The organism is Mycoplasma miroungigenitalium, from assembly GCF_013008635.1.
GTDB lineage: Bacteria > Bacillota_I > Bacilli_A > Mycoplasmatales > Metamycoplasmataceae > Mycoplasmopsis > Mycoplasmopsis miroungigenitalium.
In genome coordinates this window covers 230,686-288,356 of the sequence record NZ_CP053096.1, presented here as the reverse complement: position 1 = coordinate 288,356, position 57,671 = coordinate 230,686, and the positions used below count along the sequence as shown (strand labels likewise).

Genomic DNA, 57,671 nt, shown 5'->3' with positions numbered 1-57,671 from the left:
ATATCAGACACAACATTAGATAGAAGTCAGGCTTGATCGTTATCAAACCCAAGATTTGAAATTTCGTCTTGTAACATATCGTTTTTTTGTTTATTTACATTTATGATAAAAGAACGCGATTTGATAGTTGTTAGCACTTGATTGATATTTTGGGTCGTCAAAATAAATACCACATCATCTGCAGGTTCTTCAATTGTTTTTAATAGGGTATTTAAAGCTTGATGTGATGCTAAATCAATATTTTTAAAAACTATTATTTTTAATCCATTTTCGAGAAAATTGGAAAAGTTACTTTGTTCAAAGATATCTACAATATTATCTTTTTTTAATCCTTCACCTTGCGATTTTGATGCATCAGCAATAACAATATTTGAAGGCAAAGAAGACTGATCTAGATTTTCAATGTTTAAGCCCGTGAATGAGTTAATCATGTAAATAATATTATCATCTAGATTTACACCTTTACTTGTTTTTAATAAATAACAATGATTTATTTTTTTGCATTCAATAGAAGAATCAATAATTTTGGTCAAATTACTGGCTAACATTTTCACCTGATTCTTTTATTCATTGGCTAAATCTTTTATTACTAAATAATTTATCAACTAATTCGTCCAGTACATCGCTAATAGATTTATTTGCATCAACAACTATAAATCTTTCGGGATCTTCATTAATTAATTTTCAATACCCTTCATAAACTTTTTGTCTAAATAAATCTGTTTCATTGTCTAAACGATCATGTTCTTCAACTAAACGCAATTGGTTCATTCTTAATTTAGAATCATCGGGGGTTATATTTAAGAAAATAGTGATTTCTGGCATGGTGTTATCAATAATGAGATTAGTCATTGTTTTAACATAATCGATACCTAGGCCTCTTGCGTATCCTTGATATGCAAAAAAACTATCTACATATCTATCACACAACACAAGCTTATTTTCTTTTAATGCTGGTCAAATAACTCTTTCTAAGTGAATTCTACGACTTGTAGAATATAACATAGCTTCAGCGACAGGGCTTAATACTGATTTTTTATCTAAAATTATTTGTCTAATTTTTTCGGCTTCCACTAAATCCTTACCACCGGGTTCTCTAGTTGTTAGGTATTTTAAATTAGGGAATCTTAAGGTTAAGTATTCAACTAATTTAATGATTATTGTGGTTTTGCCACTGGCGTCAGGCCCCTCAAATGTTATAAACATATGTCCCCCCCCCCTAAATATTTCTGTTTTTTATAGCTTGTTTTATTGTGAATGGGTCAAGATATTCAAGATTTGAACCCATTGGCATTCCAATTGCTGCTCTTGTTGCTTTTATGCCTCTTTTTTGTAATAATTTTTGTAAATGAGTTGTAGTCATTTCACCTTCCAGTGAAGGAGAGAGGACTATCATTATTTCTTCAAAATTGTGGTTACCAATAAATTCAAAAAGTTGTTGATATTCATATTTATCATCGTTATTTTGTTTAACACTCAACAATTCTGGTAAAACGAAATAAAAACCAAAAAAGATACCCATTTCATCTATTTTGATTAAAGTAGTTATGCTTTCAACTATCATTAATGAATTCATTTTCAAAGGGTCATCACAATTTAGACATTTATTATTTTCACGAATGAAGTTGCACTGTGAACAATAAATTATATTGTCTTTAATACCTTGGATTGCATTGACCAATTCAATTGAAAAATCAGTACTTTGATTCAAAATAAATGAACTGATTTTTTCGGCCTGTTTTTTACTAATTCCAGGTATTTTTTTAAAAACTTCATTAGCTTTTTCTAGTGTATCTATTTTCATTAGAAGCCAAAGCCATTAGGCATTTGTGGCATCAATTTTTCTTGTTCTTCATCAATTTTAGTAAATAATTGATTAATAACTAATGTCATTAAATCTTCTAATGTTTGAGCATCCTCGGGGTCTAATAAATCTTGATCTTTAATTTTGATAGAAACAATTTTTTTAGCTCCGGTTGCGATAACTTCTAGGCCATATTTTTCTTCACTAAAAGTTAATTCCATAAATTCTTCTGTTTTTTGTTCTAATTCTTTTTGCAATTTTTGCATTTTTCTTAACATTCCTTGGTCCATATTGACCTCCTTTATTTTAGTGTTTCAAACAGTAAACTTGTTGGTGTTTGAGCTTTATTAATTTTTATTGGTTTTAATGGAATTGGTTGTGTTGTAATTCCTTCGTTAATTTCTTTGATTAAAGCTTTTGATATGTCTTTATATCTTGTTCTATCTTTAATCAAAAATATATGTTTATAAGAATTTAAATATTTTTTAATAAATTCTTGGAAATTATAGTCATGTGAAACATCGTTTAAATAATTAAGTTTTGAGGCATCGTTCGTATTTAATAACATGAAATTATCATTGGCGGCCAGAATTGTAAGTCCACTTAAAACCTCTATATATGGGTCATACACTTTATCAATAGACAATTTCTTTAAAACATTAATGCTGTCATTTAATTGTTTTATATAAGTCATATCAGAAAGTAATAATAAGTTTTTTAATTCATCATCTGTTAGAGTGGTTTCGAATGATGTTTTTGAAGCATAATTTCTAGAAAAATTTGGCACAATAATATCGTGAGGTTTTATTAATTCATCATCTAATGTGATTTCTGAAGTGGATATTAAACCATCATCATCAAAATCAAAATCATTTGCAGAGTTTAAAATATCATTATTGATAGTTTGGGTATCGCCTAACTCATCGTTAGTTTCTAAAATCATTTCGCGGCTTTCTTCTAATGCGGTTTTTATGGTATCTTCTTGTCTATCTTTATTGTTTAAAGGCGTAATCATTTCATCTCCTTGTTTTTGTAAATTATCATTAGGATTTGTTTTAATATTAGATGTCTGTTCTTTTTCTTTTTTAACTGGTTCTACAGTATCATTAGACATTTTTAAAAGATTTAATTCAATTAATTGAAATGGAGAGTCGGCATACATTAAATCTTTATAAAGCTTATAAAGTAATTCTGATTTTTCTAATGCGAAATCTAAATCAATGTCCAATTCATTCAATTCTTGTTCATTTAGTAATTCAAGCAATTTGATGTCGCCTGTTTTTTCATAAATAATGAAATCCTTGAAAGTGTTTATAAGGCCCAACATAAATTGGTTCGAATCCAATCCGCCTGATTTCAATGATTCAAAAATATGTAAAACTTCTTTAATGTTGCCTTCATAAAGAAGATTAATTATATTAATTAGATTTTCGTTAGAAGAAATACCAAACGCAAAAACTATATCATCTAAATGAATATTTCCATTACCATAAGCCAATGCTTGATCAGCGATTGATAAAGCATCTCTCATTCCACCAGTTGCTAGTCTAGCTATATAGTTTAGCGCACTAGGTTCAAATCCTACATTTTCATCAGCTAAAACATGTTGTAATTGTTCTGTAATTACTTTTGTAGGAATTTTTCTAAAGTTGTATCTTTGAACTCTAGACAAAATTGTCAAAGGAATTTTTTGAGGATCGGTAGTAGCCAAAATAAATATAGCATGTGCAGGCGGTTCTTCAAGTGTTTTTAACAATGCGTTAAATGCCCCTTTGGATAGCATATGAACTTCATCGACTATATAAACCTTATATTTCCCGTGTGCGGGCGAGTTTTGGATTTTATCTCTTAGGTCTCTAATTTCTTTAACACCATTATTTGACGCAGCATCCATTTCGATGATGTCAAAGTTTTGGTCAACTTTGTTAAGACAAATATCACAAATTTGTGTTAAATCATTACCGTGCCCACAATTTAATGTTGCTGCAAAGATTTTGGCAACTGATGTTTTACCAACACCTCTCGGCCCTGCAAATAGATAAGCGTGGCTAACCTTGTGATTTAAAATTATATTTCTAAGTGTTTGAACAATATGATCTTGCCCTTTAACTTCGCTAAAAGTTCTTGGTCTATATTTACGATATAATGCCTTGTAAACCATTTTCACCCCCCCCCCAATAGTTATTTAATTATATTAATATTAAATTTATTATGTCCCAAATTATTAAAAATATTTTTCTAGCAAAGTTAAATACAATTAAAAAATGATATAAATACCACCTTATTTTAGTGTGTAAAATAAATATATGGAATAAATATGTAAAAAATATTAAAATGTTATTAAGAAATAAAAAATAAGGAGAAAAATGAAAAAGACAGTATTAATAGTAATAGACGGGTTGGGTTTAGGAAAAAAATACGAAGGTAATGCCTTCGACTTAGCTAAGACTCCAACTCTAGATAAATTTTTAAATCAATATCCTCATTCCTTAATTCAAGCCTCGGGCGAATTTGTGGGTTTGCCAGCAGGACAAATGGGGAATTCAGAAGTTGGTCATTTAAACATTGGCGCAGGTAGGGTTGTATATACTGGTTTAAGCTTAATAAATCATGCGATAAAAACTGGTGATTTTAATAATATCGAGGTTTTAAACAAGGTGATGGATGATGTCAAAAAGTCAGGTAAGACTTTGCATTTAGTTGGATTATTAAGCGACGGTGGCGTCCACTCACATGAAGATCATTTATTTGCTTTAATTGAATTAGCACATCAAAAAGGATTGAAAAATGTTTCTATTCATGCGATTGGCGATGGTCGTGATGTAGCGCCAAAATCAATACTCAATTCTTTAAATCGTCTACAAGAAATTTGTAATGAATATTCATTCAAAATTTCTTCAATCGGGGGTCGTTATTATGGTATGGACAGAGATAAAATGTTCGACCGTATTCAACTTCATTTTGATGCAATAAGAGGTAATACTGACAACAAATTTTCTAACGCAGTTGAATATGTTAACAGTATGTATGGTAAAAATGTTACTGATGAATTTTTAATTCCTGCCGCTAGTGAAAATGGGTTATTTGTTGAAGAAAACGATTCAGTTATTTTCTTCAATTTCAGACCTGACAGAGCAAGACAGTTATCTCACTGCTTTATAGGTTCGGATTTATTCGAATATAATTGTCTTAACGCGGTTAAATTAGATAATTTTGTATCTATGATGAAATACGAAGGTATTAATAGTCAAGTAGCAATCGAAGAGATGAAAGTTGTAAATCCAATTGGCGCCGTAATAGCTAATGCCGGATTAAAACAATTAAGATTAGCTGAAACTCAAAAGTACTCGCATGTCACATATTTTATGGACGGTGGTGTTGACGTCGTATATGACAATTCATCACGTATAATGGTCGATTCTTTAAAGGTCAAAACATACGATTTAGCCCCTAAAATGAGTGCTGAGGAAATTACTAACCAACTAATTGCACACGGGCTGGAAAATGATTTAGTTATCATGAATTATGCCAATCCAGATATGGTCGGTCACACTGGAGTATTGAATGCTACAATCGAAGCAATTGAATGACTTGATACTCAATTAGCTAGAGTATTAGAATGAGCTAACAACAATAATGTAACATTATTCATTACAGCTGACCATGGTAACTCTGAAGTAATGATTGACAAAAAAGGCGGACCAGCTACCAAACATACAGATAATCCCGTTATGTTAGTTTGCACTGACAAAAATGTTGAATTGTCGGATGGTAAATTAGGAAATATAGCGCCAACAGTTCTTAAATACATGGGTATTGAGATTCCGAAAGAAATGACTGAGAATCCTTTAATTTAATATGACGGAAAATAAGTTTAAAAGAGTAGTTTTTAGCGATGTTGACGGCACAATTTACGAGTATCCAACACGTATCATAACTCCCGAAAATAAGAGAACAATAATTAACGCAAAGGTTGAAGATGTTGAATTTGTAATAACCACTGGCAATCCTCTTTTTCAAAAAATGAAGGATTTAACCAGAGAATTTGAATCTAGATATTTAATTACCTCAAACGGAGCTGAAATTTATGATACTCATGAATCAAAATATCTTTATAAAAAAACAATTTCTAATTCCGCGCTATCTAAAATAATGTCAGTTGTTGAAAAATATAATGGCGGAATTTCTTGAAACAACGAAAACGGATTTGGAATTTATAAAGTTTCTAATAACACTAAGAAATTTTTATCTGAGTTTAATGATTTTAATTATGACTCAGAACCTATGCCAAAGATTGAAGACATTTTTAAAATTGAAATTTTGGAACCGGTTCATTGTATTGAACAAATTTATAAAGAACTCGATTCAATGAATCTTGATATTGAAATGGTTTTCTTGTTTGATTTTATTGAAATAACTGCTAAAGATGTTTCGAAAGGGTCAGCTGTTGAATGAATGTGTAACAACATTTTTAATACAGAATTAAAATATGTTATGGCTATTGGCGACAGTAAAAATGATCTATCTATGTTATCAAAAGTAGGATATGGTTATGCCATGGATAATGCTTCAGATTATGTAAAATCTAAGGTTTCCCTTTATACTTCGGATTGTAAACAAAACGGTCTTTCCGAAGCGATTATAGATTACGTTTATAGAACAAAAAATGACAAAATGAAGTCTGATGTTTTAGATAGAGTAAATTCATACAAGGAAAAACAAAGAAAAAAATTTAATTATTAATTTTTAACTCGCTATTTACTAGTGAGTTTTTTATTACAATATTGTCCCAAAAAGAAAATTACATTATTGTTTTCAAATATAAAAACTGTATTTAGGTTAAAATAAGATTTATCTTTTGTGCTTGAAAGAAACTTTAATAACTTTAATGAAACCGAAATTGATTAGACAATAATTAATATTTGAGAATTTTACTAAGGAATAAATATCATTTATGACACAACAATTCCACAATTCCAACCAAAATGTTTAGTGTTTACTATGGAACAATATTAATCGCAATTATTCTTCTTATTCGGTTGATTTTACGGAATAAAAATGGTAATATAAATAGTAGATTAAGGGGGGTAATTGTTGATTGTATATCAAGGAAATAAATACGTTTTATTGTGCACTTTGCACCATATTGAGATTATATGAGAATAATAACGTAACTATAGTTTATGTGTAAATCAGTATTAATTGAAATTAAAATACAGGGTAGTACTTGCTAAGCTGCACAAAAGTATTTTAAATGATTAATTTAAAAAATAGGAGGTATAGATTCTTGCATAGAAGTTGAAATATAAAAGCCAAAAGGCTAAAGTTGGATATTACTCGTAAAGAATTCTCTGACGCTTTAGGATTTTCAAAGGAAGAAGAAAAAAAACTTAAATTCTGAGAAGAAGGATTGGAAAACATTCCAGATGTAATATACAAAAAGATTATGAGTTTTCCAACACGGGCAAAGTATAAAAATCCGGTAAAGCAAAAATTTACTCAGATTGACTTGTTTGCTGGAATTGGCGGGATTAGATTGGGATTTCAAAGAGTCGGAGGAAAAACCGTGTTTTCATCCGAATGAGATAAGTTTGCACAAAAAACATACAGAATAAATTACGGTGAAGTTCCAGCTGGTGATATTACTCAAATAAATCCAAAGTTAATACCAGATCATGATATTTTGTTAGGAGGTTTTCCTTGTCAACCATTTTCACAAGCAGGATTAAAACGAGGATTTGAGGATGCGCGGGGAACTCTTTTCTTCAATATTGCAGAAATTCTTAAAAAAAAAACCTAAAGCATTTATGTTAGAAAATGTCAAACAACTCAGAAGTCATGATAAAGGGAATACTATAAACACAATTCTTAACATTCTTAAAGAATTAAATTACTATGTTCCTGAACCTAAAGTATTGAATGCATATCATTTTGGTGTGCCTCAAAACAGAGAACGCATAATAATTGTTGGTTTTAACAAAGAGTATCTTCCACAAGAATTTGATGAATTCAAGTATCCGGTTGGTTTTGTTGATGATAATGTATGTGTAGGCAATATTTTAGAAAATAATGTCCCTGAAAAATATACAATATCTGACAAGCTTTACGAAGGGCACCTTAAACGAAAAAAAGATAACAAACAAAAAGGAAATGGATTTGGATTTTGTTTGTTTAATACAAAGAGTAAATACACTCACACTATAAGTGCAAGATATTATAAAGACGGAAGCGAAGCATTGATTGAACAGGGTAATAAAAATCCAAGAATGTTAACTCCTAGAGAATGTGCTAGACTTCAGGGATTTCCTGAAGATTTCATAATACCAGTCACAAGAACACAGTCATATAAACAATTTGGAAATTCAGTTTGTATTAATGTTATTGAATCTGTTGCAAATGAGATGATTAAATATTTAGAAAAATATAAAATTTTATAATAAAAGTTGATGCGAAAATTAATATCCATCAACTTTTATTTATTCGTATCTTTCAATTATTAAACTATCTCAATATTTATTATTTGCACGTCATTGCGAATAAGGACGCTTATTCCCTTGATGCATGCCGCTATCAAAGAAAACAATGCCTTTAGTAACAAGGTCAATTCACTGCTCAAAATTAAAAGTGCCGCCAAAACATATTTCTTTATATCTACCATCTGAATCAGTTTTGCAAGTGAATCAGTCTTTTTGATTGAATTTGTTTTCTAACTTATCTTTTAAACTTTTGTCTGTACTGTTTGATGATGGCGATGTTGAACCAAATCATCTTGCAAGTTCAATTTCTCCATGTTGTAGTTGTAAAGGTATAATTGTATGTTTGTTTTGGCGTTGATCTTTACTATAAGAGTATTTTATAACAATGTCTTTGTTTGGTTCAATAATCATTATTTATCCAAAACTTTTATATTCATTTAGATGTGGTATTGGCTTGCCTGACCAAGAACAGCGGTTATTTTTTTCTGGATTTAGTTGACCAAAAAACATACAAAAAATATCCTGTGGAGTTCCAATTGACTGGTCTTTAAATAAATTCGTGTATTGACCGGTTCTGAATATGTATCGATTAGCGGATCAATCTCCAAATGTAGTTTTACTTTTTGTTTCGCTTTTTAATTCGTAACCGTAGAAATCTGCGACATTGTCAGAATCTGGATGTTTTCCGAATTGCTCTTCCAATCAATTTCCAACCTTACCGTCATGTCCAACATTTTTTTCACTAACGTCTGGCTTTTTACCTTTAACATTCTCTCGAAATAATTTAATTAAAAGTTCTTTAATAGAATCCACTACAAATACCTCCAGATAATTGATAATGATTTTTTAGATAATGTCTTGAGATTTTTTCAAATGCGAATTATGATTACCTAAATTAACTTATTTAACATACAATGAGTTTTTAATTATAATTATTATCCCATAATTTATTAAATTTTAACTGTTTTGGTAAAACTAGGCTAAGTTTTAACTCTTTTATAAAATAAAACATAGTAATCAAATTTCTAAAATTGTTTAGTTTCTCTTCATTTTTTATTCAACAAAAATGTATGTCATAACAATCAACTATTTTAATTAATAATATTAATATCAAAATTTAATTTATATTGTTAATGATGTAAAATTAAAAATATGAAAATATTTGACTTTAAATCTACAGAAATGCGTATCGCAGAAAAGACCTTGAAAAAAATTAATGCTTTTGAACCATTAATTAAAAAACTTAGCGACGCAGACCTTAAAAATAAAACATTTCAATTCAAAAGCCGTTTAGCTAATGGAGAGAGTTTAGAATCAATGAGAGCGGAAGTTTTTGCCGTTTCTCGTGAAGCCACCAAAAGAGTTCTTGGGAAAAGACCTTATGATGTTCAAATGATAGGAGGATTGCTTCTTGATTTAGCTTCGGTTGCGGAAATGAAAACTGGTGAAGGTAAAACAATTACTTCAATTGCGCCAGTATATTTGAATGCTCTTGAGGGAAAAGGAGCTATTGTTTCTACTGTTAACGAATATCTTTCGGAACGTGATGCTATTGAGATGGGCGAAGTGTTCAATTGATTGGGTATGACGGTTGGTATCAATAAAGCCCAAATGGAAACTGACGATAAAAGAAGAGCCTACGCAGCAGACATTACTTATTCTGTTCACTCAGAATTAGGTTTTGATTATTTAAGAGATAATATGGCAAGTTCAATGGAAGAGAAAGTTCAGAGAGGCCTTCACTTTTGTCTAATTGACGAAGCTGATTCAATTTTAATTGACGAAGCAAAAACCCCTTTGATTATTTCTGGCGGAGAAGGCGAAGATACTCAAGACTATTTCCTTGCTGATAGATTTGTTAGAACATTAACTGAAGATGACTATGAAATTGATGAAGAATCAAAAGCTATTTCATTGACATTCAGTGGTATTCAAAGAGCAAAAAATTATTTTGGATTTGAAAATCTTTACCATATTGAAAACTCTGAAATGGTGCACCGTATTCAAAACTCACTTAGAGCTCATAAAGTAATGAAAGAAAATGTTGAGTATATTGTTAGAGATGGCAAGGTTGAACTTGTTGATGCTTTTACAGGCCGTATTATGGAAGGGCGTGCTTACTCTGAAGGATTACAACAAGCAATTCAAGCGTGTGCCGGCGTGGAAATACAGAGCGAAACAAAAACTCTAGCAACCATTACTTACCAAAACTTTTTCCGCATGTTTAAAAAGTTGTGTGGTATGACAGGTACCGCCAAAACGGAGGAACAAGAATTCATTGATATTTATAATATGCGTGTTAATGTTGTCCCTACTAACAGGCCCGTTATCAGACAAGATCTACCAGATTCTATTTTTGCCACAGCAGCCGGCAAATGAATAGCTGTTACTGAAAAAATTAAAGAATTATACGAAAAAGGTCAACCAATATTGGTCGGTACAGCTCAAATTGAAGATTCCGAAATATTACACCAATATCTATTGAATGCGATGGTTCCTCATACAGTCCTTAATGCTAAACAAAATGCTTCTGAGGCTGAAATAATCGCGAATGCAGGTCAAGTGAAATCAGTAACCATAGCAACAAATATGGCTGGACGTGGTACTGATATTAAATTAAGCTCAGAAGCTAAAGAGTTAGGTGGCTTATATGTTATAGGTACAGATAAAGCAGAATCAAGACGTATTGATAACCAACTAAGAGGTCGTAGTGGACGTCAAGGGGACCCCGGAACATCCAAATTCTATGTTTCGCTTGATGATCAATTAATGAAGCGTTTCGCAAATTATGAAGAATTTAAGGAACAATTTGCTTCTAAAGGCGATGCTGAAATAACTACTAAATCGCTTATTAAAGGTTTCATAGCCGCTCAAAAGAAAATTGAAGGTGTTAACTATGATTCGCGTAAAAGTGTTCTACATTATGATGATGTTATTCGTCAACAACGTGACCTTTTCTATGCTCAGAGAGATTTAATATTAATTCACGAAGATTTAGAATTCATTATTGAAAGAATGATAAAAAGTGCAGTTAATTCGATAGTAACTAATCCTGAATTTCTAAATAAAACAGGTTCATTTATTTATGAAAAACTTTTATCTCACTTAAATAATGATTTTCTAGGTAAAGGTGTTAGAGAAAAAATTGATTTTGAAGAGTTGAGCAAAATTCATGAAAGTGACATGAAAGAATATTTAACTGAACAAATTCTTGATAAATACGCTATTTGAAGAGGCAACGTTGAGAAAAACTATGCTAAAGATTTATTACTATTTACAGAAAAGAGAATAGTTTTATCAGTTGTCGATAGATATTGACAAAATCATATTAACACAATGGATAAATTACGTTCTAATGTGAATTTGGTTCAATATTCTCAAAAAAACCCATATCAAGTTTATACGGAAGAAGGTAGTAAGAAATTTAATCAAATGTTGGCAAATATTGCTACGGATGTAGCGAAAACAATATTTAACGAACGTTTGGGTACATCAACGCTGATTCCGGTAGAAGTTAGACAAGATCCTTTATTTACAGAGATCAGAAATATAATTGTTTTTGACGACGAAACCTTAGATGATACTGAAAAAGAAAAAAGATTGCTTACCTATTACTATGAAACAAAAAACGCGCAGGTTAATGTTTCGGATGAAAATATGCAAGCAATTGAGGATGATTTCTTTACAAATAAAAACTAGAATAATAAACCATATTAAATAATTAAACTCGAATCGCTACGATTCGTTTTTTATTTTGAATAGATGTAAACTGATTTAAATAAAAAACTTAGTCGGAACTAAGTTTTTTATTGCTTTTCACGCAAACTTTGACAAGTTTGAATAATTTAATTAATTCTATCATTGCGATAAGAACCAATCCTAATAGTATTGATGAAATAATTATAATTGGGTGATTAATGATGTCCGCCATTCTAAAGACTTGGGCAATTTGAGGAACCAATGCAATCAGTAAAATTGTTGTTGCAGAAAATGTTATTGCAGCTCAAACTAATCAGTATTTTTTGAATGAAGAAATAAAAATTGATTTTTCACTCATGAAATTAATAGTGTTGATACCACAGGCAAGACCCAAAGTAATGAAGGCGCAAGTAGATGAAATTTGAGCTAGCTCTAATCCATTTTTGATTGCATATTCAGCGCCAATTGTGTATGAGATTAAAGTTGCAAGACTCAACAATAATGATTGTCAAATAAGTATTGAGCCCATTCCCCGTGAGAAAATACTTTCTTTTTTATTATATGGGTTTCTATCCATAACGTTTTTACCGCTATCCACAAAACCTAAGGCTATTGCTGGTAGGCCATGAGATACAAGATTGATTCATAGTAATTGACTAGCACCGAAAATATAAAATTCATGTAAATAATGTTCTTTATAAGCAAAGAAGAATACGATCATACCAATTAACATTACCAAGATTTCAACTATTGAGGAAACTAATAAGTTCATAATAATTGTTTTGATTTTATCAAATGTAGTACGTCCATTTTTAACAGCGCTAACAATTGTGTTGAAATTATCATCAACCAATATTAAATCTGCTGCCTGTTTTGATACATCAGTTCCAGTTATACCCATAGCACAACCTATATCGGATGCTTTAAGCGCAGGTGCGTCATTTACGCCATCTCCAGTCATTGCAACAACTTCATCGTGTTTTTGTCATGCTTTGACTATACGAAGTTTATCTTCTGGATTTACTCTAGCATAGACAGTTATTTTTTTGACTTTTTCGTTAAGTTCTTCGTCAGACATTTTAGATAATTCGGTACCTGATATACATAAATCATTTTCCTGATAAATACCTAAATTTTTAGCTATAGCTTTAGCTGTAATGATGTGATCTCCAGTAATCATTACTGTTTTAATTCCTGCTCTTTTAGCTTTTTCAACGCTTTCACGAACATTTTCACGTGGGGGGTCGATTAAGGCAATAAGACCAATAAATTCGAAATTTTCTTCATCATTAAATGAAATTTTCTCTTTATCAATCTTTTTACGAGCTAACGCTATAACTCTATATGATTCGCCACCCCATTTATCATTTATTGATTGTATTTCATCTTTATTTATATTAATAGATTTGCTAATAATAATATCGGGTGCACCCTTGGTTATCATTCATTTTTCACTGTTAATTTCGACTAAAACCGAGTGCATTTTACGGTCGCTATCGAAAGGCAATGATTGAATTATTGGTGTTTTTGCTAACGTCTCTTCCTTGGTAATGTTTAATTCATGGGCAAATCTCAACATTCCAGTTTCCGTAGGATCCCCGATCTCATTGAATGTTCTTGTTTTTTTATCAAAATCAATGAAAGCGTCATTGCAAATAGTTAATAATGAGGCTATGTTTTTAAATTTACTTTTGTCTTTATTCTTACTTAATATTAAATTAGATGATAAATCAAAAACATCTACTATTTTCATTTTATTTTCAGTTAAGGTACCTGTCTTATCAGTACATATAATAGACGCAGAACCAAGTGTTTCTACAGCTAATAAGTTTTTAACTAACGCCCTTTCTTTTGATAAAGCTTTAACTCCTACGGATAATAAAACAGTCGTAAAAGTAATTAATCCTTCTGGAATTGCAGCTACTGCTAGACTTATTGCAGTTACTAGCGAGTGTGTATAGATGTCTAAATTGTCTCAAACACCTGTATAAATATTGTTTAGTAAAATTTGAACAAAAAGACTTACAAATAGTAAGACAACACCACCGATACCAAATCACTTGCTTAAGTTATTTAGTTTGTATTGTAAAGGCGTAATATTTTTTCCTTGTTTTTGCATAGATTCATTGATTTTACCTAATTCAGTATTAACTCCAGTAGCAACAACTAATGCTGTTGCTTTACCGTTGGTAACATATGTTCCTGAGTATAATAAGTGTTTATTTTCCGCCAATATAGTATTAGTTTCTGCATTTCAATCAGCAAATTTAGAAATTGGTAAGTTTTCTCCAGTTAATGAAGATTCAACCACCATTAGGTTAGAAGATTCTATAATTTTGCAATCAGCGCTTATAGTATCGCCGGCCGCTAAAATAATTAAATCACCAGGAACAAGGTCTGTTGCTTTTATTTTTACGACCTTTCCGTCACGAATTACATTCGAGTACGTTTCGTTCATTTTTTCTAATGCTCTAACAGCGTTATCGGATTTAACTTCTTGATATGCACCGAGCATTGAGTTTAGTACAATAACTAAAATAATTATCGCTGGTTCAACATAACTAATAGTTAAGTCTACCCCGCTTTTTTTATTAGTAACATGTTCGAAAATGGCTAATCCTAATGAAATTGCAGCACCTATGATTAATAAAATTATCATAGGATCTAAAAATTGTTTAAAGAAAGCCACTACCGGATTTATTTTTTTATTTTTAATTAACGAGTTAGGTCCGAATTCTTGTTTTTTTGATAAAACTTCTTTTGAAGTTAAACCGTTATATTTTAATGATTCCTCTTTATTCATAATTTCTCTTTCTACTTTGGATATTATTTTAATGTATATCATAAATATTAACAAAAAAAGTATAAAAAAATGGCGGAACAGAGAGGATTTGAACCTCCGCGGGTGTTGCCACCCCTACAGCATTAGCAGTGCCGCCTCTTCAGCCTCTTGAGTACTGTCCCATTTTTGCTCTACTATTATATATTTAAATTATATTTATGGGAACAAAAAAAAGTTATTTTTAATATTTTTGCTGTAAAAATTCAATAAGATTTAACAATTTAATGAAAAAATCTCAAAATGAGATTTACTTATTAAGTAGGAAAAGAGTATAAAGAGCGCTTAATGAAGATAGATGTAATTCCGATTTTAAAATTGACTCAAATTCTTCCTGCGCGAATCATTCATTGTAAGCCACTGATTCGAATATTGAACCATCAGTTAGTATGTCATGAGCCGTTAAGTCCGTTACATCAATGACAAAGTTAAATACTTTTTCGTTCATTTGTGTAGTTGCAACACAAACATTATGAGCAATAATGTTAGATAATTCTATTTTGTAACCAGCTTCCTCCAACACTTCATTAATACAACATTGACTTGGAGTTTGATTGTGTTCAATACTACCAGTTATAGCAGATGGATATGGTTGATCTCATCTTTTCTTTTCTTCAACTTCTGGAAGAGGTTGATAATGAATCATAAATTCATATCCAGAATCAACTTTTTTAAACAATAGTGCAGCAATTGAGTTAATACTACGACGTTGACAATAAGTAAAACCTTTATCAGATTTAAATACACTTATTCAGTCATTTTGAAATAGTTTTGTGTTGTTTTTCATCATATCTCCATTCTACGAATATACACATTATTCAATATTTAACAAAAAATGAAACATTTCTGTTTCATTATATATTATTTGCTTAGTGAATTTAAGGCGATTTCAAACATAGTTGAAAATTCTAATAGTCTTTCATCACTAGAAAGGCTAGCTCCGGTCACGATGTTTTCAGAAACCGAAAGCAAAGCACCAGCTTTTTTATTACATCTTAAAGCAGTAGCAAATAATGCAAAGCATTCATTATCCACAACTTGACATTGAGTAACTTTTTTTGTTTCTTCAATGCTTCTTAGACCGTAAAACACGTCTGTAGTATGACAAGAAACTTGTTTTAATTCAACCCCCATATCGTTTGCTGCTTCAATTAGTGAATCCATTGTAGATTTTGTTGGAAACATTTCGTGTGTGCGTTCGCCAACCATAAGTTCAACGAATCCGAAACCATCTGCATAAGCTCTATTAACTAGAACTGGTTGTTTCACATTTAATTCTTCAATATAAGAACCAGTTGAACCTACTCTAATAATTTGTTCAACGCCATAAACAGTATAAAGTTCGTACGCATAAATACCGATTGATGCAGCGCCCATTCCCGAGGCACCGATAGTTACTTGCATTCCGTTATATTCTCCGGTGTAAAATAATACATTTCTTACTGAAGAAACTAATTTTGGATTTTTAAGAAATTTTTTAGCCATGTATTCTGCACGTAATGGATCTCCAGGCATTAATACATATTTTGCTATTTCGCCTTTTTGGGCGCTAATGTGTGGTGTTGGCATGATAGCCTCCTTCTATAATTCTTGAGCTTTTTTATATAATGATTGCAATAGGACGATATCATCTTTATCAATATTAGCTTTTAAATCATCATATAAAGATTTTATTTTTTTATATCTTTCGTCTGAATATTTTGGAGCTTTTTGATGTTCTTCAATATTTGTTTCTAATGTTTTCATTATACTTTTTAAATTATTTCTAGTGTCAAGTAAAGTTATTCTTTCTTGACTAGCTTTGACTACATCTACTAAATTGTGAAGATGTGTTTTATATTCTGAATCTTCATGTTTTTGAGTATCGTTAATTAAGTTTTTAGCATCTAAAATCACCTTTTCTAATTTTGGTGTTAATTTGCTAATTAATTTATCGCTACTGAAGGTCTGATTCTTCATTTTAAGTAAAAGAGTTTTTTCCACATTTTCAACATATTGTTGTAATTCTTGACCATCTTTGCTTAGTTTTGAGCAACTAGCAGCAACGGTAACCATTGGCAAACTAGCCACAAACCCTAGGGTTAATAAAAGTTTTTTATTCATGATTCTCCTTTACGAATTTAATCATACACAATTTGTGTTATTATTTAACTTTTTGTTTGATATATTCCATAATTTTATCTTTAATTTCAGCATTTTCCAATGAATAATCAATAGTTGCCTTAACAAATCCTTCTGTAGAACCAAGATCGTATCTAGTACCTTCGAATTCAAAAGCATAGATTTTTTGATTATATTTGTTTTTTAACTCGTCAAATGCATCAACCACTTGTATTTCATTTTTGCCATCATATTCAATTTTAGACAAAATATCTAATAATTCAGGATTAAATACATATCTTCCAAGAATTGCTTTGTGTGACGGAGCAACTTCCAAAGCGGGTTTTTCTACTGCGTCACTGATTTCAAATGACTTCAAATTTCTTTCTTCATTATTAAGAGGTTTAACAATGCCATATTTGTGAACATTTTCTGATTCTACTGTTTGAACACCCAGGATATTAGCTCCTGTTTTTTCATAAAATTCAATTAGCTGTTTAATGGCAGGAGTGCTTGATTTGATTAAATCATCTCCTAAAATGACAGCAAAAGGTTCATTACCGATTAATTCTTTTGCTGAAGCTAAAGCATCTCCTAATCCGTTTTGTTTTTCTTGGAAAACGAATTTGATGTGTCTAGAACGATTAGTTTTGCGAACCAAATCTAATAGTTTATTTTTGTTTTTTGATTCCAACTCTTTTTCAAGAGCTTCATTAACTGAAAATAAATTCAATATATCTTGTTTGCGTTTGCTAATTACTAAAATAATTTCATCAATGCCAGCCCCCAAAGCTTCGTCAACTAATAAATCTAAAGATGGTCTATTTAGAATAGGTACTAATTCTTTGTGAACTATTTTTGTCATTGGCAAAAATCTTGTTCCTCATCCAGCTGCTGGGATAATTAATTTTTTAACTTTTTTATTCATTTATGTCTCCTATATGAATTGCTAATCAAATTGCATGTTGTGATGTCTTAATAATTTTATGTTTAACATTTTTTTCAATTCGTAAACAGTCTCCTTCTGACATTTCAAAAACATTTCTGTTTTCATCTTCAAGTATTGCTGTTCCCTTGATTAAAAAAGCGTGTTCTAAATCATTGTTTATCATTCAATCGGAATTATATTCAAAAGAATGTATTATCTCAATTTTATGGCCTTTATTATTAAATAAGATACGAGAAGCTTCTTCATTTGTTGATTTAGAATGATCGACATCATCTTTAATAATCATTGCGTCTTTAATTAGTTTTATTTTTTCAAACATATTATTAATTTTAAACAATTCTATAAAAAAAATAAAAAAATGACCGCTAGGGTCATTTGGTCAACTTAATGAAATGGTGCGAACGAATGGACTCGAACCATCGACCTCACGATTATCAGTCGTGTGCTCTAACCAGCTGAGCTACGCTCGCATTTATAGTTGCGGAATTAATTATACCGCAACTTTTTAGATTATTAAATAAAAAATTAAAATTAACGTTTTGAGAATTGACGTGAACGACGCGCTTTACGTAAACCTGGTTTTTTACGTTCTTTAACACGAGCATCACGAGTTAACATACCTGCTGGTTTTAATTTAGCTCTGTATGAATCACTTGCTAATAATAATGCACGAGCAATACCTAAACGGATAGCACCGGCTTGACCACTTAGTCCACCACCACGAACATTAACTGTAATGTCGAAGTTTCCAACTGTTTCGGTTAATGCTAAAGGTTGTGAAGCATCTTGTAAAAATAAATCTGATGCTAAATAAGCTCTTGCATCACGACCATTAATAGTAAATGTACCTTTACCCGGTCTTAAAATAACACGCGCTGTAGAACTTTTACGACGTCCTAAACCACGATATTCGATAACTGATTTTGTAGCCATATTATTTTACCTCTAAACTTTCTGGTTGTTGTGCTTGGTGTGCATGTTCTGGACCTGCATATACAAATAAGTTTTTACGTTGTTTATCACCTAATTTTGTATGAGGTAACATACCGTAGATAGCTTTTTGTACGATTGCTGTAGGTTTTTTAATTCTTAACTTAGCAGCAGTGATGCTTTTTAGACCGCCAGGGTATCCTGTGTGGTGGTAGTAAACTTTGTCTTCTTCTTTGTTAGCTGTTAATACAACTTTTTCAGCATTAATAATAATAACGTTGTCACCCATGTCAGCATTTGGCGTAAAGGTTGGTTTATTCTTTCCTCTTAAAACTGTTGCGACAGTAGCTGCTAAACGACCTAGAACTTGTCCTTCGGCGTCAACAACGTATCATTTTTTATTTGCGTTTTCTTTGTTTACAATAGTTGTTTGTCTCATTGTTTTTCTCCTCAATATTTTTTAATTGGTTAAACCAATTCGTTAACGGGATAATTTTTTACTGGATTTCATTCGTCGAACCGAATGGTATATCGATTTAAGCGACACAAGCTTATCTCGGTATAAATAAAAATATACATTAAATCTACAAAAATAAAAGGAAATTTTTTGGAAAGTTGAATGATATTTCGAATAGTGCAATAAAATTGAATTATGAAAAAACTAAGAAATCATTTTAAAATGTTAAGAAAAATTACTTATTTTGATAATGCTGCACTATGTTTAAAGCCTGATATGGCTATTAAGGCAAGTACAGACTTTTATAAAAAATATTCTGTTAGTGTGAGAACTAACAATGCACCGTTAGGAATCCAAAATATTGCTATTATCAATAGTTTACGTAAAAAAATTTGTGATTTATTAGAGACAAATATCGATGAAACAAAAATTATTTTTACCTCAGGTACCACAGCATCATTAAATATGTTTGCATTAATGATACAATCTAAACTTAAAGCAGGTGACGAAATTTTATTAAGTTCATTTAATCATTCATCAAATTTTGTTCCATGAATAGAAATTTCAAAAAAGACTGGTGCAAAAATAATAGTTAAAAATGACTTACTTAATAATATTAATGATAAAACTAAAGTTATCGCATTTGCTCAGATGAATAACAATTTCAATGTTTCTACTGATATGAAATTAATTAAACAAAAAGCCGAATCAGTCGGGGCAATCATTGTTAATGATGCTGCTCAGGCAATTGTCTACGAACCTGTTAGAGCAAAATTTTCTGATGTTATAGCTTTTAGTTGTAATAAATTTTATGGGCCTACAGGCCTAGGGGTCTTAGCAATAAAAAATGATTTATTAAAAAAACTTGAACCTGTATTTTTTGGAGGTGGATCAGTTCTTAACATAGATAAATCATGCACTTGAATTAAAAATGACTCAATTGATTTATTTGAATCAGGTACGGCTAATTTTGCTGGTATTTATATGTTTGATAAAGCGCTCGATTTCTTTAATACTTATTTAGGATATGAAAAAACACAAAAAATTTTGAATGATTTATCTAATTATGCCTATAAAAAACTATCAAAAATTCCGAATATTCAAATTTATACACAGCCAAATGATCACATTATTTTATTCAATATTAAAGGTGTAGATTCTCATGATATTGCGCACTATTTAGGTACTCAAAATATATATGTAAGATCTGGACTTTTCTGCGCATATTATGTTAGAAATATAACACAGGAAAATTCATATGTCAGAGTCTCATTAGGAGTTTATAATAATAAAAAAGAAATCAGAAAACTTGTTGATTCTTTAGAAAAAGGAGGGGATTTCATTGTCATTTAATCACGAACAAAAACGCCAAATTATTATGGCGCATTACTTAGAACCCGAATATAAAAAAATACTAGATAATAATAAAATAACCAGACATGGGAAAGCGTGTGCTGATTATCTTGAATTCAGTTTTGAAATTAACAATAATAAAATAAATAATTTGTATTTTGATGCGAAGGGCTGCGCATTTATGATTGCTTCTACTGATTTAATTTGTAAAGAACTTAATGGCAAAAGTGTAGATGAAGCATCTAATTTCATTGAAAAATATGAATCTTTTATTAAAAATGGTGGGGATAATTCAATTGAAAATGAACTAGGAGAGTTAGCAATTTTTAATAATGTTAAAGAACACCCTAATAGATATTATTGTGCAACGTTACTATCAAGTGCTCTTAAAGAAGAGTTAAATGTCTAAAATAATTTTTCATATTGATTTTGATTCTTATTTTGCTAGCGCACATCGCGTATTGAACCCTCAGTATGATGGTAAACCCATTGCAATTGGCAAAAATCTTAAACGTTCGATTGCTTGTTCAGTAAGTTATGAGTTAAAAGCAAAAGGCGCAAAATCAGGGTGACCCAATTACAAAATTTTAGAAAAAGAACCAAGAACAATTTTTATAGAGCCAAATTTCGATTTATATATTAATTTGTCAAACAAAATATTTGATTTTCTAGGAGAAAATTACACTAAAAATATAGAGGTCTATTCAATAGATGAGTGTTGGGTGGATGTGACAAATATTACTGATGAAAATAATGCAGTCAATTTAGCGAAATCAATACAAAAACGTGTATATTCGAAGTTTCGTATACCTATTTCCATTGGCATTTCCCACAATAAATTTCTGGCTAAATTATCAACTAATCTAGCCAAACCTTTTGGTGTTCTCCATACCAAGGTAATAGATATTAAAGATAGAATTTGACCATTAGGAATTGATGAATATTTTGGTATCGGTGAGAGTACTTCTCAAAGGTTAAAGGAAATTGGAATTGACACAATAGGGAAATTAGCCTCTCGTGACAAAAATGATTACGATTTATATGAAATTTTTCGTTCAAGAACCAAGCGTTTCATCGATGAAGCGAAGGGCATATTTAATGAAGAATTAAATTATGGACATAATGATTTAAAATCAATAGGAAATGAATTAACATTTTTGTCTTTTGATTTGGATGAACGCGATGAGATATTAAAAATTTTATTTAATTTATGTCAAAAAGTAAGTTTACGAGCTAAGAATCGTAATGCTGTTGGTCACGTAATAACTGTTTCGGTAAGAAGCACTGCTAAACGCTGAACTCGTCAACAAATGACGCTCAATATTCCAACTAATGACAGCGATGAGATTTACTCTAAAGCCAGTTCAATTTTCAATAACATATTTAAAGAGAATTTTATTAGAGGCATTGGAGTCAAATTATCTCGTTTAGTAAACGAATTTGATGTCGTAAAACCAATATCATTATTTGAAGCTACTGAACACGAAGACAAAATTAAAAGTATTATTAAAAATATAAATTATAAAATGAGAGTAAAATCATTAAAAACTGGTGACGAATTCGAAAGAGATAAAGTCAAGGAAAATATTCAGTCACGTTATTTATGCGAAGATACAGCAAAGAAAGGATAATTATGAAAATAGGATTATTTGGAGGTAGTTTTAATCCAGTCCATAATGGACATATTAAGATTGCCAAATATGCTTATGAACAATTAGGGCTAGATAAATTGATTTTTATTCCTGCAGCCACTAATCCATTCAAGAAAAAACAAAAAAATGTTAGCGCTCAGGACAGAATTAAAATGATAGAGTTATCAATATATGATTGCCCTGAGAACTTTGAAATTTCGGAGTATGAAATTAAGAAAGGCGGTGTAAGTTATACTTATCAAACAATTAGATATTTTGCTAAAAAATACGAATCAGATGAATTATTTTTCCTTATTGGTTCAGATTGTCTGCCTACCTTACATAAATGAGAATTTATTGAAGAAATCACCAAAACTGCCAAATTCGTAGTTTTTAAACGAAGCAATAATTTCAATAAAACAAACATTAAAAGATTTAATCTCATAAAACTTAATAACGAATTGTATGAAGAATCCTCAACCGCCATCAGAAAAGGAGTTTTGTCTTACACTGACCCCAAGGTCAATGCTTTTATAGGTCAAAACAGACTATTTGCTAAAGAAATTGTGCACTCCACATTAACGGCTTTAAGAGCTAAACATTCAGTAGCCACTGCTGAATTCAGCGCTAAATTAGCAAAAGCTAATGGTTTAACTTATAATCAGGGATATTATGCAGGTCTCTTCCACGATATTTGTAAAGAAGTTCCGGAACAAGCATCAAGAGAGTTTATATCTAGTTTTGGATTAAATGGGTTTGATAAGAGCATTTATCCTCGACACAAGTTACACCAAGTTTGTGGTTCATTATGAGTTAAATATGTTTATATGATTAATGACCAATCTATTGTTGACGCTATCGAGTGTCACACCACTTTAAAAAGCAATCTAACAAAATTAGATAAAATTTTGTTTATTGCGGACAAAATTTGTGATGGCAGAGCTTTTAGTGGAGTTCAAAAATTACGTCAATTAGCTCTTGAAAATCTCGAAGAAGGTTTTAAACAAGTGGTTATAGTTAATTATGAATATAATAAATCTAAAGGTGTGGTTTTTGATGATGAACAGCAAAAAATCTATGATAAATGGATGGAATAGAGATGGAAAAATGGAAGAAATAAGATTACACAAATTTATAGCTCAGGCGGGTTTAGCATCTAGACGCGAGGCTGAAAAAATGATTAAGGAAGGAAAAGTTCTTGTTAACGGCATAGTCGCTAAATTAGGTGCCAAGGTCACTAAAAATGATATTGTAACAATTAATGGTAAAGTAATTGAAAACAAAGTTGATAAACTTGTATATTTCGTACTTAATAAACCTAAAAAAACTGTTTCTAGTTCAAAAGATCAGTTTGGGCGTCAGACAGTGGTTGATTTAGTACCTAATAATTATAGAGTTGTTCCGGTTGGGAGACTTGATTACAATACAACTGGAACAATCATTTTGACGAATGATTTGCAAATGGTTAATGAATTAACTCACCCTAAATATGAAATACCCAGAACATATCGTGCGCGTATTGATGAACCACTTTCACTAAGAAAATTCAGAATGTTAAATGAAGGGGTAATGGTAAATAATAAACTTTCAAAGCAAATAGTTGACCAAGTTGAGCACAAAAGTTATCTTGTCACATTACATGTTGGCTCATATCATCATGTTAAAAAGCTTTTCGAATCTATTGGTCATAAAGTGATTAATTTAAAACGTGTATCGTTTGCTAATATTAATGTAGATAAAATGCCTGAAGGCACTTATCGTGAATTAACCCTTAAAGAACTAAAAGACTTAAAAAACATTATTAGAATTCAAAAAGAAAAATTGAATAAAAAAGAAATAGAGTAATCTCTATTTTTTGTTTTCAATTGAATAATAAGTAAATCAGTAAAAAAATAGAGCCAAGCTCTATTATGCGAATTGTTTTTCATACTCAGCAGCTTGAGCGAAAAACTTATGTTCAATTTTTCTACTTCACGACAATTTGGCTTGGTCGATATTTGGTAGTTTTTTAGTTGTATAATGTCAAGAAAAGCCAAATAAAATCATTGACGAAATTAATGAGTTAACTACAAATGCAATAAGTATTGCATAATTACTTCATTCATAGCTTCCGGTATAACGGAATATTAACGAACCTATCAATCAGCTTAAAGGGGCAATTATTAGGTAACAAATGAAATTTTCCATTGAGACTGATAATAATGATTTTTCAATATCATTTGTTCCTTGGAAAAGTAAGACTGATGAAATTGAGAATGATAGAAAGACAATTCTTAACATCATAACTCTCATGAATTTTGCAACCTCATATTTAGTATCATCAGTAGTATTTAGAATTTTAACAATGACAGATTCGGCAGTTGCGGCCACTAAAATATATGACAACACTGCATAAGTTACAGCAACTATTAATGTTCATATATATATTTCTCTACATCTTTTAAAGTCACGTTTTACGTAATTAAATGATAATAACGATCTTGCACCATCATTTATTCCAAATATTGCCATTACGAATAGGAATAAAACGGGCATACATTTAGCTAAGTAGAATTGATAGCTTCCGCTCAAGGAGAATGAAGTTTTGGTAAATAGTAAGTTCAATACCGCAAAAGCTATTGCTGTACCAAAACCACGAACAAACCCACTAGCACCAAGTAAAAATGTAGGTCCAAGAAGCGCTTTATTAAATTTAAATTTAAACAATTTTCTAAAGTCCAATCATGATTTGCCTTTTACATTTAAGTAAATTACGTATCACACATACATTAATAAGTTAAATGTTCATCCTATTACAGTGGCTACGACACCTCCTAAAACACCTTGTTTCAAAACAATAATAAAGATAGCATCAAGAGAAATGTTTATAACGTTAGAACCGATTCCGACTCCCATCGTATAAACGTTATACCCTTCAGCTCTAATAAAGTAAGAAAGGAATAAGCTTAAACCTTGAATAATTGTTCCTGATGCATAAATATATACATATTGACTTGCTCACGAAACACTCATATTGTGAGCGGCATCGTAATATGCTTGAAGCAATTCTCTTTCATTGCTGTCTTTTACAACATTAGGGTCAACAATGTTTCGACCAGCCAACGAGTCTATTAATCCAGACCCAACAAGAGTAAATGAGATTAATGTTGCTAAAAGTGATAGACTAAAGCAAACTCAAAACATAGTTGCTCATAAGTTTTTACCAGTAAATTCATAACCTTTACCAATACATTTTGTGTAATAAATACTTGCTCCAACCGGTATTAAAAAAACTATTGAGTTTGAAAATACAATTAAAGGTTGAAATGCAGCGTTAGCAGTTGAGACTATTAAATTACCGTTAATTTCTGGAATGCCGGCTCCGACACTTTTATATTTTTCATATAAAGCATAATATTCATCATGCGTGATGTGACGAATGTTTAAGGAAGGTAAGAAATTATAAATTTCTCCTGGGTTAGTATTTGTATCAAAAATTATTTTTGTTTTTGGCACAAATTGCTGAATAAAGATAGTGTCTGCGAATGAATACAATCCAACCATTAAAGCTGTAAGAAGTGAAGGAATAACAACTATTCAAATAGCTTTTTTAATTGGGGTATTACCAAATAATCTGTTTGCACGATCTTGTTTGATGTGTTTTCTTTGTTCATTTTCCATAGATGAATCTCCTTTCTAATATTTAAAATTTGACGAATAAAAAAAGCAACAATAAATTACTTGATTTATTGGTATTTAATATAAAACGTCGCGAATGCTTGTTTTTTTGGATTGTTTATTTAATATTTGTTTTGACTAAAGTCATAACGACGTGTATTTAAATGCATTCTTATTTTATACAAAATATGCGAGTAACGTAAAAAATTTTTTTAAACTTATATCACTTATTTAAAGGGCTATTTGTAAAATTAGGGAATTTATTTTCTTATATTATATTGTTTTTGCTCCTATTTTTTTATTTTTTGAATAGTAATAAAAAATAAGTCAGATTTTGAAAAAAATCTGACTTATAAAAAAGTATTATTTTAAGTTAATTTTAGCAACCACTTCAGATAGTTGTTCTAATGAGTTTATAACAAATCCTGACGAGTTTTTATGACCTCCGCCCCCGAAATAATTTGCTATTTTATTAACATCATAATACGAACGCGATCTGATAGAACAGCGATATTTACCCTCTACATTTTTAAGTACACAAAGTGAAACTTCGGTATCGGCAATATCTAAAAATGTATTAACTAAAGGTCTGACAATATCATTTGAAATAGTTTCTTTGCTTATTATATAGGTGACAATACCATCAGTTTTTGCAGTTGATATTGTTTCGAAAATAAGTTTTTTCTCTTCCTTGTTTAGCTGCATTTGAAGAAGAACTTCTTTATATTCTAAACCTTGTTTAAGCAAATATGACATGACATCAAATGTTGTTGAAGAGATGTTTCTTTCAGCGAAATTGTTTGTATCGGTCAATATCGCAACCGCCAGTCCCTTTAAAGCTTTTTGATTTAATTTCAAATTTAATGTCATTACCATTTCAGCAAGTAGTTGACCAGTAGCAGGTCAATAATCACCGCCAATTTCAAATTTTCATTTTTCTTCACAAGGATGATGATCAAATTTAAGCGATTCTTCCGTTATGACTCTTTTATCAAATATTCTTTTCTTTGCAGATGTATCAACGACCACAACTAAAGATTTATCAAAAAATTCATCATCGACTAACGAAAGCTCCTTTTCAAATAAAAAATTTAAGTTTCTCGGACAGTCACCACCAGATATTTTTACCTCTTTAATGTTTTTACAATTTAATTCAATAATTTCTTTAAATGCGACTGAAGAACCGATTGTATCGCCGTCCGGGTTAGTGTGAGTACATAATGTAACATATTCATGTTGATTAATGATTTCTCAAAATTTTTTAAATTTATCTTTCATATTCATAACAATATTATTATACAAGTAATTCTTTATAACTTTAAGCTCAATAACTTTTGGCTTTTGCTATATATAAATAGGTTTACGTGATAAAAAAATAAATTTATGAATAGGTAAAATTATTTTTAAAATTTACTTGTTTGCGTTATAATAGCGTAGCAATACATAAAGACAGTAACTGTGTTAACTTAATTTGTTACCGAATGTATACCATAAACATATTGTCTATATTTTATAATCGTATTGCTAATTATTAATTACGAAAGGGGGAAACTCCATATGAACGCAAAAGAATCTAAATTCAAATTAATGAAAAAAGAACAAGCAAAAATGATTTCAAAGAAAATCAAAAATACTAAAGGACTTGTTGTTGCTGAATATCGTGGACTTTCTGTTGCTGAATTAACAGAATTACGTGTTGAAGCTAAAAAAGCTGGCGTTGAGTTAGTTGTTTTCAAAAACCGTATTTTCAAATATGCACTTAAAGATACAGATTTTGAAGCTTTAGGAAACCACTTAGTTGGACCTAACATTTATGCTTTCAGCAATGAGGATGAATTAGCTGCCGCTAAAGTATTAAGTCAATTTGCTAAAACAAATAAATTATTAGTACTTAAAGCTGGTATTTTCGAAGGAAAAGTTATCGATGCTAAAGGTGTTGCTGAAGTTGCTACATTACCAAACTATGAAGAAGCACTTGGTATACTTGCACGTTCACTTATCGCTCCTCTACAACAACTATCCCTTTCTTTAAAACTATATAGTGAAAAAGAAAGCGAATAGTAATTCAAACAACAATTTAATCGAAAGGAAACAATAAAATGGCTAAATTAGAAAAAGATACATTTATTTCTGCTTTAAAAGAAATGTCAATTAAAGAAGTTATGGAATTAGTTCAAGCAATGAAAGATGAATTTGGTATTGACCCTTCAGCAGTTGCTGTTGCTGCAGCACCTGCAGCTGGCGAAGCTAAAGAAGAAAAATCATCAGTTAACGTTGTTATTACTGCTGACAATGGTAAAAAATTACCAATCGTTAAAGTAGTTAAAGAACTATTAGGATTAGCACTAATGGATGCAAACAAATTAGTTTCAACATTACCTGCTGTAGTTAAAGAAAACGTTACAATGAACGAAGCTGAAGAACTAAAAGCAAAACTTGAAGAAGCTGGCGCATCAGTTGAATTCAAATAATTTCTATAACAAGAATAATATTTTATAAGAGACCATTTTGGTCTTTTATTTTATTTTTTCAATTATCTAATAGGGTAAAAAGAAAAAAAAGGTGTGATTTTTTTGTGGTAATAGTCCCTTAAAATTTTCACATTTTGACCGATACACTATAAATAAGCAGATAAATAATTAGTAAAATTATTACAAATAAATAAATATCGAAAAGAATTCATGAGGAGGCAAACATGAAAAAAATAGCAATTAACGGATTTGGACGTATCGGACGTCTAACATTACGTCATTTATTAGAAACAAAAGAAAACGACATTGAAGTTGTAGCCGTAAACGATTTAACAGCACCTGAAATGCTAGCTCATTTACTTAAATACGATACAGCTTTTGGACCATTATCAAATGATATTAAAGTTGAAAACGGATCTATTTGAGTAGACGGCAAAGAAATTAAAGTATTTGCTGAAAAAGATCCCGAAAATCTACCTTGAGGCGAATTAGGAATTGACATCGTTCTTGAATGTACTGGTTTCTTTGTAAAAAGAAATCTATCGGAAAAACACTTAACTGCAGGTGCTAAAAAAGTTTTAATTTCAGCTCCAGCTGGTTCAGATGTTAAAACCGTTGTTTACAACGTAAACCACGAAACACTAAATGCTGAAGACACTATTGTTTCAGCAGCATCATGTACTACTAACTGTTTAGCGCCAGTTGTTAAAGTTTTAGTTGATAACTTTGGTGTTAAAAATGGATTTATGACAACAGTTCACTCATTCACAGGAGACCAAATGTTACAAGATGGCCCACACAGAAAAGGTGATTTACGTAGAGCTCGTGCAGCAGGACAAAATATTGTTCCTTCATCAACAGGCGCAGCGAAAGCAATCGGCTTGGTAGTTCCTGAAGCTTCTGGAATTTTAGATGGTTTTGCTTTACGTGTTCCAACAATTACTGGATCATTCGTTGATTTATCAGTTCAATTGGAAAAACAACCAACTGTTGAAGAAATTAATGCTGCATTTGAAAAAGCAGCTAACGAAACATTGAAATACAATACAGACTTAATTGTTTCATCAGATGTTATTGGTTCACACTTCGGTTCTATTTTTGACTCAACATTAACAAAAGTTAAAGAAGCTAATGGTGAAAAAATTTACAAAATTTTCGCATGATACGATAATGAAATGTCTTATGTATCACAATTAGTTAGAGTTACAAAATTAATGGCAAGTTTTAAATAATCTTTTTACGAGTGCTCAGCACTCGTTTTTTTATTTATTCATTCATTTAAAAATGTTCAATTAATATTTCAAAAATTTATCAGTTTAAGGTTATCTTTTTTTAACAATTTTATAGATATAGGAATAACAACAATGTTTAGTGTATCCTTATTGTTGTTTCAGAATATTGAGCGATTATTTTTAATATCTAAATTGTATTTATTACCGATTTTACAGTGTAATGCAACAATTTTATTTTCTATTGGTTTGCTATAAAGGATGCATTCGCTTTGTTCATATGCACTTGGTTTGTCAAACCCTTTTTTGATTTTAAAATTTGCAAAAAAACCTTTATCTTTGAAGTGGGAAGTAATTCAATTAATTGCCAAAATTTTCTTCAACACAATACGTTTTTTGTTTTTGGTCAATAATTGATTGATGTTGCTGTAACACATCCTGTTAAAATAAACATCGCTAATAAATTCATTTAGTTTGTAATTATTTTTAATTTTATTTTTAATTTTTGATAAACCTAACGAGTGAAATATAAAATTTTTGTTTCAGACAACTTCAATTCGTATTTGATAATTAATTAACTTGTTTGGTCAACTCATAAAACTAATTGATTTTGTTTTAATAAAAGTTGCAAAATAAGAAATAAGAATAGATTTAAATGTGTTGTTATTTATTTGCATATTATTTATTCGCCAATAAGTATGTATAAATAAAAAAACGCAAAAAATTGATATTTTTACTGAAAAAATTCAATACTTCTAAATTAAATATATAATAATCATATATATTAGGAGGTCGTATGATTAGATATTACTCGACATTTAGAAATGATAGATTCGTTCTTAAAGCAATTAATAAACAACAAGCTGAAAAATTGAACGATAAAATATCTCAAAAACACGGAAAAATTACTGAATTTACGGATACCAAAATCGCTTACATTTTCATTGAAAAAGAATTAAATTATTCAGAATTGGTAAAATTAATTGATCGAAACATCGTTACAGGTTATAGAGATTATCAAATTGAATTAATAACATTTACAAACAGTATTTTGGATATGGAAGCGGTAATTAAAGCTTTTTATTCAAGAGTATTTTTATATGAAGCTGTTTTATTCAATAAGAAAAAAGAAGCACCAGAAAAGAGACAATTTACTTTTCTTTTCCCCGATGCTTCATATGTTGACATTGCTCATAAATGCGCAACAATTGCGTTAAATAAAAACTCAGCAAGAAACTTACAAATAATGCCCGAAAACTTCTGTAATTCAGAAAAATTAGCTGACTTCATTGCAGACGAATTCAGTCAAAATAAAGATTTGGAAATTACAGTATTAAATAAAAAACAAATTTCCGATTTAAACATGGGATTGCTATTGTCTGTAAACAAAGGTTCCACATTTGCTCCAAGAGTAGTTGTAATTGAATATAACGGAGATCCTAATTCTGATGAAAAAGTAGTATTTGTTGGAAAGGGAATAACATTTGATACTGGCGGGATGAATACAAAAGGATATCACATGGAGGGCATGAAGTTTGATATGTCTGGTTCAGTTATTGCGGCTTACGCAGTTAAGGCTGCTGCTGAATTAAAGATTAAAAAGAATGTTTCAGCCGTAATGTGCATTACTGATAATCGTCAAGACGGTGACGCTTCTTTACCAGAAAATGTTTATGAATCAATGGCTGGAATTTCTGTAGAAGTAACCGACACAGACGCCGAAGGACGTCTAGTTCTTGCTGATGGATTATATTATGCAGCAACAAAACTGAACGCAACATCATTAGTTGATGTTGCGACATTAACAGGCGCATGTGTCAGTGCTTTAGGACATGAATATTCAGCAATTTATTCAACAGATGAGGAAAATTGAGATATTTTCAACACTGCTGCTAATAACGCTAAGGAAAAAGTTTGAAGAATGCCAATGCATGAAGATTTCCATGAACCAAACACTGCAAGCTTAGTTGCTGATTTGAATAACTACAATAACGACGAGACGTCGGATCACAATACAGCCGCAATGTTCTTAAAACAATTTACTAATAATGTTCCTTATATTCACTGCGATATTGCGGGTACTGCTGATTTAAAAGGAAAACCTTTAGGGGCTTTATTGGATACTCTGGTTGAATTTGCAATTTTAAAATAAAAAACACGTTTCCGTGTTTTAACTTGAATAATCATTTTAGCTCAAGTTTTACACTCCTTAATCGGAGTGTTTTATTTTTGCAAATATTTATTAATAAAATCCGCAATTCAATCTTCATTTGATGTTTTGTTTGAAACAAATGTAGTAGCATTCAAGGCATTTTCCATTGAATTTAAAGGCGCACATGATAATGCTGTTACTTCGAATGTTGGGGCATCATTGTTTGCATCTCCAAATGAAACAGTTCGATTTAAATCGATGTTATATTTGTTAACAATCGATTCTAACGCTTTAGCTTTTGAACTGGGTTCACCAACATCAAAGAAGTTTTTTTGAGTTTGTACACCGACTAATGATTTAAATTCTTTGACGTAATCGGCAAAATTTAAAATGTCTTGTTGTTGGTGGGCATCGAATGTTACTAAAATTTTACAAATTGTCTTTCCTTTTAAAAATTCTCGACCTGGATTTAAAGCTCAGTGCTCGGGTTTCATCATTTTTGAATAATCACGTGATTTGAAGTCTTCAGAATTTTCGACATTTACTCCGACAAGGCCATTATTTCAAAACACATAGTAACCTAAATTTAATTCTTCGCATTTATCCATCAATAATTTAGCGTCATAATCTTTAATATTAAAGTTTGAAATCATCTCCATTGTTTGATGGTCGTACACCATACCGCCATTTGCACATAAGAAAGGTAAGTTGTATGGTATTAGTTTAAGATAATTTTCAAGCATAAATATAGCTCTACCAGTTGCAATGCAAATATTTTTGCCCAATGCTCTTAGTTCATTTAGTTTATCAAGATTAGTAGGCACGATATTTTTTTTAGAATCAAGCAATGTTCCATCCATATCAAAAACAAAAGTATCAAAATCCTTGATGTCTAGTTTTTGAGTCCTGAATGAAACGAATTCGTTAACATTGTTAATTTTAACGATTATTTCTTCTTTAGTAGTCTTGTTGTGAAATCTAAATAAAGGTATTAAACTTAACTCAGAATCATTTTTTATTTCAACTAGATTATAAAATTCATTTTTAGTAAGTCTTAAATCTTTTTTAAAAGAAATAAATTTCTCATTACTTAAATTAATATTTTTTTTCATATTTTTTTGTCTCCGTATATTACTTATTTTATTACTTTTTCGCACCTTATTAACTGTTTTGAGACTATTTTATAGGACATATTTCGCGCTTGTAAAATATTAAAAAAAATTTTAATAAATACTTTGAAGGGTGTTTTGATATGGTATAATAATCTTGCTTTTTAAACGAAAAGCGTACCAGCGGAGAAGTAGCTCAGCTTGGTAGAGCGCTTGGTTTGGGACCAAGTGGTCGCAGGTTCAAATCCTGTCTTCTTCACCATTGGGGGATTAGCTCATTTGGCTAGAGCACCTGCCTTGCACGCAGGGGGTGGTGGGTTCGAATCCCATATCCTCCACCATTATGGCGTTGTAGCTCAGTTGGTTAGAGCGTCCGGTTCATACCCGGAAGGTCAAGAGTTCGACTCTCTTCGACGCTACCATTATATGGAATTATCTAACTGTTATGGACCTATAGCTCAACGGTTAGAGCAACCGGCTCATAACCGGTCGGTTACCGGTTCGAATCCAGTTAGGTCCACCATGGGTGATTACCCAAGTCCGGCTGAAGGGACTAGTCTTGAAAACTAGCAGGGGCTTCACGGCCCGCGGGGGTTCAAATCCCTCATCACCCGCCATTTGCCTTAAATGGCACCCTATTTACAAAAAAAATATCACATCGCGGAGTGGAGAAGCTCGGTATCTCGCAGGGCTCATAACCCTGAGGTCGTTGGTTCAAGTCCAACCTCCGCCACCAAATGGTCCAGTGGTAAAGTGGTTTAATACGCCTCCCTGTCACGGAGGAGATCGCGGGTTCAATCCCCGTCTGGACCGCCATGTTGGCTCTGTAGCTCAGTAGGTAGAGCAACGGATTGAAGCTCCGTGTGTCGCTGGTTCGATTCCTGCCGGAGCCACCATATGATGAAAATCGCCCCCAAGTAGGGCTTTTTTTTCGCGATTTCCTTTAAAAACATAAAATTTATGCCTCCAAAACCTTTAGCTAAGTCCGCCAAAGGTTTTTTATTTTTATTAAATTGGAGGGATTTTCACATCTTTGTTATATGATTAAAATATTATTAAGGAGTTTAATTATGCAAAAAACAAAGTTTATTTTTACAACAGGTGGAGTATTAAGTGGATTGGGAAAGGGAGTTACAGCAGCAAGCGTAGGTAATTTATTAAAGGCTCAAGGGTTCAATATTTTTGTTTTGAAGCTTGACCCATATTTAAACATTGATCCTGGAGTCATGAATCCGATGGAACATGGAGAAGTATATGTAACTAGCGATGGTGGAGAAACTGACTTAGACTTAGGCCACTATGAGAGATTTATAGATGTTAAACTAACTAAAGAATCTAACTTTACAACCGGACGTATTTTCACTAGAATTTTTGAAAAAGAAAGAAAGGGAGAATATGGCGGAAAAACAGTTCAAATTGTGCCCCATGTAATTGACGAAATAATTGACATTATAGTGTCATTAGCAAAAAATAAGAAACCAGATTTCATGCTGATTGAAATTGGTGGTACTGTAGGAGATTTGGAGTCAAACCCCTACATATATGCGATAAGTAAATTCGCCAGTTTATACAAAAAACAAACAATGTTTGCGCATTTAGCTTTTGTGCCATTTTTAACCGCTTCAAAAGAATATAAATCTAAACCGAGTCAAGTATCAATTGCTTCTCTTCGTTCATTTGGTATAAACCCTGATTTGTTATTGTTGCGTTCACAAGGAGATGTTGATTTATCAATAATAAAAAAAGTTAGTGAAAATGCTTTTTTAAAACCCGAAAACGTTATTAATATTCCTGATAAAGCAAACATTTATGAAATTCCATTATTTTTAGAAAAATCAGGAATCATCGAAATTATTTTTAAACACTTTAATATTAGAAAACCAATTCTTCAAAATGCAAATAATGAATGGAATGAATTCATAAAAAAATATTTATCAAAGCGACAAAAACCAGTTAATTTGTTATTAGTTGGTAAATATACTGGTCTTGAAGATGCATATTTATCCATCATTTCTTCTTTAAAAATTGCTGCTGCTCATTTAAATGTAAAATTAAATTATGAATTAGTTGATTCTGAACAAATAACAGATGAAAATATTGAAACAATGTTTAGCAATGTTGATGGTGTCATGATTCTTCCCGGTTTTGGTGTTAGAGGGTTCTATTCTAAGGTTAATGTAGCAGAATATACACGGAAGAATTTAATTCCAACTTTAGGTATTTGTTTAGGATTTCAAGCTATGGCAGTCGCACAAGCTAGAAGATTAGGAATAAAAAATCCTACAAGTAAAGAGTTTGCTGATAAAAAAATCAAACAAAATTTTGTGTTAACTCCGTTTTACGAAAATGGTGACACAATGAAATTGGGCGGAACTTTAAGATTAGGCGAAGATAAAATTATTGCTTTACCAAATTCTTTAGCACAAAAAATTTATGGTCAAGAAATTTTTTATGAAAGACATAGACATAGATACGAAATCGCTGATAAATATCGTCATTCGCTAGAAGACGATGAATTCATTTTTAGCGGAATACATCCGGAGTTAAAAGTTGCCGAAATTTGCGAAGTTAAAAATCACCCTTTTTATTTAGGTGTTCAATATCACCCTGAATTTACAACCAGAGTCTTAAAATCAAATCCTTTGTTTAATGAATTCTTAAATGCAACTTGGTTAAATAAATCATCAAAATAATTAATTTATTGAAACATTGCGTTGCAATGTTTTTTAAATTTGATTTTTTCTAAATGTAGAATGGTCAAAGATTAAAAAAAATGAAAAAAATGTGGAAAATATATTAATAATTATGTATTTTAAAAGCTATTTTATTGTCTAAATGCAATAAGTATATAATTTACGTAATTCATTTTTAAGGATGTATATTTGAAATAAAATAATCATTTAAATCATTATTCGATTGAGAAAGTTAATTTTGTTTAATATTTTTTTGCTTTTTAAAATTTAATAATGGTTAAAGGATTTGAGAGGAGTAAAAAAAATGAAGAAAATGAAATTATTATTAATAGGAAGTGGAATAGTAGCAATTTCAACCCCGACACTTGCTGCTGCTTGTTCTTCAAACGAAAACAAAGATTCAAACTTTGAATTAAAAATTGCTAATGTGGATGCAAAAGAAATTCATAGTGTTTATGCAAGCTCAATAAAAAAAGAGGAAATAAAGGTTGTATCATTAGACGAAAACGATACAAAAATCAATGAATCAGTAAAACTTATTAACGTTATGTCAGATGATAGTACTGGTAAATTATCTGTTAAATTTAGTTTTGTTGATAAATCAAATAAGAGAGTCGAAAAAATAATTTCGATTGAAGGTTTCAAAATATTAAATGCTAACGAAATCAATGAAAAAGCTAAAAATGTTAATTTTAGTATAAAAAATATTGAACAAGAAAACCTTCAATACGAAATTGCTTCTGATTTTGGAAAAGATAATGTTCAAGCGACAAATTGCGATATTAATGAATACGATTTGCATATTATTTCAGTAATTGCTGATAATCAAGAAGGAAAACTTTTAGTTAAATATTTATTGAAAATTAAAGACACAGATATTAAATCTAATGTAAATGAATTTGCAATTGAAGGTTTTAAAAAATCTAATTTAAAAGTTGTTTCAGGCAACGAAAATATGAAAAAATTACTAGAAAAGTTAGAGTTCAAACATAAATTAGATAATAATTACCGTTCATATATTAGTTCAAAGATTGATAAAAATATGTTTTATGAATTATTTGATGAAAAAGGTAATATTGATAATAAAGTAGAAATAACTATACCATTTGATAGTTTAATTATCAAAAAAAGTGATGATAAACTTGGTACATTAACAATTAAATATGATGCAATTGTTAAGGACTTAGGAAATAATTTGGTTGAACGTTTTTCTGAAGTTGAAAAAACATTTGATTGTTTCAATAAATACACTTCAAAAAAAGATATGATCAATTACTTAACAAATAAGGCAAAATTCGAAATATCTAAAACTAATACTGAAATTAACACTGTGTATTTAGAAGATATTAAAGAATTCAATTCCGACTATATTATCACTGTCAAAAATGACCCTGACAGTGATATTGCCCTACCAATTGACACATTGAATGAAGTATTTGCATTAGAAGTAACATCAATCGATGGAGATTATAATGGTAATTTAACCTTTAGCTTCGGAATTACAAATATTTATGACTACAATATTGATGATCTGAATATTGAATCAAGACCATTTGGATACAAACCTGGATTAAGCATTCAAAATGTAGTAAATAGATTAACATTAGATCTTAAAGATAAATCTACAAAGAATGTTTTTGATTATTTAAACGAACACAAAGATAATCTAAAGGATCAATTAATCATTAAGATTGATGATAAAAGTGAAGAAGAAAGTAAAGAATTATTAGATAAGTATGGTGTAAAAGTCAATTCTGTAGAAGTTGATTCTAAAAATCTTAAGGAAGGAAATCTTAATTTAAATATTTCTCTCGCTAAGGATTCATCTTTTGGGGAGTCAACTGAACAAGATTATATCCACCGTGTTAATATTGATGGATTTACTAAAATTGACAAGTTTAATGATCAACAATTAGAAAGTATATTAAGCGGATTCATGTTTAGTGTTAGTGACAAATCGTATTATAGTGATTATGTCAATAACGAAGCTAAACGTAATGCAGTAATTATTACTGTTGATGGTTTAGCAGGAATTAGTGAATCATCATTAGAATCATTAGGCATTGGTGTTAATAAATTAATTGCTAATGAAAAAACTTCTATTGGCAAAATCACTAATTATGTTACATATAATTGAGACAATTCACAAAGAAAAATAACTGCTTCGGTAAAATATAATGCTGCTGATGGTAGTATTAAAACATATTCATGATCAATTCAACTTAAAGAAGGCGATTTTGAGACTGACGCAGAAAAAATGATTCAAGAATTGAGAATACAGATTCCAACTGATAAACCAGCTTGAATGCTTACTGAAAAAGATATCAAAATGAATGAATGGACTAGTGAAAAAGAATTTAGTTCATTGCCTGGGGCAACGCTACAAGAAAATAAACATAATTTTTTCACAATTGGTTATGTAAAAACCAATACTAAAAACACAGCTAAGAAATATCAAGAATCTCTAAAACTATACAAAGAAGGAAAAATGCCTTTAGTATTCAGTTTTAGATTACCTGATCAAACCATAAGAAAATATATTAAAGTTTACGAAGGTTTGAAATATGAAGAAATTAAATCTATTCTTGATGTTGCTAAAGAAGGTAAATTATTTGTAGTTGATAAATTAGTATCTGATTATGTTAAAGAAATTAATGAACTTAAAGAGTTTGCAAAGGACAAAGGAGTTAATAAACCTTTTGGATACATAAAATTCAAAAATAATAATTTCACATATGGCACAAATAGCAAAAACGCAAATAATAAAATGAGTTATTTAAAATTAAATGGAATGTTTTTAGACAATTATAAAAATGAGGTAATTCCTCATGTTAAAGCTGACGGTAACCGAAAAGCTCCTTATTTAGAAAAAAATTCTGATGGCAATATTGTTATCAAATTTAAATTGCGTTCAGATAACTCAAACCCTCAACAAGTATTTGAAATAGTTTTAAATTAATATGAATAAAGTTTTTAAACTAAATGTTTTAGCTATTTCGCTTTTAGCTTCTTCAAGCATTTTTTGCGCTGCTAAATGTGATAATAAAAATACTAATAATTCATATCTTGAAAAGATTGCCTCTAGGTTAGTCATAGAGCCGACAGAATTAATAGATTTTAAATCAACTGATACTGAAAATGTCATTTCTAAATTAAATGTTGAAAATTTACCATTAGGTTATGAGATTTCTTATATTGAGGTTAAACCAAACGGAAGCGTAATTTACTCACTACGTAAAACCGGTTCAGACCAAGAACCACAGACTTTCGAATACAAAATTAAAGCAGATGCTGTTGCTGTTGATAAAAAAACAAGACTAGTTTATAAAAAAGATTCTTATTATAGTTCATTAGAAGGCCTAAACGGTAAAGAACTTTTTGATGAGTTATTTAAGTTGCAACAATCCAAAATAAGAGGTATTAAGACGTACGCCTACCTATACAACGTTTACAAAGACGCTTTTTTAGACAAATACTACGAAAAAGATAATACCATTTTAGATATTTATTCAGAAAATCCTAAAGGTAAAGACCCTTATTACTTCACTTACGAGTTTCACGAAGGAAAAGATGCCGACGGTAACAGTGAGAAAAGTCCTTCAAAATCAAATGAAAAATGAAAAGAGGAAATTGAAGAAGGTTGAAAATACAACAGAGAACACATTGTGCCTCAGTCTTGGTTTGGCAAGGTTGAACCAACAAGAAACGATGCTCATTTTATATTTCCAACTGACAAGATTGTTAATCGCAATAGAGGAAATTATCCACACTATTTCGTCAAAAATCCAACTTGAATCAGTCGGAATGGTACTAAGGTCGACAAAACAAACAGAATTTGTGAACCGATAGATGAATTTAAAGGTGATGTAGCCCGTGCTTATTTCTATTTTGTCGTTACACATAATAATTCTATTTCTAATGATTTATTTGAAAATAGTTTCCCATACATAACTAAAAAGTATCTAGAAGTTTATAAAAAGTGGTCTAATCAAGACGCCGTTGATTCATTTGATGTAGATAGAAATAATGTGATAGCCAGACATTATAATGGACTACGCAATCCATTTAGCGATTACCCTGAGCTTATCGATTTAATATGATTTAAATCTGATTCTAAATTTCACAACAAAGGAATAGCTATTGCTGTTAAATAAACCGCAAAAAAGAGTGAGCATTTCTCACTTTTTTTGATATTGAAGCGAATGTTCTATATAATATTAAAACTTAATATAAAATTATATTAATTATATATACGAAATAAGGAGCACCATGTCGGAAAAAAATTACAAAGACACTTTAAATATGCCTAAAACTGATTTTGAAATGCGGGCAAATTTAACAAAGAAAGAACCTCAATTTAGACAATTATGACTAGATAATCAAATTTACAAAAAAGTATTAGAAAAAAATAAAGGTAACCAGCCTTTCATTTTACATGATGGACCTCCATATGCAAATGGTAATTTACATATTGGACACTCATTGAATAAAATACTAAAAGACATAATTATTCGTTATAAATCAATGAATGGTTTCTATACACCATTTGTTCCCGGATGAGATACTCATGGTTTGCCAATTGAACATAAAATGTTGCAGGAAGCTCATTTATCACAAAATGAATTATCTCCAGTTGAGTTGCGTAAGCGTGCTAAAGAATATGCTTTAAGTCAAGTAAAAATTCAAATGGAACAATTTAAATCAATGCAACTTTTAACTGATTTTGAGAAAGTTTATATTACTCTTGAACCGCATTTTGTTGCGCAACAACTCAAATTATTCAAGAAAATGGTAATCGATGGTTTGGTTTATAAAGGACTAAAACCAGTTTATTGATCTCCCTCATCACAATCAGCATTAGCTGAGGCAGAAGTTGAATATAAAGATATTGATAGCCCTAGTTTATATGTTGCGTTTGAAGTTTCTAAACCTTCAGGATCTAAATTGAAAAAAGGCGATAGATTAGTTATTTGGACAACTACTCCATGAACATTGCTTGCAAACTCTGGAGTTGCAATAGGTGAAAAATTTGCCTATTCGATCGTTGAATTCGAAAATAAAAGATACGTTATAGCGTCTGATTTAGTTCAAAAAGTATCTGGAACATTTGGATGAAAAAAATGCAAAATTGTTGATGAATTAAAGGCAAACGAAATTGTTGATTCATTATATACAAGTCCATTAAACAATAATCCAAGTCCAGTTGTAATTGGCCACCATGTTACATTGGAATCTGGTTCAGGTTTGGTTCATATGGCTCCATTATTTGGAGAAGATGACTTCTTGATTGGACAGAAACATTCATTAAATATGATTATGCATATTGCAGATGATGGAAAAATTAATAAATTAGGTGGTTCGTATGAAGGTCAATTTTATTCAAAGGCCGATAAATTGATTATTGAAGAGTTATCAAATAAAGGTTTAGTTTTAAAATCAGGCACTATTAATCACTCATATCCACACGATTGAAGAACTCATAAACCAATTCTTTTCAGAGGTACTCCTCAATGGTTTGTTTCTATTGAAAAAATCAAAGATAAAATTCTAACTCAACTTGAAACAGTTAATACTTATCCAGAGTGAGCTAAGAAAAGATTGAGCAATATGATTTCTAACCATAATGATTGAACAATTTCACGTCAAAGAACGTGAGGGGTACCTTTGATTATTTTTTACGATAAAGACCTAAAACCTGTATTTGACGAAAAAATATTTGACCACGTTATTGAGTTAATTGAAAAATTCGGGCCAAATATTTGATGAGAAAAAGATGCTGATGAATTATTACCAAAAGAGTTCAAAAATTTAGGTTTTACTAAAGAAATGGATATTATGGATGTTTGATTTGATTCGGGTTCTACTTCTATTGCTGTAGAAATTGATGAAAACATTAAGCCACCATATGACCTTTATCTTGAGGGTAGCGACCAATATCGTGGTTGATTCAACTCATCATTAATAAATTCAGTTGCCTACAATTCAGTTGCTCCTTACAAAAACTTAATTTCACATGGATTTGTGCTAGACGGTAAGGGCGAAAAAATGTCCAAATCTAAAGGAAATACAGTTGACCCGTTAAAAGTAATTGAAAAACACGGTGCAGACATTTTACGTTTTTGAGTTGCTAATAGTGAATACACAAACGATATAACTATCTCAGATTCAATATTGAATCAGAACTCAGATTCGTACAGAAAAATAAGAAACACCATTAAATTTATGCTAGGTAATTTAGATGGTTTCAAATATGATCAAACATTGCCAAGAAAAGGTGTTCACGAATTTATTAAAGAACAATTAGAGCAAGTAAGAGCCAGTGTATTGAAATCATTTGATGAATATAAGTTCATTAACGGTATCAAGCTAATCAATAATTATGTTATTGAATTGTCTAGTTTCTATTTAAACTTCACTAAAGACATTTTATATGTTGAAGAATTCGATTCAGTTAATAGATTAATGACATTAACAAACTTTTATGAAATACTTGAATTTTTAATTACCATTCTAGCCCCAATAATGCCTACAACTTCAGAGGATGCTTATACTTTTTTACCTAAAGAAAATAAACAAATTTCAGTACATTTAGAAACAATTGCTAGAGAAAAAGAAGTTGATGAAGAAGTAATTAAACAATGGGATGAATTCTTTGAATTAAGAGATAAAGTTAATTTAGCTATTGAAAACACTATTAAAGAAGGTCTAATTAAACGTAGTAATGAAGTTAAATTGACATTAAAACCAGAATCAGAATTTATTGAATCCTTAGACTTAAAACAATTATTGATGGTTGGTATTGTTGAATTTGGCGATGAATTCAAAATCGAAACATTTGATTCTGCGAAATGTCAACGCTGTTGAAATCATTTCTTGCCAGCACAAATAATCGATGATTTATGTCCACTTTGTGTCAAAGTAATGAGTAGCAAGGAAAAAAATGAGTAAAGAATTCAATGGCAATGACTATAAACCAAAACCCACTTGAGACGAAAGAAGACAAAATTTTAAATCAAAATTCACAGAATTTAAAAATTATTTAAAAGATAAATGGGTGAATCATAAAAAACAAATATTAATTAACTATTTAATATTCACAATACTTTTTATTATTTTATTAGCTATTGACCAAATAACCAAAGGCGCACTGTTTAAATGGGCTGATTTCGCTAACTATAAAGGCGATAAAACAGTAATTTATGAAGGCGCAATAATTGGAGTAAGATCCGTTGAACACTATGGAGTCACGGTGCTTCCGTGAGAAAATAAGGCAACAATTATAATTATTCAAATATTGAGTATTATCATGTTTTTAGCTTTATTAACTGTGCCGTTTTTTACAGAATCAAAGACTATTGTGGTAATGATGGCTTTATTGTGTGCAGGTTCAATTGGAAATATGTTAGATCGCTTCATGTGGGCTGGCCATGTTAAAGATATTTTCTTCTGTACCTTTTTAGAAAAGTGACAAGGAAAAGAAATTGGAACATTTAACTTTGCTGATGTTGTTTTAGTTGGTGGTTGCATAGGTTTATTGATTTATTTTGTAGTATCTTTAATTGCAGAATACGTAAGCGAAGAAAAAGAAAAAAATAATGCTTCATTAACAGCTGATGCAGATCAAGATAATAAAAATTCTGATACTGACGATTTAAACGAAAAATAATATTAAAAGCAGCCAAATTCGGCTGCTTTTAATATTAAGATAATGAAAAATACTCGTTACCGAGTATTTACCGAGTATTAAACATGTCTTTTTAGATTAAAGTATGTTTTTTCACCATCGAATTTGCTTGTTTCGCCTAATTCATCTTCGATTTCTAATAGACGGTTGTATTTTGCAATTCTATCTGTTCTTGATAATGAACCTGTTTTGATTTGTCCTGTGTTTAAAGCGACCGCTAAGTCGGCAATTGTTGTGTCTTCAGTTTCACCTGAACGGTGTGAAACCACACAAGTAAATCCAGCTTTGTGAGCTAATTCCATTGTGTCTAATGTTTCAGATAATGAACCAATTTGGTTTAGTTTAATTAGAATTGAGTTCATAACGTCTTTTTTAATAGCTTCTCTTAAAATTTCTTGGTTTGTAACTGTTAAGTCATCACCAACAATTTGAAGTCTATCGCCTAAACGTTGTTTCATTAGTTTGAAGCCATCTCAATCGCTTTCTGCTAAACCATCTTCAATTGAAATAATTGGATATGTATTTACTAATTTTTCATAGTAATCTACAAGTTCTTCAGTAGTGTATTCTAATTTAACATCTTGTAAGTGGTCAAAGCCATTACGTTTTTCATCGATAGCTTGTTTTAGTTTTTTGAAAACATATTTTTTTGATTTTTCATCGTAGAATTCACTAGCGGCTGGGTCCATTGCTATTGCAACAGCCTTTTCTCCTGAAGTAGCTGGAACAAGTCCGGCTGCTTTAATAGCTTGCACCATGTAGTCAAGAACTTCTTCGTGCGATTTTAAGTTTGGAGCATATCCACCTTCATCACCAACAGTTGTACCGTGTTCTTTTTTCAATAATTTACCTAAGTTATGGAATACTTTGTTAGCCATTTGTAATGCTTCTCTAAATGTTTTAGCCCCAACAGGCATAATCATAAATTCTTGCATATCAACTGTGTTTGATGAGTGAGCACCACCGTTCATAACATTTAACATTGGAACAGGTAGTGTTCTTGCGTTAGTACCACCAATGTATCTGTATAAAGGTAATCCAGCTTCTTCAGCAGCAGCACGAGCAACAGCTAATGAAACTCCTAAAATAGCGTTAGCACCTAAATTTGTTTTGTTTTTTGTGCCATCTAATTTAATCATCGTCATATCAATTAGTCTTTGTTCGCTAACTTCAAGACCGATTAATTCTGGTGCAATGATTTCGTTTGTGTTAGTTACGGCTTTCATAACACCTTTGCCACCGAATCAGTTATCTTTAAATTCAGGGAATGCTGCATCTCTTAATTCACAGGCCTCTCTTGTACCTGTTGAAGCACCTGAAGGTACCATAGCAACACCTTGTGCTCCTAATTCTGTTGTAACCTTAACAGCGATTGTTGGGTTACCTCTTGAGTCAAGAATCTCTCTTGCGTAAATATCTATAATTTTTGACATATATACTCTCCTATTTTATTTTTATTACTTCTATGTTATTTAAAATTATATTACTTTCAAATTTTTCCAAATTATTTAGTTCATTTTCTAATTTAATAACATCTTCTAAACGTGGTTTAGTGACTGGCTCTTTTGGAGCGAACATTTCGCACGTTTCATTTGCTTTTTCAATGCTTATTTCGTAGGTTCCGATTTGTTTTGCAATATTTATTGTTTCTACCTTGTCTTTTGTTAATAAAGGACGTAAAACTAATTTTGAACTAGATTGATTGATAACAGATAGCGATTCTAATGTCTGTGAAGCAACTTGACCAAGATTTTCACCATTTGAAAGAGCTATAAAATGAAGTTTGTCTGCTAAACTGGATGCAATTCTATAAAAACTTCTTCTTAACAATGTTATTTTAAATGCTTGATTTGATACAAGTGCAATGTAATTCAAAATATTTGAATAATCACACAAATAAAACATACTTTTGCATTGATAGTTGTTTAATTGAGCAATTAATCTTTTCATTTTATCGATTGTTTTTTCATCGGTTTGTGGCGGAGAAACAAATGAAAGAAAATGCACCTCTAAGCCACGTTTCATTAATTCAAAGGCAGCTACTGGTGAGTCAATACCCCCACTCATCAAGTGCAATGCACGACCCGAAATTCCAACTGGTAGTCCGCCAAGTCCTGGCGTAGCGTCTTGAAAAATAAATGTTGATTTATCTCTGACCTCTACAAAAATTGTTTGATCTGGATTGTGCACGTCAACACTGATATTAGGGTGGTTTTTAAGAATAAAACCGCCTAATTGCATATTAATATCTTGGCTAGAAAGCTCAAAATTTTTGTTTGAACGTCTGGCCGAGATTTTGAATGTTTTAGAATTAGAATCAATCATTTTGTTAGCAAAATCATAAATTTGCTCAATTTTATTTTCGCATTCCACAACTGGACTATAAGAACTTATACCAAAAATATATTTCAATTTATCCATATTGTGTTGCGAATATGAAAGATACATACGGTCGAATTTAGCATCTGGTCGTTCGCCAACAATGTTTGAAATATTGCGAGCTAAAACATCTATAAAGTTTTGTCTATTTTTGCCTTTAAGAGTTAGTTCTCCGTAACGTATTAATATCTTAGTGAACATCTAATTTCTCCCTTCTAATTAAGTCTTTAATCAATTGGAACGCATCTTTGTATTGTTTATTTTGGATTTTTTCAAGACTTATTTTAATCAGCGAATCAATATCTTCATTGTTCAATCTGTATATTGATATTGAGTTAATTAAATCCAGAGCCATAAATTTATATGTTTGAGCATAATAAACCAATTTACACAATTCTAGCAGTCTATCGGTAAAAATCGTTAGCTGGTTTTCGTCGATTGTTGATTTCAATGTGAAACTTTCATTCAGATTGATTAATTGTGTAATTGCCTTTTCATTTGTTGAATTCATCTCTAATAAATCTTTATTTGAGATAACATACAAGTACCATATTCGTAAAATATTTAAATAGTATTGTTGATAGCGTTTACTTTCTTCGGCATCATTATATTGTTTGATTAAATAGTTAAACTTATTTATTCAATCAATCATTGAATTGATAAATGCGTCAATATCTAAGTAAGATACATTTGCATCGCCATTTGTTAAAGCCGTTTTAATTTTTGCAAAATCTTGTTTTAAATTTACGAAATTAGCAATTATTTGAGTTTTTTCGTTTTGTTTGTACTCATCTGTAATTAAAACAAAATTATTAGCAATTAATTCAATTTTATTTAGATTTTGGTCAATTAATGAGATATTATTACCAATAAAATTTGACAATTCTTGCTTGGTTTTTAATTGGGAAGTCAAAACACTGTAATGATATAATCAAGCACGAATTTTAGAGATTGTTGTTTGGTAAGTTTCTTTAATAAAATCATCTTGAATTTTAACTAAATCACCATTCAGTTTTGTGTAATTAGCATTACTTTGGTCTAATTGTTTGATTTGATTCAAACATTCAGGAAGATAATTAAAACTCAATCATTCCATATTAACCAAATGACTGACTTTTTCGGCAAAAATTCTTACCTTTCGGTCATGTTCGTTTAGATCTTTGGACACATCTTGAATTGCCTTACTACTTCTTTGAGCTTCTAGATATGAGGTTTTTTTTCTCAATTCTTTTAGTTCATTAATTAAAGAATTATAGGAAATTGGTAATTTATCTTTACTTTCATTGATTATCTGTTCAAGTGTTTTAATTACTTCATAGGCATTAACTGCCACTACTTCGATAGTGTTTCAATGTTTATTTAGCGAATCACTTAACCCGCTGAACTGTTGATTCAAATTATTGTAGTCTTTAAAAATGTTGGATGCTTTTTTGTGTAATGTTTTAGCTTCATTCAAATTGTACTTTGTAATTGTTTCATGCAAATTCTGCAATAATGGGTTAATTTCTTTAGTTAAATCACACATTTTCGAGTACATATTATTTAGTCTGTTTTTCAAATCGAGGTAATTAGTCATTGTTGTCGACAATGTTCTAAATCTGTCAATAGTAGCAGAGTTATTATAGTTTGAACTTTTGATTGTCTGAGATCATTTTTTCAGATGTTCGTTGAAATAAGAAAGTTTTGTTTTGCGAATTGTTAGGTAAATCAAGAAACCTTCAAGGAGCAAAGCGAATGAGAAAATTAGTATTGAAATAGTTAAGATAATTATTTTTTTATATTCCATAATTATTAATTATATATAAACTATTTAATATTAATATTATTTATTAAACTATGTACTTTAAAAAAATATTTTGAACTATGTACCAACAAGAAAATACAAGAATTTCTATAGCTTTGCTAATTAAATTTTGTAATTTTCTTTAATTGTGAATAAAAAAATCTGATTGCTCAGATTTTTATAAGTGCACTGGATTATTAATTGTTACGTGAGTTGATACTTTTGTAACCTTCGACGATTTTATCTTTGTAGAAACCACACATTTCACAAACTTTGTGTTGTTGTGTTAGGTTAGTACAGTTTTTACATGCCACTAGGTTTTGTACAACTAAAGCGTCATGAGTACGTCTCTTATGTTTACGTTGTTTCGAAGTTTTACGTTTTGGAACTATAGCCATGATTCCTCCTTTAAATATTTATAAGATCTTATTATTTATTTAAAATAACGTAAAGTTATTATAAGACAAAACAACAAAAAGAAAAGTAAAAAACATAATAATAAAATTATTTGTTAATAAAAATTTAATGTATCATATATAACGAATAACATAAAGAGTTGCCTAGCTTGACAGCAGTGAGGCATGCCAACCCCAATTTTGGAAGGTGGAAAGTCAGGGAGAGATTTCTTCAACATGTGAATCTTTTTAAACTTAACTCTTTGTTTTATTTAACGCAAAGGAGTTTTTTATTTATGAAAAATATTAATCAAAAGATTTCTTCCAATAAAGAAAGAAATTTATTTACATCAGAAAGTGTCGGACAAGGACACCCAGACAAAATATGTGATCAAATATCTGATCGTATCCTAGATGCTTATTTAGAACAAGATTCAAACGCCAGAGTAGCGATTGAAACAATGGCAACGGGCAATATTGTTTTAATAGCTGGCGAAGTTAGTTCTAATGCCAAAGTTGATGCTATATCAATAGCAAAATCAATATTTGATAAACTAGATTATCCAACTGTTAACATTAAATTCATAACAGACATTAAACAACAAAGCCCAGATATTAGCAGGGGCGTTGTTTTATCAGATGAAGAAATCGGCGCGGGGGATCAAGGTATTATGTTCGGTTATGCTTGCAACGAAACAAGCAATTACATGCCTCTAGGTATTACTTTGGCTCACGAATTAGTAAAATTTGCAGATAAATTACGTCAAATCGGGCAATTTAAATGAGCAAAAGCTGATATGAAAAGTCAAGTAACTGTTGAATATGATGATGAAGGTAAAATACTGGATGTGGACACAGTTTTAATGTCAATTCAACATGATGAAAATTATAATGATACTGAATTTAAAGAATTTATCATTAACAATATAATTTCAGTAGTTTTGGAAAAATATAATTTAAAATTACCTAATAAAATATTGATAAATCCTACTGGTCGCTTTGTTATTGGTGGTCCAATAGGAGATACTGGCTTAACTGGCAGAAAAATTATTGTTGATACCTATGGTGGATATGGACGCCACGGTGGTGGTGCATTTTCTGGGAAAGATTCAACAAAAGTTGATAGAAGCGCGGCCTATGCTTGCCGTTGAATTGCCAAAAATATTGTAGCAACCAAAAAACTGTGCAACTGAATTGAAATCCAAGTATCATACGCAATTGGTGTGGCTAAACCTGTATCAATTAATGTTAAAACTGATGGCAATCGAAATGTTGAATTAATTAAAAATATAATTACCAATATTTTTGATTTACGTCCACAAGCAATCATTAAGGAATTGAATTTGCGAAAACCTATTTTTGGTGATACTAGCTATTTTGGTCACTTTGGTCGGGACGATTTAGATTTACCTTGAGAGAGAACAAACAAGGTTAAAGACATTGAAACATATTTAAAACATAATGGTTTTTAAAGATTTCTTTATGGTATAATAAGCGACAGACAACGTTAAATCATGAATCAAGTCTATGATTAGCTATATACATTCAGCAAATCAATTCAAAAGGAGCAAAAATGAGAAAAATTGTTAGATTAAAAAATAAAGAACGTGCTGCAAAAAGACTACACAAATTGCAAAAAGAACAAGCAAGAGACGAACGTAGAGCAGCTAAAGCACAAGCTTAATTAGAACTTTATTCATATTATTATTCGGCACTTAAAAAAGCCAATCAATAAAAAATATCGCATTAATCTGCGATATTTTCTTTATTCATGTGAAATCGTTATTTTGAATTCCCCCATTGGGTGATCATTAATACTGAACATTTCATACTGAAAATAAGCTTCCTTATCACCAACAACGCATTTATCCATCATTGTTTTAAGAATAATGTCGTTTTTTTCTAAATGTATTTTAGAGCCATTGTGACATTTCAAGAGTCTTAATTGAAGGGTTGCATTATTTGTAATTACATTTACGCTTTTAGGGTTGATTTCAATACGCGTCGGTTGTTTGCTTTGAGGATCGTGAAATTCATAAACATCATATTCAAATTCTATATTTTCGAAAGGATGTTTAATTAATTCTTTTGAGTATTTCGCGTCTGCCTCAAATTCGGCTTTTTGGTCTTGACCTTCTTGCTTATATAGTGAGCAAAATTTTATTTTCATAAACTCAATCTTTCAACCACAACATTACGGCCGTAAAGAAAAATTGCTTTAGCTAATTCTGGTCCATGTTCAGCAAAAGTAGTGGCTTTTCTTATTGGCATAAACAATTTTTTTCCGCCAATTCCTAGTTTGTCTTTGGTATTATTGATAGCTAATTGTATATTTTCAACTGTAAAATCAACATTTTCAATTTGATTAACGAATTCGTTAATTACTGCTAATTCTTGTTCATTGAATACAAAGTCAGTAGTTTTTGCTGGATTTTTGTATGAATTTAAGTGATTATTTAGTTCGCTTATAGTCCCGACGCTTTCTTTAAATGTTTCAATAAATAATTTAACTCAAAGATCGTTAATGTCCTGATTCAATTTTGAGGCAATTTCGGTATTGTCAATATTTTTAAAGTATTGTTTTGAGAATCAATGCATTTTAATGATGTCAAATTTTGAAGGCGATTTAGAAAGTCTCTGTGGGTCGAATTTAGCAATGATTTCTTCTTTTGTCATTACTTCGCTTGCGTCATCGGCTGTTCATCCTAACAATGTTAAAAAGTTAAACACTGCTTCTGGTACATAACCTTCATTGCGGTAATCTTCGATGAATTGTTTAAGAGATGTATCTCTCTTTGATAATTTTTTGCCCTCCATATTAGTAATCACTGTTAAATGACCAAAAGTAGGGGCTTGTCAACCTAAAGCATTGTAAATAACTAATTGTTTAGGAGTATTTGTTATGTGTTCTTCGCCACGCAAAACGTGTGTTATTGACATATCGTGGTCGTCAACGACTACTGCAAAGTTATATGTTGGATAACCATCAGATTTAAAAATTACTCAGTCCCCGATATCTGAAGAATCGAAACTAATAGGACCTCTAACAATATCATCTCAACTAAGTTGAACATTTTTAGGCATTTTTAATCTGATTGAATACTCGCCTGCTTCATCTCTTTTGATTTTTTCTTCATCAGAGATTTTTAATCAATTAACATCATATTTAAATGATGGAATACCTTTCGCTTCGCTTTCAGCGTGTTGTTGCTCAAGTTCTTCGGAATTATCGTATGCTTTATAAGCTAATCCACGATCTAGTAATTCCTGAGCAATTTCCTTGTATCTATCAAGTTTTTCACTTTGGCGATATTTGCCGCAATTTGGATTGGGCTTAAATGGACTTTCGTCAGGAATAATACCTAATCAAGCCAAATTTTCTAGTTGACTTTTTTCTCCGTCAATAACGTTTCTTTTAATATCCGTATCTTCAAGACGGAAAATAAATTCTCCATTAAAATGTTTTGCAAATAAATAGCAAAACAATGCTGTTCTTGCACCTCCGATATGTAGATATCCTGTAGGACTTGGTGCGTATCTTGTTCTAATTTTCTTCATAATTACTCCTATTAATATTAAGTTTAATTTTAATACAAAATTAAAAAAAACTAACATTTAATGTGTTAGTTAAAAAACTAGTTAGACAGCTTTTTTGTTCTTTTAAACAAATTTGATTGAATTTTATTTCAATTCAATATCATATGACCGCAAATGTTTATTGTTAAAATTGAAATTGTGGCAATTCAAATATAACCCATTGCTAGTTGAGGATTAAAGTTGGTTTTACCATCTAGATTTTTATAGATATTATTTCCAATTGATAATTCGTTTTGTGCAAAGATGGCATAAGTTATTGAATTTCTGAAAATTAATTCAAAATAAAATATAGTTAATGAAATAATTTCTCTTTTCAAAGAAGGAATAATAAATTTTAAATATATTTGGTTGTTTGAATATCCTTGCATACGCATGTTGGTAATAATTTCCTCATCCAAGTTATCCACTGCTTCAACTAATTGTTTAGATTTTGAAGACATTTCATGAAGCCCTAAAATTATGATAATCAGAAAAAACGGCGAAGCTGTTAGAATTGGTAAAAATACATAAAAATATACAACTGTAGGAATTAAGCGAATTAATGCATTGAATCCTCTTCAAAAAACTGCTAACCATATTTTATTTAGCCTAATTGATTGTAGTCTTACAGAGATAAAAGTGAAAAATATACAAATAGCAAGAGCCATAATTGTGAAACTGATAGACTCTCAAATCATTAAGAACGGATTGAAATTATGATCTCAACTATTTAACTTAAATCCGCTAAAATTTGGGTGAAAGAAGGCATTGAAAAATAATTTTGTTTCTGTAAGATTAAAAAATCATATTGGGGTAGATGTAACTGTTCATATTGTAATTACAGTACAAATCAGAAAAATAGAAGCCATAATCAGTTTTCTGAAATTAATAGTTTTTGCAAGTCTTTGGTATTCGAGTGTCTTGAATTTATATTTTTGAAAATACGGTTTTGACTTTGTCTCGAATAAATAATTCTTAAGTAAAATATTTATTATTTCTAGGAAAATTATAAAACCCATTAATACTAATAAAGGTACACCTAGCTGAGTAAAACGAATAGTTTTCTCCGATGCATAGTTAATTAAGACGCCAATACCGGGTAAACTTAAAGCTCCCAGTATTGCTGCTCATCTTATATTTGATTCGAATGAAAAAATGAATAACGCAAAAATTCTGTTATTTATTCTTGGCCAAATTTCCTTAATAAATGCTTTAAATTTAGTATTTCCTTGATTTATTGATAAATAGTACGGGTTTAAATCTACGTTTTGCAATATTTCAATATAGTATTTGTGTAATCATAATCAAGTGAATCATAGGTACACAATCATTAAACAGATTTCATTTCGAAAGGTATTAGTAATTAATAAAATAAATACAATTTCGGGTATCGCACGCAAAAATAAAATAGTTAGTTTAAAGATGTAGGCAACGAATTTATTTGTTACGGCCTTGAATGATAATATAGCTGTAATAATAGCAAACACAAATCCAACGAATGTACCGGCAAGCGCTAATTTTATTGTTATTCACAAAGAATTAAATGAATCTTTTCATAAGTCTGTATAAATGCCTGTAGCGCTTCCATTAACGGTACTTTTATTACTGAAAATGAATAGTTTTCGTAATTTTTTTAGAATTAAATCTGAATTTAAAAAGTTAATATTTTTAGCCTGAAATGCAATTAAAGTGCATATGCCTGCGACAATTAAAAATATTGCTATACGTTTGAAAATAGGGTTGATTTTTCAACCGGTTGTTTTATCATTATGCGCGCTTATGTACTGGTATTTGTAAAATTTTGATATTTTAGCTACTGAGTTTTTTGTACTGATTCTATTAGTTCTCATAGTTCAACATCTTCAACTTTTTTGTTCAAAATAATATGTTTGTTATTAATTGCTATTACCCTATCAAAATATTGTTTAATAAGACTTAAATCGTGTATATTGACAATCAATGTTTTGCTTTTGTGTTTTAGATTCAAAAGCAAATCTAACACTTCTTTGCTCGTGTGGTTATCAAGGTTCGCTGTAGGCTCATCAGCAAGAATTAAATCAACATCTCTAATCAATAATTTGGCAATTTCAACTCTTTGTTGTTGTCCGCCGCTCAAATCTGATACACGAGAAAAAGCTTTATCGAGAATATTTAATTCATCCAGTGTCTGAAATATTTTAGTTTTTTGTTTTTTGTTTAAAATACCGAAGATTTGAAAGAAGAAATTTGAATATTTAATATGGGAACGTCTTATATTTTCATAAACATTATCAGTATTTATAAGGTTTGGTTTTTGGGTTAAAAAACCAATTCTATCGATTATTTTTTTTCAATGTTTATTTGATATTTTTGAAATGTGTTTCCCAAATACCTTGATTTCGCCACTGCGAGGTTTGATTGCTCTGACAAACATTTTAAATAGAGTTGATTTACCAGCTCCACTTGGGCCAATAACAGCAATCATTTCTCCCTCATAAACATTTAAATTTATGTTTTGCAGAACATCTTCGGAATTTTTTTTATATGTAAGATTGATATCTTTACATTCAATAATTTTGTTCATTAGTTAATTTCCGGTATATCATTAACTAAATCTTGAACTGTCTCAGCTTGAACCTGTAATTTGACATATTTTTCAAATAATTCGTTAGATAGCGGTTGGAATTTATTGTATCCAGTATAGATTCCGTATGTATTTTCTTGCAAGGTAAGTGATGTAAGCGCCTTCGCAATTAATTCTACTTGTTTATCGTGTAGACCCTTTCTTCCAAGGACTACATCATATGCAGCGGGATTAGTTAATGTTAATGTTCTAATGACATCATTTTCCTGATCTTCGAATTTTTTATTCGATTTAAAGCCTTGGGGTTTGTAATAATTGTTTTCACCATTATTTTCAGTTCAGTTATAAGAACCTTCATCATCAAAGGCGATATGAGGAACAATTTTTACTCCTTTTGAATTTTGTGACTCTTTACCCAATTGAGATTTGGGTTTAGTCCCTTTAAAAACATATTCAGAGTTTGAGTTTAAATATTCGAGAATCTCGTTAAGTGGTTTATTGAAATGACGCGCTAATAATGCTGCCTGATATTTAAAACCACCTGCGCTAGTGTTTTTACTGTAAACAATACCATGAGTAACAAATTTTTCTCAATTTTTATCCTCTCAATCTTTCGTAATCTCAGTACGTTTGGCAAAATTTCCTGATATTAATATTGCACCATGATAAACATATGTTAATTTGTCTTTTGAATAGAATGTATCATATTTTGATCCATCAAAATTTATTTTATTTTGCTTAATGGCTTCAGGTCAGTCTGGATATTCAAAACCTGTGTTTTTTACTCAAATTTCGTTATTTTTTACTGCCGCGATTCTTAGTGGATCTGTTGACGTTCCATCTTTATAAAAATCATTATCTGAAGATTGTCAATTAAATTTTAATGTACTGGTTTGCGCCACCAATTTTGCATTATTATCATTCACAAATTTTCCGTCTTGTCAAAAGTTTTCTGAAAAAACAGTGTAATTTGCAATTAATAAGTCATTTTTTTTATTATCGTTTTCAATGTCTTGTATGTATGTGCCCTTATCTTTTGTTTCAATATTGAATTTTACATCCGGTAGATGTTTTGTACTTTCATCTTTATTCTTTAATTCATTAAATCTTTTACTCAATAAATTCAAGAAATCAGTTTCCTTTTTAGTTTCTTGGAAACCGGGATTTATTCAAGAGTTAGTTATAGTAATCTCAGTATCTCACAATAAATCTAGGTTTTCTTTTGTTTTCTCGTTTGTTTTGTTGTTGCAACTAGCTGACATTAATGTCGCTGTTGTCAAAGTAAGTGGTGCTGATGCACTAATTATTTTTTTAATAAATTTCATAAAAATACTCCTTTGACAAGGAATAAAAATAAATAAGAACTTAGCCACGCATGAATTACCATGATCTGCTAATAGGTATGTTCTCAGCCGCTTCCGCAGCACCCTTGTCTATTTAATTATAAACTAGTACATTACGAATAAATAAATATTTACTCATCGCATCACTAAAAAGAAGAAAAATACTGAAAATGAGTGATTTAATTACAAAATAATATGAATATTTATATTGGTAAATTAATGACTATTATCTACATAAAAAAATCAAAGTTGATATAATATTAATATTAAAATATATATTTATAGGAGCAAGCATGTCATTTAACGAAAAAGATAAAGAAAAAATATTAGATGAAAAAGAAGAATTAAACAAACCGACGATTGAAGAATTTGATGAAAATTACATTCCTGACGAAGAATTATTTGTTGCCTTCAAACAAGAAGAAAATACAGAAATTGAAGATGAAGAGGAAGAACAAATACCACAAAATAAAGAAGATTATGTCGTTCAAAGCCAGATTATTGAAAAACCATTAGACGGTCTGCACCCAATTGATATTGACAAAGAAATGAAAAATTCATTCCTTGAGTATGCAATGAGTGTTATTGTTTCGCGTGCTTTGCCTGATGCGAGAGATGGTTTAAAACCAGTTCACCGTCGTATTTTATATGATATGAGTGAGTTGGGTATCACTCACGCTTCACAACACAGAAAAAGTGCGCGTATTGTTGGGGACGTTCTTGGTAAATACCACCCACACGGAGATTCATCTGTTTACGATGCTATGGTTCGTATGGCACAAGAGTTTTCTATGCGTTACCCATTAGTTGATGGACACGGAAACTTTGGTTCAATTGATGGCGATGGTGCGGCTGCGATGCGTTATACTGAAGCGAGAATGAGTAAAGTCGCTTCTGAAATGTTGGATGGAATTAAAAAAGACACAGTTGATTTTGTAGACAACTATGATGCAAGTGAGAAAGAACCGGTTGTGTTACCAGCCCGTTTTCCAAACCTGCTAGTTACTGGTGGATCAGGTATTGCCGTTGGTATGGCAACTAACATACCGCCTCATAACTTAGGAGAAGCAATCGATGCAACTATAGCATTGGCTAAGAATCCGGATTCATCAATAGAAGAATTGATGGAATTTTTACCTGGACCCGATTTTCCAACTGGCGCCATGATCTTAGGAAACGAAGGAATCAAGGAAGCATATACTACTGGTAAAGGTTCAATACCTATTCGTTCGATTGCTAAAATTGAAGAGTTTAAAAATGGGAAGAGCAGAATTATTGTTACTGAAATTCCTTATGAAATCAAAAAGACAGCAATCATTGAAAAAATCGCAGATTTAGTTAAAGATAAATCTATTGAAGGCATTGCTGATTTAAGAGACGAATCTAATCGTGAAGGTATTAGAATCGTTATAGACTTAAAGCGTAATATAAACCCACACATATTATTAAATAAACTTTATCGTCAAACAAATCTACAAGTTAATTACAATGTTAACTTCGTTGCTTTAGTTAATGGCGAACCAAAACTATTGAATATTAAGCAAGCTATCGAAGTTTACTTGAAGCATCAAGAAGATGTTGTTACACGTAGATTAAAATTCGATCTTGAAAAAGCTAAAGATAGACTTCATGTTTTAGAAGGTTTAAAAATTGCTGTTGAAAATATTGATGAAGTAATAGCAATCATTAAGAAATCTAAAAATGACGCTGAAGCTCAACAAAGATTAGGCGAAAGATTTGATTTAAGTGAAAGACAAACAAAAGCTATTGTAGATATGCGTTTAGGACGTTTAACTGGTTTAGCTATTGAAAATATGATTGAAGAAATGAATCAATTAATTGCCGAAATTACACGTATTGAAGAGATTTTGGCTTCACACGAAAAATTAGTTCAATTGATTATTGATGAATTGACTGAAGTTAAAATGAAATACGCAGACGAACGTAGATCAATAATTAATCTGGAAGCTGGTGGAAGAATAACTGATGAAGATTTAATTCCTGAAAGAGATATTGTTATTACGACATCTGCCAAAGGATATGTAAAAAGAATTGATCTTGAAGAATACAAAACTCAAAGAAGAGGCGGAGTTGGTATAACAACAATGAAAACCTATGACGATGATGATGTAGCTTCTTTAATTACTTGTTCAACTCACACTGATTTATTGCTATTTTCAAATCATGCGAGAGTATACAGAATAAGAGCTCATGAAGTGCCTGAATTATCTAGACAATCCAAAGGAACGCCTTTTGTAAATTTAGTTCCAACTTTAAATGTTAAAGACAATGAAAAAATAGTTTCAATGTTACCCATAAATGACTATAACGAAAATGAATTTTTATTCACTGCAACTAAATATGGAATTATTAAAAAAACACCTTTAACACAATATCAA

Annotated in this window: 44 protein-coding genes, 10 tRNA genes and 3 pseudogenes (2 of these 57 only partly in view); 28 read left to right on the top strand and 29 right to left on the bottom strand. The window is 30.5% G+C overall.

What is annotated here, in order from left to right; genetic code table 4:
* From HLA87_RS01340 to dnaX, 5 genes and pseudogenes are all read right to left on the bottom strand, one after another.
* Window positions 1-548 carry the 5' portion of a DNA polymerase III subunit delta' gene (locus HLA87_RS01340; protein WP_171111157.1) on the bottom strand. Its footprint begins 373 nt before the window's first position, so 548 of the gene's 921 nt are visible here — the first part of the coding sequence; it begins with the start codon at window positions 546-548; its stop codon lies off the left edge, out of view.
* A complete protein-coding gene (tmk, locus tag HLA87_RS01335; protein WP_171111155.1) occupies window positions 535-1,206 on the bottom strand; it encodes a dTMP kinase in 672 nt (223 codons plus the stop codon). The genes HLA87_RS01340 and tmk overlap by 14 nt, the downstream gene beginning before the upstream one ends.
* Window positions 1,207-1,219: 13 nt before the next feature.
* The gene (locus HLA87_RS01330) at window positions 1,220-1,804 is read right to left on the bottom strand and encodes a toprim domain-containing protein (RefSeq protein ID WP_171111153.1); all 585 of its coding nucleotides are present in this window, start codon (window positions 1,802-1,804) and stop codon (window positions 1,220-1,222) included.
* A complete protein-coding gene (locus HLA87_RS01325) occupies window positions 1,804-2,094 on the bottom strand; it encodes a YbaB/EbfC family nucleoid-associated protein (RefSeq protein WP_171111151.1) in 291 nt (96 codons plus the stop codon). The genes HLA87_RS01330 and HLA87_RS01325 overlap by 1 nt, the downstream gene beginning before the upstream one ends.
* Window positions 2,095-2,822: 728 nt before the next feature.
* Window positions 2,823-3,965: pseudogene (gene dnaX / locus HLA87_RS03680) on the bottom strand (DNA polymerase III subunit gamma/tau); the annotation flags it as partial.
* A 205-nt stretch (window positions 3,966-4,170) separates the two neighbouring features.
* Here dnaX and gpmI point away from each other — a divergent pair.
* The 3 genes and pseudogenes from gpmI to HLA87_RS03670 all read left to right on the top strand — a co-directional run bounded on the left by gpmI (window position 4,171) and on the right by HLA87_RS03670 (window position 8,241).
* Entirely contained in the window at window positions 4,171-5,661 is a 1,491-nt protein-coding gene (gene gpmI, locus HLA87_RS01315; RefSeq protein ID WP_171111147.1) for a 2,3-bisphosphoglycerate-independent phosphoglycerate mutase, read from the top strand.
* 1 nt (window position 5,662) lies between these two features.
* A complete protein-coding gene (locus HLA87_RS01310) occupies window positions 5,663-6,547 on the top strand; it encodes a Cof-type HAD-IIB family hydrolase (protein ID WP_171111145.1) in 885 nt (294 codons plus the stop codon).
* A 511-nt stretch (window positions 6,548-7,058) separates the two neighbouring features.
* Window positions 7,059-8,241: pseudogene (locus HLA87_RS03670) on the top strand (DNA cytosine methyltransferase).
* A gap of 39 nt (window positions 8,242-8,280) precedes the next feature.
* Here HLA87_RS03670 and HLA87_RS03590 read toward each other — a convergent pair.
* Window positions 8,281-9,093 (bottom strand): annotated as a pseudogene (locus tag HLA87_RS03590) (LlaMI family restriction endonuclease).
* 339 nt (window positions 9,094-9,432) lie between these two features.
* Between HLA87_RS03590 and secA the strand changes: the two are divergent.
* Window positions 9,433-11,979: a preprotein translocase subunit SecA gene (gene secA / locus HLA87_RS01295; RefSeq protein WP_171111144.1), complete on the top strand. Its 2,547-nt coding sequence runs from the start codon at window positions 9,433-9,435 to the stop codon at window positions 11,977-11,979.
* Between the two features lie 88 nt (window positions 11,980-12,067).
* Here the strand turns inward: secA and HLA87_RS01290 are convergent, their stop codons facing one another.
* The 10 genes from HLA87_RS01290 to rplM all read right to left on the bottom strand — a co-directional run bounded on the left by HLA87_RS01290 (window position 12,068) and on the right by rplM (window position 19,236).
* Window positions 12,068-14,782 carry a cation-translocating P-type ATPase gene (locus tag HLA87_RS01290; RefSeq protein ID WP_171111142.1) on the bottom strand — a complete coding sequence of 905 codons (2,715 nt, stop codon included), beginning with the start codon at window positions 14,780-14,782 and terminating at the stop codon, window positions 12,068-12,070.
* A 70-nt stretch (window positions 14,783-14,852) separates the two neighbouring features.
* Window positions 14,853-14,943, bottom strand: a tRNA-Ser gene (locus HLA87_RS01285).
* Between the two features lie 125 nt (window positions 14,944-15,068).
* Window positions 15,069-15,605, bottom strand: a complete 537-nt coding sequence (locus tag HLA87_RS01280) for an NUDIX hydrolase (protein WP_171111140.1) — start codon at window positions 15,603-15,605, stop codon at window positions 15,069-15,071.
* A 74-nt stretch (window positions 15,606-15,679) separates the two neighbouring features.
* The gene (locus tag HLA87_RS01275) at window positions 15,680-16,387 is read right to left on the bottom strand and encodes a phosphorylase family protein (RefSeq protein WP_171111138.1); all 708 of its coding nucleotides are present in this window, start codon (window positions 16,385-16,387) and stop codon (window positions 15,680-15,682) included.
* A 12-nt stretch (window positions 16,388-16,399) separates the two neighbouring features.
* Window positions 16,400-16,921 (bottom strand): hypothetical protein, encoded by a 522-nt coding sequence (locus HLA87_RS01270; protein ID WP_171111136.1) that lies wholly within the window; start codon window positions 16,919-16,921, stop codon window positions 16,400-16,402.
* Window positions 16,922-16,961: 40 nt separating this feature from the next.
* A complete protein-coding gene (locus HLA87_RS01265; protein ID WP_171111134.1) occupies window positions 16,962-17,846 on the bottom strand; it encodes a UTP--glucose-1-phosphate uridylyltransferase in 885 nt (294 codons plus the stop codon).
* On the bottom strand, window positions 17,839-18,186 hold the full coding sequence (locus HLA87_RS01260) for a cupin domain-containing protein (RefSeq protein ID WP_171111132.1): 348 nt from the start codon (window positions 18,184-18,186) through the stop codon (window positions 17,839-17,841). Before HLA87_RS01260 ends, HLA87_RS01265 begins: the two co-directional genes overlap by 8 nt.
* Window positions 18,187-18,260: 74 nt before the next feature.
* Window positions 18,261-18,337 (bottom strand) — tRNA-Ile (locus HLA87_RS01255).
* 61 nt (window positions 18,338-18,398) lie between these two features.
* Window positions 18,399-18,800 (bottom strand): 30S ribosomal protein S9, encoded by a 402-nt coding sequence (rpsI, locus tag HLA87_RS01250; protein WP_171111130.1) that lies wholly within the window; start codon window positions 18,798-18,800, stop codon window positions 18,399-18,401.
* A 1-nt stretch (window position 18,801) separates the two neighbouring features.
* Window positions 18,802-19,236, bottom strand: a complete 435-nt coding sequence (gene rplM / locus HLA87_RS01245) for a 50S ribosomal protein L13 (RefSeq protein ID WP_171111128.1) — start codon at window positions 19,234-19,236, stop codon at window positions 18,802-18,804.
* A 213-nt stretch (window positions 19,237-19,449) separates the two neighbouring features.
* Between rplM and HLA87_RS01240 the strand changes: the two genes are divergently transcribed.
* From HLA87_RS01240 to HLA87_RS01220, 5 genes are read left to right on the top strand one after another with little or no spacing between them, the layout of a single operon-like run.
* The gene (locus HLA87_RS01240) at window positions 19,450-20,607 is read left to right on the top strand and encodes an aminotransferase class V-fold PLP-dependent enzyme (RefSeq protein ID WP_237022895.1); all 1,158 of its coding nucleotides are present in this window, start codon (window positions 19,450-19,452) and stop codon (window positions 20,605-20,607) included.
* A complete protein-coding gene (locus HLA87_RS01235) occupies window positions 20,597-21,016 on the top strand; it encodes an iron-sulfur cluster assembly scaffold protein (RefSeq protein ID WP_237022753.1) in 420 nt (139 codons plus the stop codon). The genes HLA87_RS01240 and HLA87_RS01235 overlap by 11 nt, the downstream gene beginning before the upstream one ends.
* Window positions 21,009-22,238, top strand: coding sequence for a Y-family DNA polymerase (locus HLA87_RS01230; RefSeq protein ID WP_171111126.1), 1,230 nt, complete (start codon window positions 21,009-21,011; stop codon window positions 22,236-22,238). Before HLA87_RS01235 ends, HLA87_RS01230 begins: the two co-directional genes overlap by 8 nt.
* 2 nt (window positions 22,239-22,240) lie before the next feature.
* Window positions 22,241-23,335, top strand: coding sequence for a nicotinate-nucleotide adenylyltransferase (locus HLA87_RS01225; RefSeq protein ID WP_171111124.1), 1,095 nt, complete (start codon window positions 22,241-22,243; stop codon window positions 23,333-23,335).
* Window positions 23,316-24,083 carry a pseudouridine synthase gene (locus HLA87_RS01220; RefSeq protein ID WP_237022752.1) on the top strand — a complete coding sequence of 256 codons (768 nt, stop codon included), beginning with the start codon at window positions 23,316-23,318 and terminating at the stop codon, window positions 24,081-24,083. Before HLA87_RS01225 ends, HLA87_RS01220 begins: the two co-directional genes overlap by 20 nt.
* Window positions 24,084-24,146: 63 nt before the next feature.
* Here HLA87_RS01220 and HLA87_RS01215 read toward each other — a convergent pair whose 3' ends face one another.
* Window positions 24,147-25,898, bottom strand: a complete 1,752-nt coding sequence (locus HLA87_RS01215) for an MATE family efflux transporter (RefSeq protein WP_171111122.1) — start codon at window positions 25,896-25,898, stop codon at window positions 24,147-24,149.
* Between the two features lie 360 nt (window positions 25,899-26,258).
* Complete coding sequence (locus tag HLA87_RS01210; RefSeq protein ID WP_237022751.1) at window positions 26,259-27,179, bottom strand: DHH family phosphoesterase; 921 nt, start codon at window positions 27,177-27,179, stop codon at window positions 26,259-26,261.
* Window positions 27,180-27,452: 273 nt separating this feature from the next.
* Between HLA87_RS01210 and rplJ the strand changes: the two genes are divergently transcribed.
* From rplJ to gap, 3 genes are all read left to right on the top strand, one after another.
* Window positions 27,453-27,956: a 50S ribosomal protein L10 gene (rplJ, locus tag HLA87_RS01205; RefSeq protein WP_171111120.1), complete on the top strand. Its 504-nt coding sequence runs from the start codon at window positions 27,453-27,455 to the stop codon at window positions 27,954-27,956.
* A 38-nt stretch (window positions 27,957-27,994) separates the two neighbouring features.
* Window positions 27,995-28,366, top strand: coding sequence for a 50S ribosomal protein L7/L12 (gene rplL / locus HLA87_RS01200; RefSeq protein WP_171111118.1), 372 nt, complete (start codon window positions 27,995-27,997; stop codon window positions 28,364-28,366).
* 224 nt (window positions 28,367-28,590) lie between these two features.
* A complete protein-coding gene (gene gap, locus HLA87_RS01195; protein WP_171111116.1) occupies window positions 28,591-29,598 on the top strand; it encodes a type I glyceraldehyde-3-phosphate dehydrogenase in 1,008 nt (335 codons plus the stop codon).
* A 5-nt stretch (window positions 29,599-29,603) separates the two neighbouring features.
* Here gap and HLA87_RS01190 read toward each other — a convergent pair whose 3' ends face one another.
* Entirely contained in the window at window positions 29,604-30,272 is a 669-nt protein-coding gene (locus tag HLA87_RS01190) for a hypothetical protein (RefSeq protein WP_171111114.1), read from the bottom strand.
* Window positions 30,273-30,391: 119 nt separating this feature from the next.
* On the opposite strand from HLA87_RS01190, the gene HLA87_RS01185 reads away from it, so the two are divergent.
* Window positions 30,392-31,747, top strand: coding sequence for a M17 family metallopeptidase (locus HLA87_RS01185; RefSeq protein WP_171111112.1), 1,356 nt, complete (start codon window positions 30,392-30,394; stop codon window positions 31,745-31,747).
* A 71-nt stretch (window positions 31,748-31,818) separates the two neighbouring features.
* On the opposite strand, the gene HLA87_RS01180 is transcribed toward HLA87_RS01185, so the two are convergent.
* The gene (locus HLA87_RS01180; protein ID WP_171111110.1) at window positions 31,819-32,859 is read right to left on the bottom strand and encodes a Cof-type HAD-IIB family hydrolase; all 1,041 of its coding nucleotides are present in this window, start codon (window positions 32,857-32,859) and stop codon (window positions 31,819-31,821) included.
* Between the two features lie 182 nt (window positions 32,860-33,041).
* Between HLA87_RS01180 and HLA87_RS01175 the strand changes: the two genes are divergently transcribed.
* From HLA87_RS01175 to HLA87_RS01115, 13 genes are all read left to right on the top strand, one after another.
* Window positions 33,042-33,118: transfer RNA gene (locus tag HLA87_RS01175), tRNA-Pro, on the top strand.
* Between the two features lie 2 nt (window positions 33,119-33,120).
* Window positions 33,121-33,197: transfer RNA gene (locus tag HLA87_RS01170), tRNA-Ala, on the top strand.
* A gap of 4 nt (window positions 33,198-33,201) precedes the next feature.
* Window positions 33,202-33,278 (top strand) — tRNA-Met (locus HLA87_RS01165).
* Window positions 33,279-33,303: 25 nt separating this feature from the next.
* Window positions 33,304-33,379 (top strand) — tRNA-Ile (locus HLA87_RS01160).
* 1 nt (window position 33,380) lies between these two features.
* Window positions 33,381-33,473: transfer RNA gene (locus HLA87_RS01155), tRNA-Ser, on the top strand.
* A 42-nt stretch (window positions 33,474-33,515) separates the two neighbouring features.
* Window positions 33,516-33,592: transfer RNA gene (locus HLA87_RS01150), tRNA-Met, on the top strand.
* Window positions 33,593-33,595: 3 nt separating this feature from the next.
* Window positions 33,596-33,672: transfer RNA gene (locus HLA87_RS01145), tRNA-Asp, on the top strand.
* Between the two features lie 4 nt (window positions 33,673-33,676).
* Window positions 33,677-33,752 (top strand) — tRNA-Phe (locus HLA87_RS01140).
* Window positions 33,753-33,926: 174 nt separating this feature from the next.
* On the top strand, window positions 33,927-35,549 hold the full coding sequence (locus HLA87_RS01135) for a CTP synthase (protein WP_237022750.1): 1,623 nt from the start codon (window positions 33,927-33,929) through the stop codon (window positions 35,547-35,549).
* 304 nt (window positions 35,550-35,853) lie between these two features.
* Window positions 35,854-38,508: a hypothetical protein gene (locus tag HLA87_RS01130; RefSeq protein WP_171111105.1), complete on the top strand. Its 2,655-nt coding sequence runs from the start codon at window positions 35,854-35,856 to the stop codon at window positions 38,506-38,508.
* Between the two features lies 1 nt (window position 38,509).
* On the top strand, window positions 38,510-39,703 hold the full coding sequence (locus HLA87_RS01125) for an endonuclease (protein WP_171111103.1): 1,194 nt from the start codon (window positions 38,510-38,512) through the stop codon (window positions 39,701-39,703).
* A 115-nt stretch (window positions 39,704-39,818) separates the two neighbouring features.
* Window positions 39,819-42,497: an isoleucine--tRNA ligase gene (gene ileS / locus HLA87_RS01120; RefSeq protein ID WP_171111101.1), complete on the top strand. Its 2,679-nt coding sequence runs from the start codon at window positions 39,819-39,821 to the stop codon at window positions 42,495-42,497.
* On the top strand, window positions 42,490-43,215 hold the full coding sequence (locus HLA87_RS01115; protein ID WP_171111099.1) for a signal peptidase II: 726 nt from the start codon (window positions 42,490-42,492) through the stop codon (window positions 43,213-43,215). The genes ileS and HLA87_RS01115 overlap by 8 nt, the downstream gene beginning before the upstream one ends.
* A 77-nt stretch (window positions 43,216-43,292) precedes the next feature.
* On the opposite strand, the gene eno is transcribed toward HLA87_RS01115, so the two are convergent.
* From eno to rpmF, 4 genes are all read right to left on the bottom strand, one after another.
* Complete coding sequence (gene eno / locus HLA87_RS01110) at window positions 43,293-44,666, bottom strand: phosphopyruvate hydratase (RefSeq protein WP_171111097.1); 1,374 nt, start codon at window positions 44,664-44,666, stop codon at window positions 43,293-43,295.
* 10 nt (window positions 44,667-44,676) lie between these two features.
* Window positions 44,677-45,813, bottom strand: coding sequence for a tRNA uracil 4-sulfurtransferase ThiI (gene thiI / locus HLA87_RS01105; RefSeq protein WP_171111095.1), 1,137 nt, complete (start codon window positions 45,811-45,813; stop codon window positions 44,677-44,679).
* Window positions 45,803-47,398 carry a hypothetical protein gene (locus HLA87_RS01100; RefSeq protein ID WP_171111093.1) on the bottom strand — a complete coding sequence of 532 codons (1,596 nt, stop codon included), beginning with the start codon at window positions 47,396-47,398 and terminating at the stop codon, window positions 45,803-45,805. Before HLA87_RS01100 ends, thiI begins: the two co-directional genes overlap by 11 nt.
* A gap of 194 nt (window positions 47,399-47,592) precedes the next feature.
* Window positions 47,593-47,793 carry a 50S ribosomal protein L32 gene (gene rpmF, locus HLA87_RS01095; protein ID WP_171111091.1) on the bottom strand — a complete coding sequence of 67 codons (201 nt, stop codon included), beginning with the start codon at window positions 47,791-47,793 and terminating at the stop codon, window positions 47,593-47,595.
* A 293-nt stretch (window positions 47,794-48,086) separates the two neighbouring features.
* Here rpmF and metK point away from each other — a divergent pair, with 293 nt between their 5' ends.
* Window positions 48,087-49,262, top strand: a complete 1,176-nt coding sequence (gene metK, locus HLA87_RS01090) for a methionine adenosyltransferase (RefSeq protein WP_171111089.1) — start codon at window positions 48,087-48,089, stop codon at window positions 49,260-49,262.
* A 293-nt stretch (window positions 49,263-49,555) separates the two neighbouring features.
* On the opposite strand, the gene HLA87_RS01085 is transcribed toward metK, so the two are convergent.
* From HLA87_RS01085 to cypl, 5 genes are all read right to left on the bottom strand, one after another.
* Window positions 49,556-49,960, bottom strand: coding sequence for a hypothetical protein (locus tag HLA87_RS01085; RefSeq protein WP_171111088.1), 405 nt, complete (start codon window positions 49,958-49,960; stop codon window positions 49,556-49,558).
* A complete protein-coding gene (gene gltX / locus HLA87_RS01080) occupies window positions 49,951-51,348 on the bottom strand; it encodes a glutamate--tRNA ligase (protein ID WP_171111086.1) in 1,398 nt (465 codons plus the stop codon). The genes HLA87_RS01085 and gltX overlap by 10 nt, the downstream gene beginning before the upstream one ends.
* A 77-nt stretch (window positions 51,349-51,425) precedes the next feature.
* Complete coding sequence (locus HLA87_RS01075; RefSeq protein ID WP_171111083.1) at window positions 51,426-53,216, bottom strand: PhnE/PtxC family ABC transporter permease; 1,791 nt, start codon at window positions 53,214-53,216, stop codon at window positions 51,426-51,428.
* Window positions 53,180-53,929, bottom strand: a complete 750-nt coding sequence (locus HLA87_RS01070; RefSeq protein WP_171111081.1) for a phosphonate ABC transporter ATP-binding protein — start codon at window positions 53,927-53,929, stop codon at window positions 53,180-53,182. Before HLA87_RS01070 ends, HLA87_RS01075 begins: the two co-directional genes overlap by 37 nt.
* Window positions 53,929-55,254: an ABC transporter thiamine pyrophosphate-binding lipoprotein p37/Cypl gene (cypl, locus tag HLA87_RS01065; RefSeq protein WP_171111079.1), complete on the bottom strand. Its 1,326-nt coding sequence runs from the start codon at window positions 55,252-55,254 to the stop codon at window positions 53,929-53,931. Before cypl ends, HLA87_RS01070 begins: the two co-directional genes overlap by 1 nt.
* Before the next feature lie 311 nt (window positions 55,255-55,565).
* Here cypl and gyrA point away from each other — a divergent pair, with 311 nt between their 5' ends.
* On the top strand, window positions 55,566-57,671 hold the 5' portion of the coding sequence (gene gyrA / locus HLA87_RS01060) for a DNA gyrase subunit A (protein WP_171111077.1). It continues 672 nt past the right edge of the window; only the first 2,106 of its 2,778 coding nucleotides appear in the window; it begins with the start codon at window positions 55,566-55,568; the stop codon falls past the right edge of the window.